The organism is Streptomyces sp. NPDC029836, from assembly GCF_055574495.1.
The window spans coordinates 336,484-392,048 of the sequence record NZ_JBVHZI010000005.1 but is presented as its reverse complement, the minus strand read 5'-3'; the positions used below and the strand labels follow the sequence as shown (position 1 = coordinate 392,048).

Genomic DNA, 55,565 nt, shown 5'->3' with positions numbered 1-55,565 from the left:
CGCGTCCGCGCCCGCCTTGGCGGCGTCCTCACCCTTCAGGACCTTGGTCATGAACTCCTTGATGGGGTTCGGCTCGGTCTCGACGTTCGCCCAGCCCGCGGTGACCGGCGTGATCTTGCCGGAGGCGGCGGCCTTGGCCATCGTCTCGGCGAAGGAGCCCGGGGCGGCGGCGAAGTTCGCGGCCGCCTGGTTCGGGAGCAGCGCGCCCTCGGTGACGGTGGCGTACTTGGTCATCTGGTCCTTGCCTGCGGCGAGGGCCAGCCACTCCTTGGCGAGCTCCTTGTTCTTGGAGCGCTCGGCGACGGCGAGGTTCGAGCCACCGAGGAAGACGGAGCCCGGCTTGTCGGCGGTCTTGCCCGGGATCGGGAAGTAACCGAAGTCGCCTTCCTTGCCCGCTTCCTTCAGGGCCTTCAGCGCGCCCTGGGCTTCCCAGCCGAGACCGATCCAGGACGAGACGCCGCCCTTGGGGATGATGTCGGTGGACTGCTGCGGGGTGGCCTCGTCCTTGTCCTTGGGGGCCGTGGAGAAGGACTGGAGCTTCTTGTAGAAGTCCATCGCGGACGCGGCCTGCGGGGTGGCCAGCTGGCCCTTCCACTTGCCGCCGTCCTTGACGGCGAGGTCGCCGCCCTCGTCCCAGACGAAGCCGGCGAGGACGTACCAGCTCTGGCCGGGCAGGTAGATCGGCTGCGAGGCCGGGTCCGCCGCCTTCAGCTTCTCCAGGCCGGCCACCCACTCGTCGCGGGTCTTCGGGACGGTGACGCCGGCCTTCTCGTAGGCCTTCTTGTCGTAGACGACGACGCGGTTGGCGGCGTACCACGGGGCGGCGTAGAGCTTGCCGTCGACCTCGGCGGAGGACGTCATGCCCTTCGACCAGGCGTCGGCGCCGAGCTTGGACTTGTCGCCCGACAGGTCGGCGAGGCCACCGGTGACGGCGTAGCCGACGGTCTGGGTGTTGCCGAGCTCAATGACGTCCGGCGGGGTGTTCTCGGAAAGGGCCGTGGTGACCTTCTCCTGGATGCCGGTCCACTTCTGCTCCTCGACCTTGACCGTGACACCGGGGTGCTTGGCCGAGAACTCCTTGTTGACCTCGTCGATCCAGGCCTTCGGTGCGGAACCGTCCATCACCCAGACGGTGATCTCCTTGGCCGCGCCACCCGATGCTTCGGTCTTCGCCTTGTCGTCGGCACCGTCGCCACACGCCGCGAGGCCGATAACCATGCCCGCGACTCCGACCGCCGCGATGAGCTTGCGCTTCACGCCACCCTCCTCAGGGATGCTGCCTGCAACTTCCCTCGCCCACCGCGGTGACGTACCAAGTACTGCCCGTGGGGCCGGGATCCGATCCAGATTGGTTTAGACCAGTAGCTGGAGCTTGGCCTAGACCTTTAGGGGTGTCAAGGGTCTAATGAGCGGGTGCTCGGTCCGTTATCGGACCGACACCTGGGGGAGGGAGGAGGCCTGTCCTCCCTCCCGTGTCACGATGTGACCGCACATATCGGAGGAGCCGGTGACGGCAGCGAAACTGGAGTCGGGAAGGCGGGCGGCGATGGCCACCGAAGGGGCGACCACGGAGCCGGAAGGCGGGGCAGTCACTCGGACGGCACGCGTGCCCAAGTACTACCGGCTCAAGCGGCACTTGCTCGACATGACCGAAACGCTCCCCCCCGGCACGCCGGTCCCGCCGGAGCGCACGCTCGCGGCCGAGTTCGACACCTCCCGGACCACCGTCCGGCAGGCCCTTCAGGAGCTCGTCGTCGAGGGCCGGCTGGAGAGGATCCAGGGCAAGGGCACCTTCGTCGCCAAGCCCAAGGTCTCCCAGCCGCTCCAACTCTCCTCGTACACGGAGGACATGCGGGCCCAGGGCCTGGAGCCGACGTCCCAGCTGCTCGACATCGGGTACGTGACGGCCGACGACACCCTCGCCGGCCTGCTCAAGATCTCCACCGGTGGACGGGTCCTGCGCATCGAGCGGCTGCGGCTCGCGAGCGGCGAGCCCATGGCCATCGAGACCACGCACCTGTCGGCCAAGCGCTTCCCCGCGCTGCGCCGTTCGCTCGTCAAGTACACCTCTCTTTACACGGCCCTCGCCGAGGTGTACGACGTCCGCCTCGCGGAGGCGGAGGAGACCATCGAGACCTCCCTGGCGACCCCTCGGGAGGCCGGACTGCTCGGCACGGACGTCGGACTGCCGATGCTGATGCTCTCGCGGCACTCGCTCGACGCCGACGGGGAACCGGTCGAATGGGTACGTTCGGTATATCGCGGCGACCGTTACAAGTTCGTTGCCCGTCTTCAGAGGCCCGCTTCGTGATCACCGGTTGACTCCCGTTCGATCCTCGGTGGACGCTCGTACCGCTATGCGGACGGGGGCTTACGTCCAGCGGTCAAGCCCCCGTAGATTCCCTGCGCTTCAGCAGATGATCGACGAGGGGACGAGGATCATGCCGGAACCGGACGCAACAGGGACAGACCGGACTCCACCACCGGGAGGTGCGGCGAGCCCGGGCGGCAGGCCCGACTCGCCCTCTCCGTCGGGCCGCCTCTCCCCTCAGCAAATCGCCGTGTGGGCGCTCGTGGCCCTGATCGGAGCCATCGGCTGGGGCGTGCTGGCCCTCTCGCGGGGCGAGGAGATCTCGGCCGCCTGGCTGCTCGCGGCCGCGCTGGGCTCGTACGCCATCGGCTACCGCTTCTACGCGCGCTTCATCTCGCGGCGCGTCCTGAGGGTCGACAAGACCCGGGCCACCCCCGCCGAACGCCTCGACAACGGTGTCGACTTCCATCCCACCGACCGTCGGGTGCTCTTCGGCCACCACTTCGCGGCCGTCGCCGGCGCGGGTCCGCTCGTCGGTCCCGTGCTCGCCGCGCAGATGGGCTACCTGCCGGGCACCATCTGGATCGTCGTCGGCGTCATCTTCGCCGGCGCCGTCCAGGACATGGTGACGCTGTTCTTCTCCACTCGCCGCGACGGCCGTTCGCTCGGCCAGATGGCCCGGGACGAGATAGGGCCGGTGGGCGGAGCCGCCGCCCTGGTCGCCGTGTTCGCCATCATGATCATCCTGCTGGCGGTGCTGGCCCTCGTCATCGTCAACGCCCTGGCGCACTCCCCCTGGGGCGTCTTCTCCATCGGCATGACCATCCCGATCGCCCTCTTCATGGGCGTGTACCTGCGCGTGCTGCGGCCGGGCCGGGTCACCGAGGTCTCCGCCATCGGCGTCGCGCTGCTGCTGCTCGCCATCGTCGCGGGCGGTTGGGTCGCCGAGTCCTCCTGGGCGGACACCTTCACCCTGGAGAAGGAGACGCTGGTCGTCTGGATGATCGCCTACGGCTTCGTCGCCTCGGTGCTGCCGGTGTGGTTGCTGCTCGCGCCCCGCGACTACCTGTCCACCTTCATGAAGGTCGGCACGATCGCGCTCATGGCGCTGGGCGTGGTCATCGCGATGCCGACGCTGCAGATGCCCTCGGTCACCGACTTCGCGGCACGGGGTGACGGACCGGTGTTCGCCGGCTCGATGTTCCCCTTCGTCTTCATCACCATCGCGTGCGGGGCCCTGTCCGGCTTCCACTCCCTGGTCGCCTCCGGCACCACCCCGAAGATGATCCAGAAGGAGACCCAGGTCCGGGTCATCGGCTACGGCGCCATGCTCACAGAGTCGTTCGTCGCCATCATGGCCGTCATCGCCGCCTGCATCATCGAGCCCGGCCTCTTCTTCGCCGTGAACTCGCCCCCCGGCGTCATCGGCACCACGGTCGAGACCGCCTCCGCGGCCGTCTCCAACTTCGGCTTCGCCATCAGCCCGGACGCCCTCGCGCAGGCCGCGAAGGACGTGGAGGAGAGCAGCCTGCTCTCCCGTACGGGTGGCGCGCCGACCTTCGCACTCGGAATGTCGGAGATCTTCTCGGCCGTCATAGGCGGCGCCGGCATGAAGGCGTTCTGGTACCACTTCGCCATCATGTTCGAGGCCCTGTTCATCCTGACCACGGTCGACGCGGGCACCCGCGTGGGCCGGTTCATGCTCCAGGACACCCTCGGCAACGTGAACAAGTCCTTCAAGGACGTCAGCTGGAAGCCGGGCGTGTGGCTCGCGAGCGCCGTCGTCGTCGGCGGCTGGGGCTACTTCCTGTGGGTCGGCGTCAAGGACCCGCTGGGCGGCATCAACCAGCTGTTCCCGCTGTTCGGCATCGCGAACCAGCTGCTCGCGGCGGTCGCGCTGGCCGTCTGCACGACCCTGCTGGTGAAGTCCGGGCGACTGAAGTGGGCCTGGGTCACCGGGGTCCCGCTGGCGTGGGACGTGGCCGTCACCCTCACCGCCAGCTACCAGAAGATCTTCTCCGAGGACGTCAAGGTCGGCTTCTTCGCCCAGCGCGACAAGTACCAGACGGGCATCGACGCCGACAAGGTGCTGCCGCCCGCCAAGACCATGGACGAGATGCACACCGTGGTCACCAACGCCACGGTCGACGGCGTCCTGTCGGTGCTGTTCGCGGTCCTCATCATCATCGTGCTGGTGGACGCGGGCCGGACCTGCTTCAGGGCGATCGCCCACCCCGAGTCGGTCCGCCTCTCCGAGGTCCCGTGGTCCGAGTCGAAGATCGTCGCCCCGGCCGGGCTCATCGCCACGGCCGAGGAGAAGGCCGAACTGGCGGCGGCCGGCCTCGACAGCGGCGGCGGCAAGGTCAAGGAGCCCGTCGCGTGAACACCGCGCGCGCGGTGGGCGGACTGCGGGAGGCGCTGGCGAAGGCCCGGTACTACGTACGGGAGTTCTCCGGCGAGGCGGCGTACGACCGCTACGTCGCCCACGCCCGGGCCCACGACCCGCAGGCCGGGGTCATGACCCGCCGCGCCTTCGAACGGGCCCGCACCGACGCCCGCGAGGCGGACCCCCGCGAGGGCTTCCGCTGCTGCTGAGCACCCCTGGGAAGGGCCCCGCCACCCCCGGCGGGGCCCTTCCGCGTGAGCGGGTCGCCCGGGCCCCGCGTCCGTCCCGCACACTCGACGCATGGACATGACGATCAGGGCGGCGCTCCCCGCCGAGTACGAAGAGTTGGGCGACATCACCGCGCTGGCCTACCTCGGGGACGGTCTGCTCGACGGCAACCCCGACGGCTCCTACGAGCGCGCGCTGCGCGACGTCGCCGGCCGCGCCGGGGAGGGCGAGGTGCTCGTCGCCGTGCTCGACGGGCGCCTGCTGGGCGGTGTGACGTTCGCCCCGCCGGGCAGCCCGCTCGCCGACATAGCCGGCCCCGGCGAGGCCGAGTTCCGGATGCTCGCGGTGGCCGCCGCCGGCCGGGGCAAGGGCGCCGGCGAGGCCCTCGTACGGGCCTGCGCCGAGCGGGCCAGGTCCCTTCCCGGAGTGACCCGGCTGGTGCTGTCCACCCAGCCGCAGATGCCGGCCGCGCACCGGCTGTACGGCCGGCTGGGCTTCGTCCGCACCCCCACCCGGGACTGGTCCCCGATGCCCACGGTGCCGCTGATCACCTACGCCCTGGAGCTGTACGCACCCGAGCAGTAGCCACCCCGACACAACATGTGGGGGCTACCGCAACGGGCCGCCCCCACATGTATGCTCATGCCTGCTGTCGCCGCAGGGGAATCCGGTGCGAATCCGGAACTGTCCCGCAACGGTATGAAGTGCACCCATTGGTGCGTCCGCAAGTCCGAGGACCTGCCGACAGCGCGCCCGGCTCGACCGAACCGGGTGCCGACACGTCCGGGCCTCGCGGTTGGGCCGGTGGACGCCACGCGGTGCACGTACCGCCTGCCCTGTCCGGGCCGGTGCGTGGCCTTCCCGCGTGCGCCCGCTCTCCCCGCCCCGTCGAAGACCGGGCCGAGTGAGGGAGAGCTCCCCCCGTGACCATCGCGCCCGCCGCACCGCGCGCCGAGTCCGCCCAGTCCGCCAACGAGGCCGCGCTCGCGCCCGAGGGCCCGGGGACCGCACTGCTGCGCACCCTCACCGAACTCACCGCCGACCTGCCCGACACGGACCCCGGCCGGGTCGCCGCCGCCGCCCTGCGCGGCCGCAGCTCCGTCGCCGACGAGGCCGAACTGCGCGGGCTGGCCACCGAGGCCGCGGCCGGTCTGATCTCCGAGGACCCGGCGTACTCCCGCCTCGCCGCCCGGCTGTTGACCCTCGCCGTCGCCGACGAGGCCGCGGGCCAGGGCTCCTCCTCGTTCGCCGGGTCCGTCGCCGTCGGCCACCGCGAGGGCCTGATCGCCGACCGCACGGCCGCGTTCGTCGCGGCCCACGCCGCCCGGCTGAACTCGCTGGTCGAGCACGCCCTCGCCGAGGGCGCCGACGACCGCTTCGGCTTCTTCGGCCTGCGCACCCTGCACAGCCGCTACCTGCTGCGCCACCCGATCACCCGCCAGGTCATCGAGACCCCGCAGTACTTCATGCTGCGCGTCGCCTGCGGTCTCGCCGCGGACGACAGCGTCCAGGCCGTCGAGGAAGTGGCCTCGCTCTACCGGCTGATGAGCCGCCTCGACTACCTGCCGTCCTCCCCCACGCTCTTCAACTCCGGCACCCGGCACCCGCAGATGTCCTCCTGCTACCTGCTGGACTCCCCGCTGGACGAGCTGGACTCGATCTACGACCGCTACCACCAGGTCGCCCGCCTGTCCAAGCACGCCGGCGGCATCGGCCTGTCGTACTCCCGCATCCGCGCCCGCGGTTCCCTGATCCGCGGCACCAACGGCCACTCCAACGGCATCGTCCCGTTCCTGAAGACCCTCGACGCCTCCGTCGCCGCGGTGAACCAGGGCGGCCGGCGCAAGGGCGCCGCCGCCGTCTACCTGGAGACCTGGCACGCGGACATCGAGGAGTTCCTGGAGCTGCGCGACAACACCGGTGAGGACCAGCGCCGCACGCACAACCTGAACCTCGCGCACTGGGTGCCGGACGAGTTCATGCGCCGGGTGAACTCCGACGGCCAGTGGTCGCTGTTCTCCCCCGCCGACGTCCCCGAACTCGTGGACCTGTGGGGCGACGCCTTCGACGCCGCCTACCGCAAGGCCGAGGCGGACGGCCTGGCCCGCAAGACCATGCCCGCCCGCGACCTGTACGGCCGGATGATGCGCACCCTCGCGCAGACCGGCCAGGGCTGGATGACCTTCAAGGACGCCTCCAACCGCACGGCGAACCAGACCGCCGAGCCGGGCTCGGTCGTCCACTCCTCGAACCTGTGCACCGAGATCATCGAGGTCACCGACGACGGCGAGACGGCCGTCTGCAACCTCGGCTCGATCAACATGGGCGCCTTCGTCGTGCGGGGGGCCGACGGCGGGGAGATCGACTGGGAGCGCCTGGACGAGACCGTCCGCACGGCCGTGACCTTCCTCGACCGCGTGGTGGACATCAACTTCTACCCGACCGAGCAGGCCGGGCGCTCCAACGCCCGCTGGCGTCCGGTGGGTCTGGGCGCGATGGGCCTCCAGGACGTCTTCTTTCAGCTGAAGCTGCCCTTCGACTCCCCCGAGGCGAAGGCGCTGTCCACGAAGCTCTCCGAGCGCATCATGCTCGCCGCGTACGAGGCCTCCTGCGACCTCGCCGAGCGCAGCGGCCCGCTCCCGGCCTGGGAGAAGACCCGTACCGCCCGCGGTGTCCTGCACCCGGACCACTACGACGTCGAGCTGAACTGGCCCGAGCGCTGGGACGCCCTGCGCGCCCGCGTCGCGAAGACCGGCATGCGCAACTCGCTGCTCCTGGCCATCGCGCCCACGGCGACGATCGCCTCGATCGCGGGCGTGTACGAATGCATCGAGCCGCAGGTCTCCAACCTTTTCAAGCGCGAGACCCTCAGCGGTGAGTTCCTCCAGGTCAACGCGTACCTGGTGAGCGAGCTGAAGCGGCTCGGCGTGTGGGACGCGCAGACCCGCGAGGCGCTGCGCGAGTCCAGCGGCTCCGTGCAGGGCTTCGGCTGGATCCCGGCCGAGGTGCGCGAGCTGTACCGGACCGCGTGGGAGATCCCGCAGCGCGGGCTGATCGACATGGCGGCCGCCCGTACGCCGTTCCTCGACCAGTCCCAGTCGCTGAACCTGTTCCTGGAGACGCCGACCATCGGCAAGCTCAGCTCGATGTACTCGTACGCCTGGAAGCAGGGCCTGAAGACCACGTACTACCTGCGCTCGCGCCCGGCAACGAAGATCGCCCGCGCCGCGCAGGCCGCCGCCCCCGCGGCGCTCCCGCAGGCCGTGACCGACGCGGAGGCGCTGGCCTGCTCCCTTGAGAACCCCGAATCGTGCGAGGCCTGCCAGTGAGCACCACCGACAAGAAGAAGAACCTGCTGGACCCGGGCTTCGAGCTGACGCTCCGCCCGATGCGCTACCCGGACTTCTACGAGCGCTACCGGGACGCGATCAAGAACACCTGGACCGTCGAGGAGGTCGACCTCCACTCGGACGTCGCGGACCTCGCGAAGCTGACGCCCGGTGAGCAGCACATGATCGGCCGGCTGGTCGCGTTCTTCGCGACGGGCGACTCGATCGTCTCGAACAACCTCGTGCTGACGCTGTACAAGCACATCAACTCCCCGGAGGCGCGGCTGTACCTGTCGCGCCAGCTGTTCGAGGAGGCCGTGCACGTCCAGTTCTACCTGACGCTGCTCGACACCTACCTGCCCGACCCGGACGACCGCGCCGCCGCGTTCGACGCGGTCGAGGAGATCCCCTCGATCCGCGAGAAGGCGCAGTTCTGCTTCAAGTGGATCAACGAGGTCGAGAAGCTGGACCAGTTGGAGACGCGGGCCGACCGCCGTCGTTTCCTGCTGAACCTGATCTGCTTCGCGGCGTGCATCGAGGGCCTGTTCTTCTACGGCGCCTTCGCGTACGTGTACTGGTTCCGTTCGCGGGGCCTGCTGCACGGTCTGGCGACGGGCACCAACTGGGTGTTCCGCGACGAGACGATGCACATGAACTTCGCCTTCGAGGTCGTGGACACCGTCCGCAAGGAGGAGCCGGAGCTCTTCGACGACGCCCTCCAGCAGCAGGTCACCGACATGCTGAAGGAGGCCGTGGAGGCGGAGCTGCAGTTCGGTCGTGACCTGTGCGGCGACGGTCTGCCGGGCATGAACACCGAGTCGATGCGCGAGTACCTGGAGTGCGTCGCGGACCAGCGTCTGGTGCGCCTCGGGTTCCCCGCGGTGTACGGCTCGCAGAACCCGTTCTCGTTCATGGAGCTCCAGGGCGTCCAGGAGCTGACGAACTTCTTCGAGCGCCGCCCGTCGGCCTACCAGGTCGCGGTCGAGGGCACGGTCGACCTGGACGAGGACTTCTAGTACGGCCGCGCACCCCCGCTGTGACGGGAGCCGGGACGCGAGGCGATCGCGTCCCGGCTCCTTCGCGTTCCGGGGCGGGGAGGGCGTCGGCGGCGCTCAGTGGGCGAGGCGCCCCCGGCGCCGGACGAGGGGCCGTCGGCCGGGCCGGACCGGGGCCGGTGTCCGTCCGCCCGCCTTCTGGCGCGGCAGCCACACGACCCGGTGCTCCACGGCCCGCAGCTGCTGGTCGACGCGCCGCTCGCGCAGAACCCCGTACAGGCTGGGGGCGAGGAGCAGGGCGGCGACGGCGAGGACGGCGAGGTAGCTCAGGAACGTGTTCATGTCTCCACTGTCACCCCGTCGATGGAACCCGGCCAGTGGCAGGACTGTCATCGAAGAGCGAATTACTGCCACACTGGGGCCATGCTGAGGAATGTGGCGGTGGCGCTCGTCGACGAGGTGGCGCCCTTCGAGTTCGGGATCTTCTGCGAGGTCTTCGGGATCGACCGGAGCGAGCAGGGAATGCCGGTGTACGACTTCGCCGTGTGCGCAGCCGAGGAGGGCCCGCTGACCATGGCGGACGTGGGTTTCGCCATCGCGCCGCGGTACGGGTTGGAGCGGCTGGAGGAGGCCGACCTGATCTGCCTGCCCGCCGACCGGAAGGCGGCCGTACGGGAGTACCCCGAGCGCTTCCTCGACGCCCTGCGACGGGCCGTGGACCGGGGGGCGCGGGTGCTCAGCGTGTGCAGCGGGGCCTTCGTCCTGGGAGCGGCCGGGCTGCTGGACGGGCGCCGCTGCACCACGCACTGGATGCACGCCCCCGCGCTGACGCGCCGCTTCCCGCGCGCCCTGGTCGACCCGGACGTGCTCTACGTCGACGAGGGGCCGGTGATCACGGCCGCCGGTACCGCTTCGGGCATCGACGCCTGTCTGCACGTGCTGCGCCAGGAGCACGGCGCCGAGGTCGCCAACACGATCGCGCGGCGGATGGTCGTACCGCCGCACCGCGACGGCGGTCAGGCGCAGTTCATCCGGAGACCGCTGCCCCGCACCTCCTGCGACACGGTCGGCGAGGTGCTCGGCTGGATGGCCCGCCACCTCGCGGAGGAGATCACCGTCGAGCAGCTCGCGGAGCGCGCGCACATGTCCCCGCGCACCTTCGCCCGCCGCTTCCAGCAGGAGACGGGCACCACCCCGTACCAGTGGGTGCTGCGCCAGCGGGTGCTGCTCGCGCAGGAGCTGCTGGAGTCCTCCGACGAGACCGTCGACGCGATCGCCGGCCGCAGCGGCTTCGGCAACGCGGCCGCCCTGCGCCACCACTTCCTGCGCACCCTCGGCACCACCCCGAACGCCTTCCGCCGCGCCTTCCGGGGGCCGCGCGCGGTGGCCTGAGCGACGGCGGCCCGACCGGCGGTGCCGGGCGCGGCCGTCCCACGACGAGGGCCCCGCGCCGGCATCCGGTGCGGGGCCCTCACGGCCGAACGGGGCGCGGATCAGTCGTTCGGGACGACCTCGTAGCGCGGGGTGTTCTCCGCCATCTGGCGCAGGGCGTCCTTGCGGTCGCGCTTGGAGAGCCGGTCGATGTACAGGTACCCGTACAGGTGGTCGGTCTCGTGCTGGAGGCAGCGGGCGAAGTAGCCGGTACCACGGACCTTGATCGGGTTGCCCCGCGCGTCCTGGCCGGTCACCTCGGCGTAGTCCGGGCGGGCCAGCGCGGCGTAGGCGGTCGGGACGGACAGGCAGCCCTCGTTCGAGTCGTCCAGCACGCGGCCCGCGGCCGGCAGCTCGACGAGCTTCGGGTTGACGACGACACCGGTGTGGCGCTTGCCGTCGTCGTCCGGGCAGTCGTAGATGAAGACCTTCGCGTCCACGCCGATCTGGTTCGCGGCCAGGCCCACGCCCTCGGCGGTCTTCTGGCTGGCGAACATGTCGTCGATGAGCTGAGCCAGTTCCTCGCCGAACTCGGTGACGTCCTTGCACTCCCGGTGCAGCACCGGGTTGCCGACCACCGTGATCGGGCGGGACGTGCCCCGCTCGCGGTGGGCGAGCTCGCGCGCCTCACAGTCCTCGGTGTCCACGACCCAGCCCTCGTCGTCGACCGGGACCACCTGGTTCTCCTGCTGCGCCATGTCCGCCGTACGCCTTCCGTAGATTCGCCCGAGCCACCGATGTGACCGGTACAGCCTACGGCCCGCACTCAGCAGACTTCTTCGAGATCCCGCCACTCCCGGCTGTCCGGACTGTCGGCCACCCAGCCGTCCAGGAGCCCGCGCACCAGGCCGGCCGGCGCGGCGATGCCGCATTCGCGCTCGGGCACCCACAGCGGACCGGAGCCCGCCGTGCGGTGGCCCAGCGGGCCGGGGTGACCGGGCTCGCTGTGGTCGTGCGGGTCCAGGTGGTCGCCGGCGGCCTCGCCGCTCGGCATCGCGCTCTCCGAACACGTCCGGCACAGCAGCCGCACCGACGAGGACCAGTCCTCGGCGGCGAAGCCCGCGTCCGAGGCCAGCTGCTCCAACGCGTTGCGGTCGGCCTCGGTGGCCGCTTCGAGCAGCACCACCCAGGTCGGCACCGGCGAGGGCGCCCACAGCTCGATCTCGTCGAAGACGGGGTACGAGGGCCCGGCCGCGGTGACCCGCTCGCCGTGCGGGACCCCGTCGTGCAGGACGACTTCGCCCCAGCGCCGCCCCGAGGAGGGCAGCGGGATCGAGAGGACCTCCATCCGGGCCGGATCGAGCCTGCGGCCCCACACGACCTCGGCCTCGCCCTCGGGCGACAGCCGCACCGCGGCGCTGCCCAGCTCCATGCCGACGGGCTCGCCGGTCCCCGCGCTGCTGTGCGGGTCCCCGGGCACCTTCAGCCCGTACGCCTGCCAGGCCCGGCGGGCCAGCGGCCAGTCCTGGAGCGCGGTCGCGGCGATGCCGACGTTCCACCAGTCCGGGGCGCCCGCCTCACGGTCCAGGAGCGCCACCGCCCGCAGCCCCGCGGCCCGTGCCTGCTCCCAGTCGTGGCGGAACTTGTGCAGCAGGGCCAGGTTGAACCAGGACTCCGACAACCAGGGCTCCAGGTCCGCCGCTCTGGTCAGGAGCGCGCCCGCGTCCTCGTACCGCCCGTCACCGATCAGCGTGAACGCGCGGTCGGTGGCTTGCCGCCACGAGGCGGAGGGCCGATGCCGTACCTTCCCGAAGATCCTCACGATTCCCGCCTGCCGGTCCAACGGTGCAGCCTTGCGGACACCCTCACGGACACTCCTACTGCATCCAACCATGCCCGCTCGGACGCCCGCTCATTACCCATGGGTTACCCCGGTGGAACGGAAACGACTCGGCTCCGCCCGCCCCTGGCCAGAACCCGGGCCAAGGACTCCACGACTCCGGGCTCGTACTCGTGCCCGGTGCCCAGCCGCAGCCGCTCCAGGGCCGCGAGGGAGCCGCCCGGGTGACGGGCCCCGCCGGCGAGGTCGTCGTACGCGTTCACCGCGCGCACGATGCGGGCGGCGACGGGCTGGTCCCGGTACGGGTCCGCCTGCCGCTCCACGATCACCGCCACCTCGGCGGGGACCCCCGTGCGACGGGCCACCTCGCCACCGAGTTCGGCGATCCGGCGGGCCTCGGCGGCGGGCAGCTCGGCGGTGGCGCCCGAGGGCACCGGGTCGACGAGGGACAGCTGACCGATGTCGTGCATCAGGGCGGCGTACTCCAGCACGGTCAGCTCCCGCTCCGAGAGGCCGAGCTCCCGGCCGACCGAGCGGCTCAGCGCGGCCACCCGGCGCGCGTGGCCGGGCGGGGTGTACCCGGCGATCTCGGTGGCCCGGGCCAGCGAGGTGATCGTCTGCCGGTAGGTGGTGCGGACGGCCGTGATCCGGTGGAAGGACATTTGGGTGAGCAGCAGCGGCACGCTGAACACGGGCAGCGCCCACAGGCCCGCCACGGCCGCGCCGAGGGCCATGACCACCCCGGACGCGCAGATCGCCGAGCCGATGCCGAGCTGGGCGCGCAGCTCGTCGCGCAGCACCGGTCCGTACGGCCAGCCGGTGCGGGCGGCCGCCAGGGCGGCGGCGAGCACGGCGTCGCACAGCGCGGTGAGGCCGAGCAGGAACAACAGGAAAGCGACGAGGTACGGGCCCTGCCCGATCCACTCCTCCAGTCGCCCGGAGTTGTAGAGCGGCTGGAAGCAGACGGCGGCGAAGGCGACGGTGAGCACCCGGCGGGCCACGTGGTCCAGGGCCGGCCCGCGACCGCGGGCCACGTGCGGAACGATCCCGACGAGGGCCGCCGCGACGACGACGGTGACGGTCTGGAGGGCCCCGTGGTGGGTGGAGTGGCCGCCGTTCTGGCCGAGCAGGGCGTAGGCGAGCGCGCCGGCGGAGCCCAACGGCGCCGGGTGCCGGTCGCGCGCCGGCGGCGGCCCGGCCGGTTCACCGCCCCCGCCGGCGCGCGGGGCGGGGCCGGGGTGCCGGCGGGCCAGTTCGCCGACCGTGATGAGGACGGCGAAGGCGAGGGCGACGCCGGGGTCGGCGACGCCGCTCCACAGGGTGTGGGCGAGTCCGGCCAGGGCCACCAGGGCGGCGGCCGCGCGGATCACCCGTACGCCGGCGGCCCTCACCGCACGCCCCGACCGCCGGCGCCGTCGCCGGGCCCGGCCGCCCCGGGCCGGGCCCCCCGCGCCCCGGAATCCCCGGCGCCGGTCCCGACGTCCGGCCGCGGCGGGCCGCCCTCGCGGCCCTGCGGCGGCAGCCCGGGGGCGGCGGCGGGGCCGATGACCTGGAGGTCGTCGTCGGAGGTGACCACCGGATGCCAGCCGTGCCGGCCGATGGCGCCCACCAGGGCCTCGACCATCGCCGGGTCGAACTGGGAGCCCGCGCACCGCTCCAGCTCGGCCAGGGCGACCGGCACCGGGCGGGCCCGGCTGTAGGAACGGGTCGAGGTCATCGCGTCGAAGGAGTCGGCCACCGCCACCACCCGGGCCAGCACCGGGATCTGTTCCCCGTTCAGCCCGTACGGGTAGCCCGTGCCGTCGACCCGTTCGTGGTGGTGCAGGATCGCCGACCGGGCCTCCCCGAGGAAGGCGATGCCGCGCACCATCTCGTGCCCGTACTCCGGGTGCAGCTCGATGACGCGGCGCTCCTCGGGGGTCAGTGGTCCGTCCTTGCGCAGCAGTCGGGTGGGGACGCCGAGCTTGCCGACGTCGTGCAGGATCCCGGCGATGCGGACGGTCTCCAGCCGGTCCCCGGCCATGCCCAGCTCCCGGGCGATCATCGCGGAGGCCTGCCCGACCCGCTCGCTGTGACCGCGGGTGTAGCGGTCCTTGATGTCGACGGCCTGGACGAGGGCCCGGATCGTGGCCTGGTGGGCGGCGTGCTCGCGGTGGTACTGGGCGAAGACCCAGCAGGAGATGTACATCGGCAGCAGGACGAGCAGCGCGGCCGGGAGCCCGTACGGGCTGTGCCACATGACGGCCATCATCAGTCCGGCGAGGCCGTGGACGCAGTGCGGCAGGAGGGAGCGGGTGAGCAGGCCGCGCCAGGCGGCGCCGGCGGGGCGGCGCTCGGCGGCGGCGAGGACGATCCCGTCGAGGGCGGTCAGGACGAGGCAGAAGGCGACGGCGGCGGCCGTCGCGGGGAGCATCGCGTACGGGAAGTCGGCCGGCCACCCGGCCGGGTCGCCGGCGCCTCCGGCGCCGCTCGGGGATCCGGAGCCCCCGCCGCCCGAGCCGGCCGCGGCCCCCAGCGCCCGGCGGCCGCCGAGGAGTCCGAAGAGCCGGCCGGCGACCCAGGCGGCCAGCGCCTGCTGGGCGGCGTGCCACACCCGCCGCACCCCGACGGGCCGCTCGACCACCAGCTGCGCGAGTCCCCCGGGCACGGCCACGAGCGCGGCGGCGGCGGGCGGCAGCAGGAACACCGCGGCCAGCACGACGGGGAAGAAGGAGCCGATGCCCTCGGGGACCCGGTGTCCCGGCAGGGGGCAGATCCGGACGAGTTCGCAGCCGAGGTAGAGCGCGGCCGCCGGCGCGACCACGTCCCACGGCGTGGCGGCGTCCGTCACGGCCGGGGCGACACAGGCGAGGGCGGCGAGGACCGCGGACAGGACGCAGACGCGGGCGGCCGGCGGTAGTACCCGCATGGCGCTCTCCTCCCCCGTGACGCACAGGCCGGGTACCGGAATCACATCGGTACCGGGAGGGGAGAATAGGGCGGCCTCCGAACGGAGCGTGGCCCCTTTGCGCTTTGCGCCGTGCGAACGCCCCCGGATTAGCACCTTCGGGTGAACGAAGTGCCCTTCCGGGGGCGGTTGTTGAAGCAGCGACCAATTCAGCCGCCGGCGCTCGGGCCGGCGGTTCTTCAGCCGGGGGCGGGCCCCGCGGTGACGTCGTGATCGGGGACGGCCTGGCCCGAGCGGATCAGCTCGATCCGACCCATCACCTTGGACCGCAGATCGGACGGCACGTCGTCCGAACCGCAGCAGCGCTTCACCAGCTTCTTGACGGCCTGTTCCAGGCCGTACTTCTCCAAGCAGGGATTGCACTCGCCGAAGTGCGTCTCGAACTTCGTGCAGTCACTGTCCGGCATCTCGTGGTCCAGGAACTCATAGAGATGGTCCAGGACCTCCGCGCACTCCGTCTCGTGCGGCTCTCCGCAGCTCATGAGCCCGAGCCTTTCAGGTCGTTCGACTCTCCCGCGCCGGCGGGAACCAGCCCGCGCTCACGGGCATAGTCCTCCAGCATTCCGCGGAGTTGACGGCGGCCACGGTGCAGTCGCGACATGACCGTACCGATGGGTGTACCCATGATGTCCGCGATCTCCTTGTACGCAAAGCCTTCTACGTCGGCAAGATAGACCGCGATGCGGAACTCCTCCGGAATGGCCTGGAGCGCTTCCTTCACATCGGAATCGGGCAGGTGATCGAGCGCCTGCGATTCCGCCGAACGCAATCCGGTCGACATGTGCGACTCGGCGCGCGCCAGCTGCCAGTCCTCGATCTCCTCCGCCGCACTGCGCTGCGGTTCGCGCTGCTTCTTGCGGTAGGAGTTGATGAACGTGTTGGTCAGAATGCGGTACAGCCATGCCTTGAGGTTGGTGCCCTCGCGGAACTGGTGGAAGGACGCGTACGCCTTCGCGTACGTCTCCTGGACCAGGTCCTCGGCGTCGGCCGGATTGCGCGTCATGCGCAGCGCGGCGGAGTACATCTGGTCGAGGTAGCCGAGGGCGTCCCGCTCGAAGCGCGCATTGCGCTCCGGAGTAGTCTCCTGCGCCTGGCCTTCGTCGGTCCCAGCGACAGGACCCACCTCCTCCGACAGCGTGGCGGCTCCGAAAGCGGATCCGCTCGAATCGGAGAATAGTCGACCATCCCGGCCTTCCGCCGCCCGAAGCGAACTGCGCTTGGGGCCGGGCAGAACGGTCCAGTCCAGGTCAGCGGCCTGCGGACGGTTCTGGCTGATGACCTGGGCCATGCGGTCCCTCTCCTCCGACGTGTTTCCCGTGTGTACCGACACTCCCCACAACAGGCCCCCGGGGCCCCGCATTCCCGGGCCCCGTACGCCTTTTCCGGCCCTTTCGGTGCGCGGGCGGAAGCGGGTGAGCGGGATCACCCCCACATGTGTCAGGTCATGGCCGCGCACTGAGCCGGCCGAGCCACGCGGCCACCGCCGCGGTGATCACGGCGAGGGTCTCCTCCGGCGTCGGTCCGGCCTTCTTCGGCACCGCGAAACCGTGGTCGCCGTACGGCACCCCGACCAGTTCGTACGGGTCCTGCCCGGCCGGCTCCGGGAACTCCTCGGGCCTCCCGAACGGGTCCCGGCCGCCCTGCACCACCAGGACGGGCCGGTCGGCGCCCAGCAGCTCCGCGGCCCGGGACTTCTCGGGCCGGCCCGGCGGGTGCAGCGGGAAGGCCAGGGCGAGCACCCCGGCCGCGTCCAGCTCGGCGGCGGTCCGGCAGGCCACCCGGGCTCCGGCGCTGCGCCCGCCCGCCACCACCGGCAGCCCGGGCCGGGCCAGGGCGGGCCACAGGCCCCGCCAGCCCTCGTCCAGCACCTTGGGGGCGGCGGCGACCTTCTTCCCGGCGACCCGCCAGGGCTGCTCCACCAGGGCGACGCTCACCCCCAGCGGCGGCAGGGCCGCGGCCAGGGCCTGGAGGTCGCGGGCCTCGATCCCGCCCCCGGCCCCGTGGCTCACGGCGAGGACGAGCCGCGCCCCGCGGGCGGGGTGCCAGGTGATGCGGGCCTCGCCCGCCGGGGTGTCGACGCTCTCGGTGGTCACGGCGCGCTGTGGTGTCATGGGGCCGATCATGCCGGGTCGCGGCCGTCGAGCCGGGCCGGGCGGGGCCGGGCCGCGTCGGGGCGGAGTCGGCGTCGGAGCCCGAGCCGGCGTCGGAGCCCGAGCCGGCGTCGGAGCCGGAGCCGGAGTCGGAATCGGTCGGTCCCGCCCGCTCCCGCCGGGTCAGAAGAGCGTGCCCTCCTCCGGCGCCGCGAGCTCGCCCAGCAGTTCCGGCCCGTTGTTGCGGACGTTGCTGACGGCGGTGGACACCGGGTAGGCCCGCATCAGCCCGCCCGGTGGCGGCGTCAGCAGGTCCCGCAGCTCGGCCTCGTCGCCGCGGGCCGGGTCCAGCCAGGCGTCCCAGCGGTCCGGGGTGAGCATCAGCGGCATCCGCGGGTGGATGTCGGACAGCGACTTCGGCCCCTCGGCCGGCGCCACGCCCAGCGGGCCGGTCTCGGCCTCGGCGGTGATCACCGAGCAGGTCACCCACCAGGCCAGGGGGTGCTCGTCGGGCAGGGTCCGGTCGCGCCAGAAGTCGTAGAGGCCGGCCATCGCGAAGACCGAGCCGTCGGTGGGGAGCACGAAGTACGGCTGCTTGCGCGCCCGCTTCTTCCTACCCTCCACCTCCAGCTGCCGTTCGTCGTGGGCGGTGACCCACTCGTAGTAGCCGTCGGCGGGGACGATGCAGCGGCGCTGCGCGAAGGGGCGGCGGAAGGACGGCTTCTCGTGCAGGGTCTCCGACCGCGCGTTGATCATCCGGGCGGCGCCCTGGGGGCTCTTGGCCCAGGACGGCACGAGCCCCCACTTCAGGCTCCGCAGCTGGCGAACCGGACGCGGATCCGCCGCGTCCTTGAGGGGACGGTCGAGGACGACGTGGACCTCCTTGGTCGGAGCCACGTTCCAGTCGGGTGCCAACGTCTCGCTCGGCTCCCACCGCTCGACGCCGAATGTCCCCGCCAACTCCTCGGGCGTACGACTCGCCGCAAACCTTCCGCACATGGCTGACACACTGCCATGGCACCCGCCCACCACCGCAAGGAGTTCGCCACTTCATGGACAGCACCACGACGGCCGGCATCTGGGACCGCCTCACCGGGATACAGACGGAGCCGGATTGGCGGCTGGTGGTCGCCGCGGGCCTGGTCGCGCTGGCCGTGGTCGCCGTCCGGCCGGTGTGGCGGGTCGCCCGCAACGCGGTCACCATCGCCCACGAGGGCGGCCACGGCCTGATCGCCCTGCTGTCCGGACGTCGGCTCGACGGGATCACCCTGCACTCCGACACCAGCGGGGTCACCGTCAGCCGCGGCAAGCCCTACGGACTCGGCATGATCCTGACGGCCGCCGCCGGGTACACGGCGCCGTCCCTGCTGGGCCTCGGCGGGGCCGTGCTGCTCTCGGCGCACCGGATCACGCTGCTGCTGTGGCTGGCCACCGCCCTGCTGGTCGGGATGCTGATCATGATCCGCAACGCGTACGGGGTGCTGACGGTGGTGCTGACCGGCGCCGTCTTCGTCCTGGTGTCCTGGTTCGCGCCGTCCGAGGTGCAGGCGGTGTTCGCGTACGCGGTGGTGTGGTTCCTGCTGCTGGGTGGCGTCCGACCGGTCTTCGAGCTCCAGGCCAAGCGCCGGCACGGCGGGGCCCCCGACTCCGACGCCGACCAGCTGGGGCGGCTCACCCACGTGCACCCCGTCGTGTGGCTGCTGTTCTTCCACGTCGTCGCGCTGTCCTCGCTCGTCGGGGGCGGAACCCGACTTCTCGGCCTCTGAGACGGCGCAGCGATCAAGATCCGGGGTCCGGGGAAGCCACTAAAGTGGAGGCCATGACCGAGACCCCCTCGCTCCACGCCCTCTGGCCCGCCCCCCTAGCGGACGGGGCCGTCCACGCCACCGTCACCGTGCCGGGTTCCAAATCGGTCACCAACCGCGCGCTCGTGCTCGCCTCCCTCGCCGCCGAACCCGGCTGGGTCCGCCGTCCGCTGCGCTCGCGCGACTCCCGGCTGATGTCGGACGCGCTGCGCGCGCTCGGCGTCGGCATCGAGGAGACCGTCGCCTCCAGCTCCGCCGACGGGGACAGCGGCGAGGCCTGGCGGATCATCCCCGCCGGCCTGCACGGCCCGGCCACCGTCGACGTCGGCAACGCGGGCACGGTCATGCGCTTCCTGCCGCCCGTCGCCACCCTGGCAACCGGCGACATCCGCTTCGACGGCGACCCGCGGTCCTACGAGCGTCCCCTCGGCGAGGTCATCAACGCCCTGCGCGCCCTCGGCGCCCGGATCGACGACGACGGCCGGGGCGCGCTGCCCATGACCGTCCAGGGCGCCGGGGCCCTGGAGGGCGGCACGGTCGAGATCGACGCCTCCAACTCCTCCCAGTTCGTCTCCGCGCTGCTGCTCTCCGCCCCGCGCTTCAACCAGGGCGTCGAGGTCCGGCACACCGGCTCGACGCTGCCGTCGATGCCGCACATCCGGATGACGGTGGAGATGCTGCGCGCGGCCGGCGCCCAGGTCGACACCCCCGAGGCCGGGGGCGAGAAGAACGTGTGGCGGGTCACGCCCGGCGCGCTGCTCGGCCGCGACATGGTCGTCGAGCCGGACCTGTCCAACGCCCAGCCGTTCATGGCGGCGGCGCTGATCACGGGCGGTACGGTCACCATCCCGGACTGGCCGCGCCGCACCACCCAGCCCGGTGACGCGCTGCGCCGGATCTTCACCGAGATGGGCGGCTCCTGCGAGCTGACCGACGCGGGCCTGGTCTTCACCGGCTCCGGCGGGATCCACGGCATCGACGTCGACCTCGGCGAGGTCGGCGAGCTGACCCCCGGCATCGCGGCGGTCGCCGCGCTGGCCGACTCGGAGTCGATCCTGCGCGGCGTCCAGCACCTGCGGCTGCACGAGACGGACCGCCTGGCCGCCCTGACGGCGGAGATCAACGGGCTCGGCGGCGACGTCACCGAGACCGCCGACGGCCTGCACATCCGGCCCCGCCCGCTGCACGGCGGCGTCTTCCACACCTATGACGACCACCGCATGGCCACCGCGGGCGCGGTGATCGGCCTCGCGGTGAAGGGCGTGGAGATCGAGAACGTGGCGACGACCGCGAAGACCCTCCCGGACTTCCCGGCGATGTGGGCGGACATGCTCGGCGAAGCGCCGGGAGCGGGAGCGTAGGGCCCGTCATGCGCAGGTACGGCAAGCACACCGACGAGGACGACATCCGCCAGCGCCCGAACCCCAAGGGCAACCGGCCGCGGACGAACATCCGGCCCAAGCACGAGGACGCCTCGGAGGGCTTCGTCCTGACCGTCGACCGCGGCAGGCTGACCTGTCTGGTCGAGGACCGGACCGTCCACGCCATGAAGTCGCGCGAGCTCGGCCGCAAGGCCGCGGTGGTGGGTGACCGGGTCTGGATCGTCGGCGACCTGACCGGCAACAAGGACACCCTGGCCCGGATCGTGCGGATCGAGGAGCGCAAGTCGGTCCTGCGGCGCACCGCGGACGACGACGACCCGTACGAACGGGTGGTCGTCGCCAACGCCGACCAGCTGGCCATCGTCACGGCCCTGGCCGATCCGGAGCCCCGACCCCGGATGATCGACCGCTGCCTGGTGGCCGCGTACGACGCGGGGCTGGAGCCGCTGCTCGTCCTCACCAAGTCCGACCTGACCTCCGCCGACAAGATCCTGGAGATCTACTCGACCTTCGGCCTGAACTACGTCGTCACCAACCGCGAGGAGCTGGCGACGGGCGACGCGGCCGAGCGGGTGCGCGAGCGGCTGAACGGCCGGATCACCGCCTTCGTCGGACATTCGGGCGTCGGCAAGACCACGCTGGTCAACTCGCTGGTGGCCGAGGGCCGCCAGCGCGCCACCGGCCACGTCAACGCGGTCACCGGCCGCGGCCGGCACACCACGACCTCCGCGCTGGCCCTGCCGCTGCCCTCCGGCGACGGCTGGGTCATCGACACCCCCGGCGTGCGCTCCTTCGGCCTGCACCACGTGGACCCCTCCCGGGTGATCCTGGCCTTCCCGGACCTGGTGCCGGGGACGGAGGAGTGCCCGCGGGCGTGCAGCCACGACGAGCAGGACTGCGCGCTCGACGCCTGGGTGGAGAAGGGCCACGCCGACCCGGCGCGGCTGTACTCGCTGCGCCGCCTGCTGCAGACGCGGGAGCGGCGCGAGGGCGACTGACCGCCGCCGCGGGGCCGTGCGGCGGGGCGGGCCCGGGTTTACCCGAGGTCACATCGGGATAAATGCTCATCGCACCAAGTGACACGACGTCACCTGACGCGGGGAGGCACAAGCCATGGCGTGGCTGTTGGTCGTGGTCGCCGGACTCCTGGAGACCGGTTTCGCGGTCTGCCTCAAGCTGTCCCACGGGTTCACCCGCCTGTGGCCCACCGTCGCGTTCGCGTGCTTCGCGCTCGGCAGCTTCGGACTGTTGACGCTCGCGCTCAAGAAGCTGGACGTGGGGCCGGCGTACGCGGTGTGGACGGGGATCGGCGCGGCCGGTACCGCGATCTACGGCATGGTCTTCCTGGGCGACCTGGTCTCCACCCTGAAGCTCGTCTCGATCTCGCTGGTCATCCTGGGCGTCATCGGACTCCAGCTGTCCGGTTCGGCCCACTGAGGGCGGCCCCTCCGACCGCCGCTCCTCCGACCGCCGCCCCGGCGGGCCCCGCCCCCGTGAGCCGCAGCAGCCGGCCGGGGCCGGCGTCGTCCGCGCCGGGCGCGAGGACGTAGGAGAGCGCGAGCCGTACGACGAGCTCGCAGCGTTGCGCCGGTTCCGGCGCGAGCGCGGTCGCGGCCCGCTCGCTGACGGCGCGGACCAGCTCCGCGGGGCCGGGCGCCGCCTGCCCCGGCCGTAACCCCATCGTGGGCGGCGAGGGCAACGCCCCGTCCCAGCACCCGGTCAGCAGGGCCCGTACGAGGGGTTGCGCCCGGGCCTCCCGTACGGTCCACTCGGCGACGGCGGCGAGCCGTTCGGCGGCGCAGGCCGACCCCCGGGCTGTCCCGGGGATCAGGGCCTCGGGGCGCAGGGCCCGGTCCACGCCGTCGAGGTACCGGTCGGCGGCGCGGCGCACCAGCGCCCGGCCGAGGCCGGCTTTCCCGCCGAACTCGTTGTAGAGGGTCTGCCGGGACACCCCGGCGACGGCCGCCACCTCGGTCATCCGCACGGCGGGCCAGGGCTGGGCGGACAGGGCGGCTTCCGCCGCTCGCAGCAAGGACTCGCGCGCCGCAGGCATCGCCCGCTCCCCCCGATAGGCTTCCCCGCCAGAGTTGACGGAGCGACAGGTTCTGTCAAGGGCGCCTCCCGGCCGCACCGTGGGACCCGTTCGCCGGTCCGCGGGAGTGTCGATACTGTTCGGACATGCCCGAGTATGACGATGACCTGCGCCTTGCCCTTGAGCTCGCCGACGCCGCCGACGTCGCCACGATGCGGCGCTTCCGCGCCCTCGATCTGGCGGTCGAGACGAAGCCCGACATGACCCCGGTGAGCGAGGCGGACACCGCCACCGAGGAGATCGTCCGGGCCGGCATCCTGGCCGCGCGGCCCTCCGACGCGATCCTGGGCGAGGAGTACGGCCTCAAGGGCGAGGGCCCGCGCCGCTGGGTCGTCGACCCGATCGACGGTACGAAGAACTACGTGCGCGGGGTCCCCGTGTGGGCGACGCTGATCTCCCTCATGACCGAGGACGCCGACGGGGTGTTCCGGCCGGTCGTCGGCGTGGTCTCCGCCCCCGCGCTGGGCCGCCGCTGGTGGGCCGCCCAGGGCTCGGGGGCCTTCACGGGCGGCGCGCTCGGCGACACCACGCCCCTGGGGGTGTCGAAGGTGGCGACCCTGGGCGACGCCTCGTTCGCGTACTCCTCGCTGGGCGGCTGGGAGGAGCAGGGCCGGCTCCCCGGCTTCCTGGACCTGACCCGCGCGTGCTGGCGCACCCGCGGCTACGGCGACTTCTGGCCGTACATGATGGTCGCCGAGGGTTCGCTGGACCTGTGCGCCGAACCCGAGCTGAGCCTGTGGGACATGGCCGCGCTGGCGGTCGTGGTCCAGGAGGCGGGCGGCCGCTTCACCGACCTGGACGGGACGGACGGGGTGCACGGCGGGAACGCCGCCGCCTCCAACGGCCTGCTGCACGAGGAGATGCTGGACCTGCTCCGGCCGCGCGCCTGACCCGCGGCGCCCGGCACCCCACCCCGAACGCGCGGCGCCGAACGCGCGGCGCCGGACCGACCGCGCCGCGCGCCGGTGAGTACGCCGGGCACGCCCCCTTGTTGAGCCTCCGGCCTCGTGGGAATCTGAGGATCCCCCCGCTTGTGCGCTTGTGAAGCATTTCTCGAAGGAGTGCCGCGCCGACGCACCCACCCAAGCGGGGGCTCACCCCAGGAGGTGGCTCTCTCCATGCTCGTCCGTGACGCCATGAGCACCGTGATCCTCACCCTCGGACCCGCGCACACCCTGCGTCAGGCGGCCTGCCTGATGTCCGGCCGGCGCGTCGGCGCGGCCGTCGTCCTCGATCCCGACCACAGCGGCATAGGCATCCTGACCGAGCGCGACATCCTCAACTCCCTCGGCGCGGGGCACGATCCCGACCGCGAGTCCGTGGGCGCCCACACCACCAACAACGTGGTCTTCTGCACCCCGGACGCCACCCTGCGGGAAGCCGCCGAGGCCATGGTCCACGGCGGCTTCCGTCACCTGATCGTGCTGGAGGACGGCGGCCCGGTGGGCATCGTGTCCGTCCGCGACGTCGTCCGCTGTTGGGCGCCGGCGCGTCCTACGGTCCCCGCCTAGCCCCCGCCCGCCCGAGCACCGGTACGCGCGGCCCCGTGCCCGCACCCGAAAACGGCCGCCGGGCCGGAGCCCCCGACTGGGGGTTCCGGCCCGGCGGCCTGCTACGGCGAGCGGACCGATCAGCCGCGAAGGGCCTGGACCGCGGCTTCCAGCCGCTTGCCGAAGTCACCGTCCGCCTGGCGGAAGTTGTTGATGGCCCGCTCGGCGATGTCGTCGCGCGAGACCTTGGCGATGAAGCCGGAGAGGTTCTCGATCAGACGGGTCTTCTCGTCCTCCGAGTACAGGCGGTAGAGGTTGCCCGCCTGGACGAAGTCGTCGTCCTCGGAGTGCGAGGGGGTGGCGTGGTTGCCCGTGCCGCCCGTGACCGGGGTGGACTGCCACAGCGGCCGGTCCGTCTGGAAGGGCCCGCCGAAGCTGTTGGGCTCGTAGTTCTTGCCACCCTTGTGGCGGCCGTCGTACAGGGCGCCGTCCCGGGAGTTGGTGCGCGCCTCGGTGGCGTGCGGACGGTTCACCGGCAGGTGGTCGGCGTTGATGCCGACGCGGTAGCGGTGGGCGTCGCCGTACGCGAAGAGACGGCCCTGGAGCATCTTGTCCGGGGAGGGACCGATGCCGGGGACGAAGTGCGCCGGGCTGAAGATCGACTGCTCGACCTCGGCGAAGACGTTCTCCGGGTTGCGGTTGAGCTCCAGCTTGCCGATCTCGATCGGCGGGTAGTCCTCGTGCGGCCACACCTTGGTGAGGTCGAACGGGTTGAAGCGGTACTCGGCCGCCTCGGCCGCCGGCATGATCTGGACCTGGACGGTCCAGGACGGGAAGTCGCCGCGCTCGATCGACTGGCGCAGGTCGCGCTGGTGGGAGTCCGGGTCGTCACCGGCGAGGGCGTTGGCCTCGGCCTGGGTGAGGTTCTTGATCCCCTGGTCGGTCTTGAAGTGGTACTTGACCCAGAAGACCTCGCCGGCCTCGTTGTTCCACTGGAACGTGTGCGAGCCGTAGCCGTTCATGTGGCGGTAGGACGCCGGGATGCCGCGGTCACCGAACAGCCAGGTCACCTGGTGCGTCGACTCGGGCGACAGGCCCCAGAAGTCCCAGACGTTGTCCGGCTCCTGCGAGCCCGTGTACGGGTCGCGCTTCTGGGTGTGGATGAAGTCGGGGAACTTGATGGCGTCCCGGATGAAGAAGACCGGGGTGTTGTTGCCGACGAGGTCGTAGTTGCCCTCTTCGGTGTAGAACTTCAGCGCCCAGCCGCGGGGGTCACGACGGGCGTCGGCGCCGCCGAGGCTGTCCGCGACGGTGGAGAACCGCAGGAAGGTCTCCGTCTCCTTGCCGACCTCGGAGAGGAACTTCGCCCGGGTCCACCGGGAGACGTCACGGGTGAGGGTGAACGTGCCGTAGGCGCCGGCGCCGCGCGCGTGCACCACGCGCTCCGGGATGCGCTCGCGGTTGAAGTGGGCGAGCTTCTCCAGGAGGAGCTGGTCCTGGACGAGAACCGGTCCGCCGATGCCGGCGGTCTCACTGTTCTGGTTGTCGGCGACCGGAGCCCCGGCCTCCGTGGTGAGCGGTCCCTGCGTCACGTGCGCCTCCTGCGTCATCACTGCTGTCCTGTCCTTGGTGCTTCGTAACCGATCCTACAATGGACATTGTCTAAGTCAAGCAAGAATCCAATTCCGCACCGGTTCGGGATCTACACCGAATCGCCCTCGCTGTTAGGCTGGCGCCCATGAGTGACCGCTTGCTGGAACGACTTCGCGGACGCGGCTGGCGCATGACGGCACAGCGGCGCGTCGTCGCCGAAGTGCTCGATGGCGACCACGTCCACCTGACGGCGGACGAGGTGCACGCGCGCGCCGTGACGAAACTGCCCGAGATCTCTCGAGCCACGGTCTACAACACCTTGGGCGAGCTCGTGAGCCTCGGCGAGGTCCTGGAAGTCTCGACGGACCGGCGCGCCAAGCGGTACGACCCGAACGCCCATCGGCCCCACCAGCACCTGGTCTGCGGCCAGTGCGGCGCCATCCGCGACGTGCACCCGGCGGGCGACCCGCTGGCCGACCTGCCGGACGGCGAGCGCTTCGGCTTCGTGGTCTCGGCGGTCGAGGTGACGTACCGCGGGGTGTGCCCGAACTGCGCGGGCGCGTAGCCGCACGCACACGAAGGCATCAGCACGAACGGCGGCGCCGGTCGGGACGTACGCGTCCCGACCGGCGCCGCTTCTTTTGCTCCGCACGTCCGGACTTGCATCCGGAAACGACTCAAGGCCCGGATCCATGGGATCCGGGCCTTGAGCCTTCAGTAGCGGGGACAGGATTTGAACCTGCGACCTCTGGGTTATGAGCCCAGCGAGCTACCGAGCTGCTCCACCCCGCGTCGGTAAACCTCACTGTACGGGGAGGCCGACGGCAGATGCAAATCGGTTAACGGGTGCACCCGAACGGGGCGCGCGGGGCCCGGACGGGCGCCCCTCGGGCACCGGATCACCCAGCCCGATCGCCCGACCCGCTCGCCCAGCTCGATCGCCCGGCCCGATCGCCCGGCCGGTCCGGGCCTCCGGTCAGGCGGAGAGTTCCTCGGCCAGCGCGTCCCGCAGCCGGGCCGCACGCTCCGACACCTCCGCCGGGCCGAGCTCCATGGCCCGCACGCACCACTTCTGCCCCTCCGAGAGGTCCCCGTGCCGGGCCGCGAGCAGCCCCAGCCGCAGGGCGGCCCGGCCGTGGCCGGCGACCGCCGCGCGGGTCCACCACAGGGCGGCCTCCGGCTCGCTGCCCTCGCGGGCCAGCAGCAGCCCGAGGTTGAAAGCGCCGTTGCGCGAGCCGGCCTCCGCCGCCTCCCGGTACCACCGGGCCGCCACCGCCAGGTCGCCCCGGGCGGCGGCCAGCATCCCGACGCGCACCTGGGCCCGGCGGTGCCCCTGCTCGGCGGCCCGCTCGTACCATTCCTCGCTCTCGGTCCGCGCGGCCCCGCCCGCCGGCTCCCCCAGCGCCACCGGCTCCGGCGGCGGGGCCAGCGACTCCAGGAGCGAGGCCAGCCGGAAGGCCGCCTCCGCGCTGCCGCCGCCGGCCGCGCAGCGCAGGTGCCGTTCGGCGGCCCGCTCCTCGCCGTCGCGCACGAGGGCGATGCCGACCTGGAGCGCCGCGTCGGTGTGCCCGGCCGCGGCGGCCCGCTCGTACCACTTCAGCGCCGTGCGGTCCTCGTCCCGACTGGCGAAGAGGATCCCGAGGTTGAAGGCGGCGTCCACGCTGCCGGCCTCGGCGGCCTTGGAGAACCAGGGTTCGGCGCCGGCCGCGTCCCCGCCCTGGAGGAGCAGGATCGCGAGGGCGTTGGCGGCCTCCCGGTGTCCGGCGTACGCGGCCCGGCGGTACCACTGTTCGGCCTGCGCGGTCCGGTCCTGCGCGGCGCACAGCAGAGCGAGGTTGTACGCCCCGTTCTGGTCACCCGCGTCCATGGCGGCCCGGTACCACCGCTCCGCGGTCTGGGTCTCCCCGCGCGCGGCGTGCAGCGCGCCGAGCGCGTTCGCGGCGTTCCCGTCGCCGTCCTGCGCGGCCCGGTGCCACCAGGTCGCCGCGCTCTCCTCGTCCCCGGCGTCGCGCAGCAGGAAGCCGAGGGCGCAGGCCGCTCGGGCCTCGCCCTGCTTCGCGGAGCTGAGGTACCAGCGACCGGCCTCCTTCAGCTCGCCGCGTGCCTCCAGCAGGGCGCCCAGGTGCAGGCCGGCCCGCCGGTGGCCGCGCGCGGCGGCCTGCCGGTACCACTGCTCCGCCTCCTTGGGGTCACCCTTGCGCAGGTGCCGTGCCAGCCGGTACGCCGCTTCGCGGTGTCCCTGCTCGGCGGCGGCCCGGAACCAGCGCTCGACGCCCTTGTCCCCGCGGTGTTCCAGCAGGTCGGCCAGCCCGTAGGCGCCCAGGGCGTGGCCGGACTCCGCCGCTTGGCGCATCCAGTACTCGGCGGCGGGCTCGTCCCCGCGCTCGCGGTAGTGGCGGCCGAGGGCGTGCGCGGCGGGGGCGGACCCGGCGACGGCGGCGACCCGCCACCAGCCGGCCGCCTCGTCGGGGTGGCCGCGCTGGTGCAGGAGGACTCCGAGGTTGTTCGCGGCGGCGCGGTCCCCTTCCCCGGTGGCGCCGCGCAGGTAGGGTTCGGCACCGGCGAGGTCACCGCGGCGCAGGAGGAGGGCCCCGAGCACGCTCATGGCTCCGGGGTCGCCCTTGTCGGCGGCCACCCGGTGGCGTGCCTCCAACTCGGCGTCGGTGGCTGCCTCGGCCTCTCCGAACGCTTCTTCCGCGAACGCCGCGTCGGTCAGCGCGTTGTGAGCGTCAACGACCTGAGCCGCCCCACCGGTTTCCGTGACCGACTCGGTCTCCGCCCTCACAAACCGCCCTGTCTCCAGCAGAGTTGACCTGTCCCCCATAAATCCCATCGTCGCATCACCTGCTACCCGCGTACACCTGGTATGTCGCAGCCAGTGAGGTCACTACAGCGTTTTGTCGACATGCCCACAGAGAGACAAGTCAAACACGCTGCGGCCCCAACTCACCCGCCCCAGTGACCCCGTGTTCTGCGAATCACCCCGCACGGCTCCCCGCGAGCCGGTCCGGGCATGACGAAGGCCCGGATCCCATTGGATCCGGGCCTTCGTCTTCAGTAGCAGGGACAGGATTTGAACCTGCGACCTCTGGGTTATGAGCCCAGCGAGCTACCGAGCTGCTCCACCCCGCGTCGGTGAAACCACAGTATCACGACGCGGGACGGAGCCCTGACCGCGTGGCGCTAGCCGGTCGGCTTGGGGGCCGGCGCCTTGGCCTCGGCGTCGATCGCCCGCTTCAGCGCGGCCTCCAGGTCGTCCTGGGCCTTGCCGTAGGCGGACCAGTCGCCGGCCTTCATGGCCTTGTCGGCCTCCTCGACGGCCTTCTGCGCGTCGGAGAGGGCCGCCTTGACCGTCGGGTCCTGGGGTACGGGCTGTTGCGGCGTACCGTCGCCCGGCGGCTGGTCCGGGTTGGTCGGCGTCGTGGGCACGGTGGGTGCCTCGGCGCCGAAGACCACGTTCAGCGCCTTGTCGAGGGTGTCCTCGAAGGCCGTCTGGCCGCCGTAGGTCACCAGCACCTTGCGCAGCAGCGGGTACTTGAGCCCGGAGCTGCGGACGTAGACCGGCTCCACGTAGAGCATGCCGCCGTCCAGGGGTACCGCGAGCAGGTTGCCGTACTCGATCTCCGAGTCACCACCGCGCAGGAGGCGGATCGACTCGGCGATCTTCGGTTCGGACTGGAACTTGCTCTGCACCTGTCCGGGACCGTCCGGCGGCTTGCTCGTCGGCATCTTCAGGATTCTGATCTTGCCGTAGTCCGGGGTGCCCGGATCGGCGTTGACCGCCATGAAGGCACTGAGGTTGGGCCGCTCGTTCGGCGTGAACGTCGTGGTGAGGGAGAAGACCTGGTCCTTCTCCTTCTGGTCCGGCATCTTCATCGACAGGTAGTACGGCGGGACCGCCGTGCCGGCCTTGGTCGTCGGGTCGTCCGGGACGGCCCAGGCCTCACTGCCGCTGAGGAAGGTCTGCGGGTCGGTGACGTGGTACCGGGTGAGCAGCTCGCGCTGGACCTTGAAGAGGTCCTGCGGGTAGCGCAGGTGGTCCATGAGCGGCTTGGAGATCTCGCTCTTGGTCTTGACCGTGCCCGGGAACGCCTTCATCCAGGTCTTCAGGACCGGGTCCTCGGTGTCCCACTGGTACAGGTTGACCGTGCCGTCGTACGCGTCGACGGTGGCCTTCACCGAGTTGCGGATGTAGTTGACCTGGTTCTCCTGGGCCACCACCGCGCGCTGGCTGTTGGTCAGCGAGTCCGCGGTGCTCCGGCCCAGCGTGGTCCGCGAGGCGTACGGGTAGCCGTTGGTGGTCGTGTACGCGTCGACGATCCAGACGACCCGCTTGCCGATGACGGCCGGGTAGGGAGCGCCGTCGATGGTCAGCCACGGGGCGACCGCCTCGACGCGGTCCTTCGGCGTGCGGTTGTACAGGATCCGCGAGCCTTCGCCGATGGCCCCGGAGTACAGGATCTGCGGCTCGCTGAAGGACAGGGCGTACGCGGCGCGGTTGAGCGGGTTGTCGAGGTTGACGCCCGAGTTGCCCTTGTAGCTCGTCTCCTTCTCGCCCTTGTCGTCCGAGTAGTCGAGCTCCTTCTGCGGTCCGCCGACGATCGAGTACTGCTTCGTCTGCTCGCCGTAGTAGATGCGCTGCTCGAAGTCCGTGCCGAACATGCCCTTGGAGGGCAGGTCGGACTGGGTGAAGTCGGGGGCGCCCTGGTCACCGACGGTGGTGCCCTTGGCGGCGACCACGCCGTAGCCGTGGGTGTACTTGAAGTGGTCGTTGATCCAGTTGTTCTTCGGGATGCCGCCGATGTTCAGCTCGCGAAGCCCGATCACCGTGTCCTGGCCGCTGTAGCGGTCCACGGCGAGCGTGGACGGGAAGCCGTAGTAGCCCTTGACCTGCTGGAGCTGCTGGAAGGCCGGCGAGACGATGTTCGGGTCGAGCAGGCGGACGCTGGCCGTGGTGTCGGCCGCGCTGCGCAGCTTGGTCCGGTCCTGCGTCTGCGGGGTGCCCGGGTAGTCCTTGACCTCGGACCCGGCGATCCCGTAGGCGTCGCGCGTCGCCTTGATGTTCTTCTCGACGTACGGCGATTCCTTGGCCTGCTCGTTCGGCTGGACCTGGAACTTCTGCACGATCGCCGGGTAGAGCCCGCCGATCAGGATCGCCGAGAGGACCATCAGGCCGAAGCCGATGACCGGCAGCTGCCAGGTGCGGCGCCACAGGGTGGCGAAGAAGAGGACCGCGCAGATCGCGGCGATCGCCACCAGGATGGTCTTCGCCGGGAGGTAGGCGTTCGCGTCGACGTACCGCAGGCCGGTCCAGTTGTCGGCGGCCTTGAAGTCGCTGGACTTCACCGCGAGGCCGTACCGGTCGAGCCAGTACGCGATGGCCTTCAGGGTGACGAAGAGACCGAGGAGCACCGACAGGTGTCCGGTCGCCGCGGCGGTGGCGCGGGCGCCCGGGCTGGTCACGCGCAGGCCGCCGTACAGGTAGTGCACGACGACTGCGGCGATCACCGACAGCACGACCGCGGCGAAGCCGAAGCCGAGCAGGAAGCGGTACCAGGGCAGGTCGAAGGTGTAGAAGGACACGTCCAGATTGAACTGGGGGTCCTTGCGCCCGAAGGGCACCCCGTTGACGTACATCAGCCAGGTCTTCCACTGGCCGGCCGCCGAAGCGCCCGCGATCAGTCCGATGATCACGGCGATGGCCAGGAGCAGCCACTTCTTGTACGCCGCGATGCTCATCCGGTAGCGGTCGAGGCTCTGCTGTTCCAGCGACATCGCGCTCAGCGGCGGGCGCAGTCGGTGCGCCAGCCAAATGTTCAGCCCGACGGCACCGGCCATCAGCAGGCCGAAGACGGCGAAGAGCCCGATCTTGGTCCACAGGGTGGTGGTGAAGACGGTGGAGTACTTGACGGAGCGGAACCAGAGCCAGTCCGTCCAGAATCCGGCGAACATGATGAACGCCATGGCCAGGACGGCCAGGACGCCCAAGGTCGTCAGAAGAGTCCGGGCACGCCGGGAGGGGCGGCCGACTCTCATCCGTGGCCCGGAGGGGCCTCCGCCGCGGTCCGGCATCTGGAAAGCCAAGGTGCGCACCTCGAAAGTCGCTGAGTCTGGGTACTGAATATGGGTACTGCGTCCGGGTACTGCGTCCGGTACGGGAAGAGCTGAGCCGGGTCCCCGATGGTAGAGCCCACTCTTGCAACTTACGGAGGCTTTAGTCAGTTCCCGGTAACCGGGGGAAAGGAGGCAGGATGTTGTCCATGTCCAACCTTTCGCCTTCCCCCGGCACGCCGATGGCCGCCACCCCGCTCACCCGTGCCGTCCTCGAAATCGACGAGTACGCCTCCACCCTCGGCTGGGACAAGCCGGCCCGGCTGTTCGCCCTGGTCGACACCGCCCGGCTGCGCAAGCAGGAGCCCGGTCTGGCCCGTCAGCTCGGCCTCGACCAGGACGACACCGGCAAGAGCCAGCTCACCCCGATCGAGCAGGACTCCGTACCGGCCGGGACGCCGCTGGACAAGTTCCTGGGAACCATCGCGTGGCCCGCCGCGATCGTCGGCTGCGCCCTGACGGTGGAGCGGCTGATGCTGCCGCCGTCCGCGGAGGCCTCCGTACCGGAGGGTTTGAGCGACAAGCAGCTGGCGAAGTGGGTCGCCGCACACCCGGACCGGCAGGAGGTCCGGCTGACCGTGGGCGTGCTGCGCGACGGTTCGCGGGAGTCCGCCGTGCGGCTGCGGGAGAAGGACTCCTCCAACGAGGTGCTGACGGGCGCGACCCTGGTGCCGGGGCTGGCCGAGGCCCTCGCCGCGACCTTCCTCGACTAGGACGGGCGGGTCGGGCGCGGGCCCCGGGGCGCCGCGCCCGGACGGCCGAGCCGCGATTCAGGAAGCGGTGCAGCGCGGGAGGCCGGCGGTGTCGCCCTTGGAGAGCTTCTGCAGGGACTTCGTCGCGTCGTCGATGGTGGAGACCTTGATCAGGGTCAGCCCGTCGGGGACGTGGGAGGCGGCGGACGCGCAGTTCTCGGCCGGGGTCAGGAAGTATGCGGCCCCGGCCTGGCGGGCTCCGATGGTCTTCATCTGGATGCCGCCGATCGGCCCCACCTTGCCGCTGTCGTCGATGGTTCCGGTGCCCGCGACGAACTTGCCGCCGGTCAGGTTCTCCGGGTTGAGCTTGTCGACGATGCCCAGGGCGAACATCAGGCCGGCGCTGGGGCCGCCGACGTCGGCGAGCTTGATGTCGATCGGGAACGGGAAGGTGTGGTCGGTCCCGGCCCGGATGCCGACGATCGCGTGGCCGTCGTCCTCCGCCTTGCCCGCGGTGATCGTGATCTTGGCCGAGGTGGTGGGCTCGCGGTTCGCGCGTTCCGCCTCAGCGGCGTCCGCCGCGGGCACGACGGTGAACTCGACGGGCTCGCCGGGCTTGTGCTTGGTGACCAGCTTGGCCACGTCGGCGGGGTCGGTGACCTGGGCGCCGTCGACGGACTTGATCACGTCTCCGGCATGCAGCTTGCCCTCGGAGGGACCGCCCTTGACCACGGAGGAGACGATGACGCGGGCGTTGACCGGGATGCCGAGCTGCTTGAGCGCGGCCACCTTGGCGCTCTCCTGCGACTGGCTGAACTCCTCGGCGTTCTCCTGCGTCGATTCCTTGTCCGTCTTGCCGTTCGGGTAGAGGTTCTCGTGGGGTACGACGATGTTGTCGCCGGCCGCCCAGCCGTACACCGCTTCCAGCAGGTTCATGTCGTAATCGGCGCCGGTGACGCGGACCGTGGTCATGTTGAGGTGACCGGTGGTCGGGTACGTCTTGTGCCCCGAGATGCTCAGGACCGGCTCGCCGTGCGAGTCGCCGAGCGTGTTCACCGTGGGGCCCGGGCTCATCTCGGAGTACGGGACCTTGATGAACACCCCGACGCAGAGCAACACGAACAGCATGAGGGTGGAGGCGAGCATCGTCGCGGTGCGGCGTGGCATGAATCGACAGTACGGGACGGCCTCGGAGGGCGGCCCCTGGGGCCGGTCCGTACGGGGGCCGGGCGCCCGAACTCTCAGCGGATTCTCAGCGGGAGCACCGGGACGCTCAGACGGCGTCGGAACCGGAGTGCGCCTTTTCCTTCGTAGGGGCCTGATCGGCCTTGCCCATGGCCTCGCGGAATCTCGCGTAACCGGCGAGTTCGGATATGTCGCCCTGCGTGCGGTCGCGAGCCGCCCAGCTGCCCCATATCGCGGCGCCGATCGCGGCGAACAGCGGAATGAGCAACCACGCCAGTGATGCCATGAACGTGCCTCCCTGCCCCGAAAGTACGTGTCGTTGGTGGCTTCAACGCTCGTGCCCGGAAAGGGGTTACGCAAATCGAGGGCGTGTTGCGCGGCCGAACGGGTGTGAGGCTACCCCCATGCGGGGGAAGCCCCGCGTCCGGGGGCTTGGGAGGCCGTACGGCCGTTTTCAGCAGGCGCCGACCCATTCCTCGGTGCCGTCGCTGAAGGTCTGGTGCTTCCAGATGGGGACCTCGTGCTTGAGGTCGTCGATCAGCATCCGGCAGGCCTCGAAGGCCTCGCCGCGGTGCGGGCAGGAGACGGCGACGACGACGGCCAGGTCACCGACGGACAGGTCCCCCACGCGGTGGACGGCGGCGAGGGCGCGGACCGGGTACTTGGCGACGACGCGCTCGGCGACGCGGCGCATCTCGGCCTCCGCCGTCGGGTGGGAGGAGTAGCCGAGGGAGTCGACGTCGGCGCCGGCGTCGTGGTTGCGCACCGTCCCGACGAACAGGGTCGTGCCTCCCGTCGAATCGTCGCCGACGGCCTTGAAGACCTCGTCGATCGAGAGCGGGGTCTCACGGATGTCGAGCAGCCGGATCGGGTCCGGAGCGGCCTGCTCACCTGGGTGGTCGAAGTGCGGTGCCATGTCATCCATCGTGCCTCAGCCGTTGACACGGCGGTATAGCCGATTCGCCCGGCGCGGGCCCGCCCGGTTGGGAGCCTCCTACAGGAACGGCCCGGGCGCGGGCCCGCCGGGCGGGCGCGGGCTCCGCCGGGGGCGTCAGATCCCGCGTCGCTTGCGGGCGCGGCGGACCGCTGCGGCCGCGCCGAGCAGGGCGACCGTCGCTCCGGCGGCTCCGGCTGCCGTGGCGGCGTCCTTGCGGCCCAGCCGGCGGCCCGCGACGGTGTGCCGGCCCGACACCTCCTGGAGCAGTTCGGCGAGCACCTCCTCGTTGGTCCAGCGCGGCCGCCAGCCCGCCGCGTGCAGCCCGCTGACGCTGACCACCCACGGGTGCATCGTGTACGCGAGGTCCCCGGCCGGGGACGGGGTCAGGCCGATCCGGTGCAGCCGGGCGGCGGCGCCCAGGGCGACCGCCGAGGGGAGCTCCATGCGGCGGATTCCGCTCAGCTCCTCCACCTCCTCCTGCTCCAGCCAGCCCTCGCAGCCGACGGCCAGCTCGCCCTCGGCCTTCTCCAGGGCCGCGTACTCCAGGGCGCTGACCAGGTCATCGACGTGGCAGAACTGCCAGGTGGGCCGGGATCCCGCGACGACGAGCAGGCGCGGGGACTCGAAGTAGCGGGTCAGCGCGGTGTCGGTACCGCCGACGAGGACCGCCGGGCGGACCACCGTCACGTTCAGCCCGGGGTGCGCGCGCGGGGCCCTGCGGCCCAGGCGCTCGATCTCCAGGAGGTCGCCGACGCCGGTGGCCTCGGCGGTGGCGCGCAGCTCGGAGTCCTCGGCGAGCGGGATGTCGTTGTCCGGGAGGGCGCCGTAGACCATGGCGGAGGTGCACAGCACGACCCGGTGCACGCCGGCGGCGGCGGCGGCCGTCAGCACGGTCTGGGTGCCGCGTACGTTGTACGCCGTACGGGTCGCGGGGTCGGTTTCCAGGTCGAGGTCCAGCGCGAGGTGGACGACGACGTCGGCGCCGCGCAGTTTCTCGGCGATGGCGGGGTCGCGCACGTCGAGGAGGTGCCAGTGGGCCTCGGCGCAGTCCCCGCGCCGCTCGTCGATGGCGACGACCTGCTTGACCTCGTCGGATGCGGCGAGACGGGCCACCAGGGCCGCGCCGACGCCGGATGCGGCGCCGGTCACCGCGATCACCGGACTGTGTCGTCGGGGTTCGGCCTGGTTTCGCGGCTGGCGAACGCCGGGGGCGTTGTCGCCGTGCTCGGGGTGGTTTTCGGCGTCGTGCGGCGCGCGAGCCTGCGGATCTGGGGAACTCACCGGGCGTCTCCAGCGGTTGTCTTCAGTAGGGACACGTCGTGACGCGTACCCACCAGGTGATGTCCATCCTGCCGCAGCCCAGGAGTCGGCGGAGCACCGAGCCCGTAAGCGGGTCAGGTGTCTACGCTGGGTGGTGTTGCCGGACCATCGCCGTCGGCTCCCGCCGGCGGCCCTACGAGCCGAGGAAACCCGTGAGCGACAACCCATTCGGATTCGGCCTTCCGCCGGAGGAGCCGGAGAACGGCGACGAGGGCAAGAAGGGCGGCCAGGGCGGCCCCGCGAATCCGTTCGGGTTCGACCCCTCCGCTCTTCCGGGCGGCGCGGACAATCCGTTCGCCGCGATGTTCGGTTCCATGAACCCGGGCGACCTCGGTGCGGCCTTCCAGCAGATCGGCCAGATGCTGAGCTACGAGGGCGGTCCCGTGAACTGGGACATGGCCAAGAACATCGCCCGCCAGACCGTCGCGCAGGGCACGGCGGACGGCGTGAAGGACGCGAGCGTCGGCGTCGCGGAGAAGTCCGCGGTCGAGGAGGCGGTGCGCCTCGCCGACCTGTGGCTGGACGGCGTGACCTCCCTGCCGTCGGGCGCCAACGCGGCCGTCGCGTGGAGCCGCGCCGAGTGGGTCGAGGCGACCCTCCCGGTGTGGAAGGAACTCGTCGACCCGGTCGCCGAGCGCGTCGGCGCCGCGATGGGCGGGGTGCTGCCCGAGGAGATGCAGGCCATGGCGGGCCCGCTGCTCGGCATGATGCGTTCCATGGGCGGGGCCATGTTCGGCCAGCAGATCGGCCAGGCCGTGGGCGTGCTCGCGGGCGAGGTCGTCGGCTCGACCGACATCGGGCTGCCGCTGGGTCCGGCCGGGCGGGCGGCGCTGCTGCCGCTGAACATCGAGAGCTTCGGCAAGGACCTCGGCGTCCCCTCGGACGAGGTGCGGCTGTACCTGGCGCTGCGCGAGGCGGCGCACGCCCGACTGTTCGCGCACGTGCCGTGGCTGCGCTCGCACCTGTTCGGTGCGGTGGAGGGCTACGCGCGGGGCATCACGGTCGACACCTCGAAGCTGGAGGACGCGGTCGGTCAGCTCGACCCGTCGAACCCGGAGCAACTCCAGGAGGCGCTGGCGGGCGGCATGTTCCAGCCGGAGGACACCCCGGAGCAGAAGGCCGCCCTGGCCCGCCTGGAGACGGCGCTCGCGCTCGTCGAGGGCTGGGTCGACGCGGTGGTGCACGAAGCGGCCAAGCCCCGGCTGACCTCGGCGGACGCCATGCGCGAGACCATGCGCCGGCGGCGCGCCTCGGGCGGTCCGGCGGAGCAGACCTTCGCGACGCTGATCGGCCTGGAACTGCGTCCGCGCCGGCTGCGCGACGCCTCCCGGCTGTGGGCCTCGCTCACCGACGCGCGGGGCGTGGACGGCCGGGACGGGCTGTGGGAGCACCCGGACATGCTGCCGACGGCCTCCGACCTGGACGACCCGGACGGGTTCGTGCACCGCGAGCAGCTCGACTTCTCCGAGATCGACAAGATGCTCGGCGAGGCGGCCGAGAAGCGCGAGCGGCCCGAGGGCGAAGGCGAAGGCGAGAAGTGAGCCTGCACGAAGACGCGGTCCTCGTCCTGAAGCGGTACGAGGACCAGCCCGAGCTCCGCGCCCTGTACCTGGAGCACCTGGAAGCCCATCCGGACGGGGTCTACAAGCCCTGCACCGCCGGGCACGTCACGGGCAGCGCCCTGGTCGTGGACCCGACGCGGGGGCGGGTCCTGCTGACCCTGCACAAGAAGCTCGGCATGTGGCTGCAGATGGGCGGGCACTGCGAGCCCGGTGACGCCACGCTCGCGGAGGCGGCGCTGCGCGAGGCCGTCGAGGAGTCGGGGATCGCCTCCGGGCTGACCCTGCTGCCGGGCGGTCCGGTGCGGCTGGACCGGCATCCGATCCCGGCGCCGTGCAACTGGCACCTGGACGTGCAGTACGCGGCGCTGGCTCCGGCCGGCGCGGTGGCGGAGATCAGCGAGGAGTCGCTGGACCTGCGCTGGTTCCCGTACGAGGAGGTCGCGGCGGTGGCCGACACCTCGGTGGTGCGGCTGGTCGAGGCGACGCGGGCCCGACTGGGCGGCTGAGGCGGACGTACGGAAGGGGCGGACCCGATCGGGTCCGCCCCTTCCGCGTTGCCCGCTCGGGCCGCCTCGTCGGTCGGCGGCCCGCTGGTTCCAGGCTAGTTCCAGGCGTTGTTCTGGTTCTGGGCGTGGGCGCCGTGCTGGCCCATCCCGAACTGCGCCGCCGCGCCCTGTCCGACCTGCGCGTTCTGCGGCGGCAGCACCTCGCTGGGCTGCACGAGCGCGAAGCCCGTGCCGAGGAAGCTGAGCTCCCAACCCTCGCCGGTGTTGCCGCGGCGCCGCCACACCCCGGTGGAGTGCGTCTGCGCCTGCATCTGGACGCGCAGCGAGGTGGACCAGGCGACGATCGCGTCGGCGTCGGCGTTGACGTACTTGTCCGGGGTGACCTGCATCATCAGGGGCTGCCCGGAGGTCATCAGGGCGACCTTGCCGCGGCCGCTGATGTTGAGCTGGTACTTGCCGGAGCCGGAGATGCCGTACTGGCTGTCGACGGCGATGGCCTCGGTGTGCAGGGTCGAGTCCAACGCCAGCACGTAGCTGCTGTCGACGGTGAGGCCGTCCTGGTCGACGTCCACGACGTGGACGTACTGGGCCAGGTTGGCCAGGTAGACCGTGCCCTGCCCGGAGCAGCGCATCAGGTCGAGGCCCTCGCCGGTGCGGGCGCGGGCGTTGCGCTGGTTGGTGCTCTGGTACTCGCCGTCGAAGTCGATGATCCCCTGGTAGGCGACCATCGCCCCCTTGCGGGCGAGGACGTCGTCGGAGCCGGTCAGGGAGACCCGCAGGAGCTGGGGGTTCTGGACGGTGTACCGGTCCTGGGACTGCGCTTCCGCGTAGCCAAAAAGTGCGCTCTGCATGATGTGTCCGCTCCCCCTCAGCCCCGGGTCCGGAGCCGGTCGGTGCTGTCCTCGCTGGGCTGTACGACGACGATGCCCTGGCCGGAGAAGGCCATCTGGTAGGCCTCTCCGCTGCCCCGGCCGATCATCGACGAGGCCTTGAAGCTCCGCTTCCCCTTGACCTTGAGGTTCGGGGACCAGGCGACGAGCGCGTCCGGGTCGACGTACGTCTCGTCGTCGCCGCGGCCGCAGTCGACCACGATCGGGGTGCCGCGGGAGGTGATCGCGACCCATCCGGTGCCGGAGATCTGCACGTTGAACAGGCCCTGACCGGCGAACTTCGCCATGCCCTTGACCCGCTCGACGCCCCACTGGAGGTGGGCGTCGAAGGCGAGGAGGTTGGTGCCGTTGACGGACAGGGCGTCGTTGTTGAGGTTGATCACGACGACGTCCGCGCCGTAGTCGGCGAGGTAGAGCAGGCCGTCCCCGGACGCCTTCATGATCGGGGCGCCCTCGCCGGTCAGCCACTGCGAGGCCACCTGGCGGACGGCGGGCGGGTTGGGCTCGTACTGGACGAAGCCCTCGTACGCGACCATCGAGCCGGTGCGGGCGAAGAGGTCCTGGCCGCTCTGCATGGCGACCTTGAGCATGGCCCGGCCGTGGTTCTCCATGCGGGCCGTGACGGGGGTGGGGGCGTAGCCCGCGAGTTGCTGGTTCATTGCGTTCATGGCGTTCATGTGGGGCTCCCTCAGACCTCGTACGGCTGGACGACGATGAAGTTGCCGGGAGCGCCGCGGAACTGGAGGTTCACGGTCTCCCCGCTGTGGCCGGGATAGGCGTTGCGGCGCAGCCGGACCTGGCTGGAGATGATCACCTGGGAGGCGGCGGACCACGCGACGATCGCGTTGCTGTCCGCGAACGTGGTCGGGGTGACCGGCAGGACGACGGGGACGCCGTGCGTCTTGATGATGACCGTGCCGGTGCCCTGGAAGAGCATCGTGAACAGGGCGCCGCCGGGGATGCCGTGGCCCTCGATGCGGCGGACCTCGTGCTGGAGGGACTCGTCGAACGCGAGGACGCTCTCGGCGGACACGCAGATCCCGTCGCCCTGGAGCTCGATGGCGTGCAGGTGGGCGCCGTTCTCGGCGAGGAACACCTGGCCGCGGCCGGTGCAGCGCATCAGCTGCATCTCCTGGCCGGTGGCGTTGCCGACGACGCGGCCCGCGAAGCCCGCGCCCTTGTAGCTGAAGTCGACCTTGCCCTGGTAGAGGACCATGCTGCCCTGGCGGGCCAGGACGCCCTGGCCGCCCATCGACAGGTCGACCCGCATGAGCTGCTGGTTCTGCGGGGTCCAGCGGGCGCCCGTGGGCGCCTCCTTGTACGGCTGGAGCGCGGCGGCGAGCCCGGCCCCGGCGGCCTGCGGGGCCCGGCCGTGGGCGGGCGTCCCGCCGTAGCCGGGCTGCCCGCCGTACGGGGGCGGCTGCTGGCCGGGGACCTGGCCGTACGAGGGCTGCGGCGGCTGCTGCCCGTAGGGCGCGGGGGCCGGGGGCGGGACCTGACCGCCGTACGAGGGCTGCGGCTGCTGCCCGTACGAGGGCGGCCCGGGCTGCTGCGGCGGCTGCGGCGGGTGGCCGTGGGGCGCGGGGGCGGGCGGGGCCAGCGGGGCGACCATGGTCGGGGCGCTGTGCACCGGGGCCGGCGCCGGGGGCTGCGGGGCGGGTGCCTGCGGCTGCTGCGCCGGACCGCCGAAGGACGGCGCGGGGGCGGGCGGCTGATGGGCCGGGGGCTGCTGGGCGGGCGGCTGCTGGGCCGGGGCTCCGAAGGACGGGGCGGGGGCGGCGGCCTGCGGCGGCGGGGCGAACCCGGGCGTCGCGGACGGCTGCGGCTGCGCCTGCTGCGGCTCCTCATCGGCGACCTCGCCGCCGAAGTTCTGCAGCAGCGCGGCGAGCCCGCCGTCGAAGCCCTGTCCGACGGCGGCGAAGCGCCACACGTCCTTGAGGTAGAAGTCGCCGATCATGAGGGCGCGCTCGGTGCTGAACTCGGAGCCGTTGAACGAGTAGCGGACGACTTCCTCGCCGCCGGCGACGATCCGGATGTAGCCGGGGCCGATCTGCGACATCTGTCCGGCGCCGTCGAGCGTGGCGCTGAAGGAGAGCCGGTGGATGGAGGCCGGGATCCGGTCGAGGGTCACCCGGAAGGATTCGGTGTCACCCGCCTGCGGGCCGAGCTGCTGGATGGACTCCTCCGGCGACTTCGGCTGGTTGAAGAAGACGAAGTAGCGGTCGTCCGAGAGCTGCTCGTTCGCGTCGAGGCCGAAGCAACTGATGTCGAAGGTGAGCCCGGGCCCGGAGATCTGGACGCCCACGTACAGATCGGTACCCGCCGTCAGATCACTGATCTTGGCCTTGTGGCCGCGTTGGAATTCCCTGGCCATACGTCCGACCGTCCCCCATCCCGACTGTGAATGTGTGCCGCGGCATGCGTGCCGGTGCCTGCGTGCCGCTCAGGCTAACGGCTCCCGCCGACATCCGGCCAAGTCGGTACCGACCCGGTACAAACCGTGTTCCGGGGCCCGGTCTCATTCCTCGCGGGAGGCCGGAACCTTCGGGAGGCGCTCGGCCGCGACCACTCCTTCGAGGTACCCCCGGGCCCTCTCGGTCTTCGGATACGCCTCCAGCAGCTCCCAGAAACGGGGGCCGTGGCCGGGCACGAGGAGGTGGGCCAGCTCGTGCAGCAGCACGTAGTCGACCACGTACTCGGGCATGCCCTGGAGCCGGTGCGAGAGCCGGATGCTGCCCTCGGCGGGGGTGCAGGAGCCCCAACGGGTGTTCTGGTTGGTGACCCAGCGCACCGAGCGGGGGCGGGCACGGGCGCCGAAGTACTGCTCGGACAAACGCTCGGCGCGTTCGGTCAGTTCCGCGTCGCCGAGGGTCCGCTTGCTCTCCTGCGCGGCGAGCTTGTCCAGCATCACGCCCACCCAGCGGCGCTCCTCCGCCTCGGACATCCGGGCAGGGATCAGGACGACCGTCCGGTCGCCCTCACGGTAGGCGGAAACGGTCCTGCGGCGGCGCGCGCTCCGGCGGACTTCGACGGCGCGCTGGGGTGGGTCGGCTGACACGCGTCGAAGGTACCCGGTCGTCGTGGTGGAAGTCCCGCGCGTCCGGGGTTCGAACGTGATCGATTCGCTGCGGATTCGGGATCGGATACCGGAAACACCCCTTTTCTCCATCTCATATGCCTAATACCCCTTGCCTGTGGACAAATTCCCGCACGTGAGGCGACGGGCGGGCATGGTGGCGGAAGGCGGTGCAACGGGACCGACGGATCCGTGGGGGATCCGGCGGGGGTCCGGGCACCGGGGGTCGGGTCCCGGATCAGGCCGGGATCCGGGGACGCGCAGGTGAAGGGGATGTCATGTATCCGAAGGTGAAGCCCGCTCTGGCGCGGGCCTGGCGCGATCTGCAGACGGTGCAGTTCGGGGTGACCCCGGCCCACGCGGTGGTGTTGGGGCCGGTGGACACGGCCACCGGTGCGCTCATCGACCGCATCGACGGGACGCGGAGCATGGAGCTGCTGCGGTCGGAGGGCGTCGGGATGGGGCTGCCGGAGGGCCGGGTGGACGAACTCGTGCGGCGGCTGGCGGGGGCCGGGCTGCTGGACGACGTCACCGCGGGCGGGCCTCGGGCCCAGGCCGTGCGGCGCCGGCCGGAGACGCTGGAGCGATTGGGGCCCGATCTGGGCTCGCTGTCGTTGGTGCGGCGGGAGCCGGGCGGTGACTTGCGCGGTGTCGCGGCGCGCCGGGCGATACGGGTCCAGGTGCGCGGGAGCGGTCGGGTCGGGGCGGTGATCGCCGCCGTACTGGCGGGGGCGGGGGTGGGCCGGGTCGAGGTGCTCGACGGGGGTCGGGTGGTACCGGCCGATGTGGCTCCGGGCGGGCTGGGTGCCGCGAGCGTCGGCCGGCTCAGGGCCGAGGCCGCGGGGGCGCTGGTGCGGGACTCCGCCCCGGGGCGGGGTCCGCGGGCCGGCGAGGCGGGCGGGCCGGAGCCGGGGCTGGCGCTGGTGGTGGTCGCTCCCCGGGACGGGCTGCGGTCCTGGGCCCCGGATCCGCAGGAGGCGGCCGACTGGGTGGCCACCGGCACCCCGCACCTGTACGCGGGGGTGCTGGAGGGGACCGGGCTGGTGGGGCCGCTGGTGCTGCCGGGGTCCACGGGGTGCGCCGGATGCATGGAACGCGACCGGGTCGATCGGGATCCCGCCTGGCCGAGGATGCTCGTCCAGTGGCGCTCGGCCCACCGCCGCCGGGCCACTGCCGCCTGCGACGTGGCCCTGTCGACGGCGGTGGCCGGCATGGCCGCGGCGCACGCCCTGTCCTTCCTCGACGGGGAGGTGCCCGCGTCGGCGGGGGCCCGTTGGGAGGCCGCGCTGCCGGGCCTGGCCTGGGACCGCTCGGCGGTGTGGCCCCACCCGGACTGTCCCTGCGGGGCGGCCGCGACCGGGGAGCCTGCGCCGCCCCCGGCCGTGCGGGCCGTGCCCGTCCCGGGGTCGGGCCGCGGCGCCGGGAGGGCGGGCGCTTCCGGTGGGGGCGGTGGCGTCCGCGGTGGCGGTCGAGCGGGGCTGCAGAGCGTCGGGGCAGGATCGGGCGCGGACCTCCGGAGTCGGCCATGACAGGATGCGTCGGTGCCGAGGATCGCAAGGAACCGCCGCTTGCGGCACAGCTGTCTGGGAACTGGAGGGGCGCATGTCTGATCTTCCCCGGAAGGCCGTCACCCGCACCGTCAAGCTGGCCGCGCTGCCACTCGGGATCGCCGGCCGCGCCACCTGGGGCCTGGGCAGGAGGATCGGCGGCAAGTCGGCCGAGATCGTCGCCCGCGAGCTCCAGCAGCGCACCGCCGAGCAGTTGTTCCGCACCCTCGGCGAACTGAAGGGGGGCGCCATGAAGTTCGGGCAGGCCCTTTCGGTGTTCGAGTCGGCGCTGCCCGAGGAGGTCGCCGGGCCCTACCGTGCGGCGCTGACCAAGCTTCAGGAGGCGGCCCCGCCGCTGCCGGTGGCGCGGGTGCACGAGGTGCTGGCGGAGCGTCTGGGCGAGGATTGGCGCGAGCTGTTCGAGGAGTTCGAGGACAAGCCGGCCGCGGCCGCCTCGATCGGACAGGTCCACCGGGCGGTGTGGCACGACGGCCGGCAGGTCGCGGTCAAGGTGCAGTACCCGGGCGCCGGTGAAGCGCTGCTGTCTGACCTCAAGCAACTGGGCCGCTTCGCGGGACTGCTCGGACCGCTGATTCCCGGCATGGACATCAAGCCGCTGATCACCGAGATGCGCGACCGGGTCTCGGAGGAACTGGACTACGAGTTGGAGGCCGAGGCGCAGCGCACGCACGCGGACGCCTTCGTCGACGACCCGGACGTGTTCGTGCCGGACGTCGTGCATCAGGGCGACGAGGTGCTGGTGACCGAGTGGATGGACGGCACCCCGCTGTCGGAGGTGATCGCCGACGGCACCCAGGAGGAACGCGACAGCGCCGGGCAGTTGCTGGCCCGGTTCCTCTTCTCGGGACCCGCCCGGACGGGGCTTCTGCACGCGGATCCGCATCCGGGCAACTTCCGCCTGATAACGGGGGCGGACGGTCGGACACGGCTGGGCGTGCTGGACTTCGGCACCGTCGACCGACTGCCCGGCGGCTGGCCCAAGCCCATCGGCCGGTCCCTGCGGATGACGTTGGACGGGGACGCCGAAGGGGTCTACGGACACCTACGGGCCGAGGGCTTCGTCCGGGATTCCATCGACCTCGACCCGCAGGCCGTACTCGACTACCTCAAGCCGATCATCGAGCCCGCCGAGGCCGAGGAGTTCACCTTCACGCGGACGTGGCTGCGCGGACAGGCCGCGCGGATCGCCGACCCCCGTTCCCCCGCACACCAGTTGGGGCGCCAGATCAACCTGCCGCCGTCGTACCTGCTGATCCACCGGGTGACGCTGAGCACCATCGGGGTGCTGTGCCAGCTGGGCGCGACGGTGCGACTGCGGGACGAACTGACCACCTGGCTGCCGGGATTCGGAGCGGAGGACCGGCCCGCGTAGGGCGGGCACGCGTACGGCGGGCATGCCGGGGGTGGGTCGGCGTCGAGCGGGTCCGGTGCGCGCCGGGTGGAGGGTCGTCACCGGGCCGGACCGTCGCCGGGCCCGGGCGTCACCACCAGGCGGAGTCGAGGCGGCCTTCGATGGCGCGGAGGTTGGCCCGCGCGCAGTCGACGCAGAAGTACTGCCTGGTCCCGTTCTCCACGGAGCAGGTCCAGGTGGGCGGGGCGCCGTCCGGGGCGGAGGTGCCGCAGCGCGCGCAGACGACGGGCTGGGCCTCGGGTCCCGGCGGGGCGGGGTGGGGAGTCGGCTGGTCCACCCGCAGACGATATCCCCGCGGGCCGGGAGCGGCGCGCGGGGCGCACCGGGGGGCCGGTCCGTTCGGACCGGCCCCCCGGGATACTGCGTTTCTTCGGCTGTGTCGGCCGTCAGTTCATGACGGCCATGGCCAGCGCGCGCCGGGCGCGCAGCGACACGCGTTCGGCCCGACGCTGCATGCGCCGCGCGGCGACCAGGCGAAGGGCGTGACGCTCGGCGTCCGCCTCACGCATGCGGTCGTCCATATGGGCACGAGCCAGGGCTTCTGGGATGAGTTGCATTTCGCGGGTCCTGTTCTGACGCGAGGTGATCGCGCCTGCGGTGATGAAGTCTGCGGTGGCGGCGCCGTGCGGCTGCTCGCTCGTGGTGGTGTGGGGGGACATGAGGGCCTGCTTCAGGGGGTCGCGCGTCAGGGGGCGGTCGATGGTTCCGATGGCGGTCATGCCGCTGCAACCGGGTGCTTGCGCGGACGACCACGCGGCCGCTTGCGGGCCACGACGACGCCCTGGACGAAGAGCTCCCCACCCCAGACGCCCCAGGGCTCGCGGCGCTCCTTCGCGCCGGCGAGGCAGGCCTCGACGAGCGGGCAGGTGCCGCAGAGCGACTTGGCGTACTCGACGTCCGCCGGGGACTCGGCGAAGAAGACCTCGGGGTCGAAGGTGCGACAGGGAACAGGTACGCCGAGGTTCTCGATGGCGTCGTCGAGCGCGGTGAGCGCGGTGAGGGGGATCAAGGTGGAGTCCTCCGGGACTGCGGGCGGGGAGATCGTTTGGGTCTGCGGTACGGACGGGGCGTGCGCTTCGAGTTGCACGGTGTTTTTCTTCCTCGTCTTGTTCGGCTAGTCGTTCCGGCCTGTTGGCCGGGGGCGGCTCGGCTGCCAACTCACACCGACTGGTTCTGCCAGTCCCGAGGCCCCTTCGCTCCGTCGTCCCCGTTCGGGGACAAACAGAAGGGCCGCGGATCCCGGGTGGGGTTCCGCGGCCCTGAAGGCGCCGGCCTGATCATGAGATCAGGCTGGATCACTCCAGGGTTCGAGCCCGCGGAAGGCCCACATCAGGTGGTGCTGCTGCTTCGTCGTCTGCTTCGTCCGAGCTCCGGCACCGGCTGCGGCCGCGAGGCCATAGGCGCCATGCGCCTGGGCTTCGGCTACTGCCACCAGTGCCTTGGTCGGTCGCTCAATGCGCTCACTGACGGGAAGGACCGCCAGCAGGGCAGGGCTGTCAGCGCACACCGCGGACAGACCGGTACCCGGGAGAGAGACGGAGCCGAGCAGGCAGGAAGCGTCGACCGAGCGATCGGTCATTTTGGTGAAGTTCATGTAGCCGGCCACTGGTCTCGCCTCCTCTCGGCGTCTCGGGGACCCTGCCCGAAGGCCGGTCCCATGCGTATTCGGATAAGTACAGCACGGATCCAGGGCTTCGGAGAAGCCACCGTTTCCGTTGCTAAGAACCTATGGGGATTCGCTGGGCATGTGCAAACTATTTTTCCGACGAGTTTCTACGCGTCGTCAGGATCCGCGCCCGCGGGGTCCTGACCGGCGCAGATGGCCAGGACATCGGCTCCGTACCGGTCGAGCTTGCGACCACCCACGCCGGAGATCATCGAGAGCTCGCCCGCCTCGGAGGGCGCGGCCTCCGCGATCGCCATCAGCGTCTTGTCCGTGAAGACGCAGTACCCGGGCAAGCCCTGGGCCTTCGACTGGACGGCCCGCCACGTGCGCAGCCGCTCGTAGAGCCCTTCGTCCATGTCGGACGGGCAGTCCTCGCAGCGCATCAGTTTGATGTCCCCGGCCTCGGTCAGGGTCCTGCCGCAGACGCGACACAGCGCGGACCCGCGGCGGGTGCGCCGGCGGCCGGTCCGGTCGGTCGCGGTGCCGGGGCCCGTTCCCGGGGCCGCCGAGCCCGGTCGCAGGCCGTTCAGGAAACGACTGGGCCGTCGGGAGGCCCGGCCGCCCGGAGCGCGGGAGAGCGCCCAGGAGAGCGTCAGGTGATGGCGGGCCCGGGTGACTCCGACGTAGAGCAGGCGTCGTTCCTCCTCGACCTGCTCGTCGGTCTTCGCGTACGTGATCGGCATCATGCCGTCGGTGAGGCCGGCGAGGAACACGGCGTCCCACTCCAGACCCTTCGCGGCGTGCAGCGAGGCGAGGGTGACGCCCTGGACGGTCGGGGCGTGCTGCGCGGCCTTGCGTTCGTCCAGCTCGATCGTGAGGTCGGCCAGGGTCGCGCCGGGTCGGCTGCGGGCGAAGTCCTCGGCGAGGCGGACCAGCGCCGCCACCGATTCCCACTGGTCGCGGACGGCGCCGGACCCGGTGGGCGGTTCGGCGGTCCAGCCGGTGGAGCTCAGTACGGCCCTGACCTGGGAGCCCAGCTCGACGACGTCCTCCAGGAGGGGGTCGCTGCTGCCGCCGGAGCGGGCGGCTCCGCGCAGGGCGAGCACCGCCTTCTGGACCTCGCCGCGCTCGAAGAAGCGCTCGGCGCCGCGCAGCTGGTAGGGAACTCCGGCGTCGGCGAGGGCCTGCTCGTACACCTCGGACTGGGCGTTGATCCGGTAGAGCACGGCGATCTCGCCGGCGGGGACGCCCGCGGCGATCAGGTCGCGGATCCGCCCGGCGACGCCCTCGGCCTCGGCGGGTTCGTCGGGGTACTCGGCGTAGACCGGGTCGGGGCCGGGCTCGCGTTGGGAGATCAGCTCCAGGCGGTGTTCGGCGGCGCGGCCCTTGGCCTGGTTCAGCAGTCCGTTGGCGAGGTGGACGACCTGCGGGGTGGAGCGGTAGTCGCGGACCAGCTTGACCACGGTGGCCTGCGGGTAGCGGGTGCGGAAGTTCAGCAGGTGATCGGGGGTCGCGCCGGTGAAGGAGTAGATCGTCTGGCTGGCGTCGCCGACGACGCACAGGCTGTCGCGGTCGCCGAGCCACAGTTCGAGGAGACGCTGCTGGAGGGGGCTGACGTCCTGGTACTCGTCCACCACGAAGTGCTGGTACTGGCTGCGGATCTGTTCGGCGATGTCGTGGCGGTCCTGGAGGATGCCGACGGTCAGCAGCAGCACGTCCTCGAAGTCGATCATGCCGCGGTCCCGCTTGAGCTGCTCGTACGTCCCGTAGATCTGGGCGATCTCCGCCAGGTCGCGAGGGGCCTCGCGGCCCGCCTTCACGGCGGTGGCCGGGTAGTCGGCGGGCACGGTCTGGGTGACCTTGGCCCATTCGATCTCCCCCGTCACGTCCCGCAGCTCGTTGCGGTCGAGGCGGAGGCGGCAGCGCGCCCCGGCCTCGGCGACGAACTGGATCTTCCGCTCCAGCAGGCGGGGCACTTCGCCGCCGACCGCCCGGGGCCAGAAGTACTGGAGCTGGCGCAGGGCCGCGGAGTGGAAGGTCCGCGCCTGGACGCCGCCCGCGCCGAGGGTGCGCAGCCGGCCGCGCATCTCACCGGCGGCCCGGTTGGTGAAGGTGACCGCCAGGACGCTGGCCGGCATGAGCTGCCCGGACCGGACGCCGTAGGCGATGCGGTGGGTGATGGCCCGGGTCTTGCCGGTGCCCGCGCCCGCCAGCACGCACACCGGCCCGCGCAGGGTCGTGGCGACCTCGCGCTGCTCCGGGTCGAGGCCCAGGAGCACGGCGTCGGCGGCGTCTGCGTCGGCCGGGAAGGGGGAGGAGTGCGTTGCTGATGTCACCCCGCCATGCTGCCAGGTCCGGTGGGGCGGGCGGGAAATCCGTCCACAGGGCCGGTCCGTTCTTCGTACCGGTGGGGAGGGCGGGGCGGGGGCGGGTGCCGGGGCCGGGAATGGTGCGGCGGTCCCGTGCGTTCGAGTACTCGGACCACCGAGGCCCCCACGAAGGAGAGCGCAGCATGCAGGACACGGGCACCGTCACGATGTACAGCACGACCTGGTGCGGCTACTGCAACCGGCTGAAGAAGCAGCTGGACCGGGAAGGCATCGCGTACAACGAGATCAACATCGAGCTCGACCCGGCGTCCGCCGCGTTCGTGGAGAAGGCCAACGGCGGCAACCAGACGGTTCCGACCGTCCTCGTGAAGTCGGCGGGCGGCAACGAGTCCGTCATGACGAACCCGAGCCTGGCCCAGGTCAAGCAGGCCCTCGCCGTCTGATCCGAGTCCGTCGCAGCTCTCGGAAGGCCCCCGCCGCCCGGCGGGGGCCTTCTGCTGTGCCGATCTCCGGGCCGATCTGCCGGGCCGGTGCCGATCTCGGGCCGATGCCGTACGAGTGAGGCCAAGCCAGGCCTCGCCAGGCCAGGCCAGGCGACTGTGACGAAACTTACGCGGCCGGCGGGCGCGGCAGCGGCTTGCCGTACCAGAGCTCGACGAGCCGGGCGGCGATGGAGATGCCGCCGGCGGGCGGCGTGACCTCGCCCCTCTCGATCGCCTCGGCGAGGTCCTCGCGGGAGAACCAGCGGGCCTCCTCGATCTCCTCGCCGTCGACGGTGATCTCGGAGGTCACGGCCCGGGCGGTGAAGCCCAGCATCAGGCTGTACGGGAACGGCCAGGGCTGGCTGGCGATGTACTCGACCTCGCCGACCTTGACGCCCGCCTCCTCCCACACCTCGCGGATCACCGACTGCTCGATCGACTCGCCCGGCTCCACGAACCCGGCCAGCGTCGAGAAGCGGCCCTCCGGCCAGTGGACCTGGCGGCCCAGCAGCGCGCGGTCCCGGTCGTCGGTGACCAGCATGATCACGGCCGGGTCGGTGCGCGGGTAGTGCTCGGCGCCGCAGCCCGGGCAGCGGCGGATGTGCCCGGCGGCCGCGACGACCGTGCGCTCGCCGCAGCGGGAGCAGAAACGGTGCATCCGCTGCCAGTTCTCCAGCGCCACGGCGTGCACCATCAGCCCGGCGTCGCGCGGGTTCAGCAGGAGACCCGCCTCGCGCAGCCCGGCCGGGCGGGCCGACTGGTCCATGCGGCCCGGCAGGGAGTCCTTCTGCAGCGCGAAGTACCGTACGCCGTCCTCGTCGGTGCCCAGGAAGTAGCGGTGGGTCTCGGTGACCGGGGCCTCGAAGGCCGGGGTCATCACTATGCCGGTGCCGCCGTCGGGGGTGTCGTCGATGAGGACCTGGCCGCCGGAGACGACGAAGACGCGGGTCGTCGGGTGGCTCCAGGCGGCGGCCAGCCACGCCTCGTCCAAGCGGTGGTGGGCGGCGCGGTCGATTCCGCTGGGCGCGGCCAGCGTGATCGGACGCTCGGTATGGGTGCTCACTGGTACTTCCAACTCCCCCGGTGGTGGGACAAGGCAGGCGTGGCGGTGGGTGGGTGTGCGGGCGGACTCAGCCGGTCTTCCAGTGCTCGGCGAGGTCGCCCCACAGGTGGGCGGCGGTTTCCACGCCCTTGAGGAGGAGGTCGATCTCGACCTTCTCGTTCGGCGAGTGCCAGCCGTCGGAGGGTACGGAGATCCCGAGGAAGAGGACGGGCGCGTCCAGGACGTCCTGGAGGTCGGCCGCCGGGCCCGAGCCGCCCTCGCGGGTGAAGCGGACCTGCTGGCCGAAGGCGCGTTCCATGGACCGCACGACGGACCGGAGCGCCGGGTGGTCCAGCGGGGTCAGGCACGGCCGGGTGGGGGCGCCGAAGGTGATGGAGTGCCGGATCCCGTCGGGGACGCGGGCGGCGACCCAGTCCTTCACGGCCGCCTCCACCTCGTACGGGTCCTGCCCGGACACCAGGCGGAACGACAGCTTCAGGTGGGCGGAGGCGGGCACGATGGTCTTGCCGCCGGGGCCCTGGTAGCCACCGCCGATGCCGTTGACCTCGGCGGTCGGGCGGGCCCAGACGCGCTCCAGGGTGGAGTAGCCGGCCTCGCCGGAGGCGGCGTGCGACTTGGCGGTACGGAGCCACTCGGCCTCGTCGAAGGGCAGCTCGGAGATCAGCCGGCGTTCGGCGTCGCTCAGCTCGGCGACGTTGTCGTAGAACCCGGGGATCGTGACCCGTTCGTCCTCGTCGTGCAGGGCCGCGACGAGGCGGGCGGCGACGGTGGCCGGGTTGGGTACGGCTCCGCCGAAGGCACCGGAGTGGATGTCCTGGTCGGGGCCGTGGAAGTCGATCTCGCAGTCGGCGACGCCGCGCATGCCGGTGCAGACGGTGGGGGTGGTCTCGGACCACATGCCGGTGTCGGAGACGATCACGACGTCGGTGGCGAGCTGCCGGGCGCGGGCCTCGACGAGGTCGCGGAAGTGCGGGGAGCCGGACTCCTCCTCGCCCTCGATGAGCAGCTTGAGGTGCACGGCGGGGGCGGCGGAGCCGGTCGCGGCGAGGTGCGCGCGTACGCCGAGGGTGTGGAAGAACACCTGGCCCTTGTCGTCGGCGGCGCCGCGCCCGTACATCCGGCCGTCCTTGACGACGGGCTCGAAGGGCTCGGTGTGCCAGCCATCGGCGAGGGCGGCGGGCTGGACGTCGTGGTGTCCGTAGACGAGGACGGTCGGCGCGTCGGGGTTCTCGGCGGGCCAGTGCGCGAAGACGGCGGGGGCGCCGTCGGTGGGCCAGACCTCGACGACCGGGAAGCCGGTCGCGGTGAGTTTCGCGGCGAGCCAGTCGGCGCTGCGGCGTACGTCGTCCGCGTGCGCGGGCTGGGCCGACACGGAGGGGATCCGCAGCCACTCGGCGAGGTCGTCGAGGAAGGCGGTGCGGTGGGTGTCGATGTACGCGCGGACGACGCTGTCCGCCTGGATCTCGCTCATGCCCCGAGCCTAACCGTCCGCCCGGGGGGCACCGTCCGTGCCCGTTTTGCCTTGGAGGATCCGCTCAAGACGGGCCCGGTCGGGGAGGTCGCGGGGGCGTATCACCCGGCCGCTGCGGACGTGCAGGAACGCGGCGCCGACCCGGTCGAGGGGGGTGCCGGTGGCTTCCGCCCAGGCCAGTCGGTACACGGCGAGCTGGAGCGGGTCGGCCTGGGTGGTGCGGCCGGTCTTCCAGTCGACGACCTCGTACGAGCCGTCGGGGTCGCGGTACACGGCGTCGATGCGGCCGCGGATGACCCGGCCGGCGAGGGTCAGCTGGACGGGGGCCTCCATCCGGTACGGGGTCCGCTCGGCGTACTCGCTGCGCTCGAAGGCCGCCTTGAGGGAGTCGAGGTCGGCCTCGTCGGCGATCTCCTGGTCGGAGCCGGGCAGCTCGGCGACGGGGTCGAGGAGGTCGAGGTGCGGCAGCGGCAGTTCATCGAAGCGGGACTCGACCCAGGCGTGGAAACGGGTGCCTTGGCGCGCGGCGGGCTGCGGGGGCTTGGGCATGGGGCGCGCGAGATCGCGTACGAAGCCCTGCTCGTCGGCGGCGAGGCGCAGGAGCTGGCTCGCGGAGAGGGCGGCGGGCAGCTCGACGTCCCGGACGGCTGCGCGGGCGCGGCGGAGCTCGCCCTCCAGGGCGTCGAGGTCACGGTCCCAGGAGGCGATGGCGCGGGCCTCCTCGGCCGTGACCGTGGCCTGGCCGGCCGGGCGGTGGGGGCCGGCGGAGGCCCCGGACCCGGCGGCTGCCGCCGCCGCCCAGGGTTCCCCGGCCCACGGGTCGTCGTCCTGCCCCGCCGGGGCGGGGGCGCCGTGGCCCTGCTCCGCCGGATGGGGGTGGTCGCGGTCGAGGCCCGCCGGACGCGGGGCGCCGTGGTCCGGGGCCGCCGGATGGGGGTGGCCGTGGTCGAGACCCGCCGGACGCGGGGCGCCGTGGTCCGGGGCCGCCGGATGGGGGTGGCCGTGGTCGAGACCCGCCGGGCGCGGGGCGTCGTGGTCCGGGGCCGGCGGGTGGGGGTGGTCGCGGCCCGCCGGGTGGGGGCGGGTGGGCCGGGCGCGGGCGGGCTGCGCCGGTTCCGCGCCGTCCCAGGGGTCGTACTCGCCGACCCCGGCCATCGTGTCCTCGCCCGCCCACGGGTCGTCCGACGGCAGCTCGGTCCCACCGGCCGGGGAGAGCGTCGCACCCGCCGAGGGGTCGTCCGGACGCGGCTCCGCCCCCCGCGCACGGGGAGCGGGTACGGCGGCCTCGCCCGCCCAGGGGTCGTCCGACAACCCGTCCGACACACCCGCGCGGGAGGCGGGTACGGCGGGCTCCCCCGCCCACGGGTCGTCCGACAGCGCGTCCGACACACCCGCGCGGGAGGCGGGTACGGCGGGCTCCCCCGCCCACGGGTCGTCCGACAGCGCGTTCGGCACGCCCGACCGCGCGGTGTGCGGGCCGGCGGTGCGGGACGCGTGTGGCGTGGGGGCCGGGGGGAGGTCCGGCCACGGGGCCTCGTCCGTGGGGTCCTCGCAGTGCGGGGGCCAGAGGTAGGGGTCGTCCGGGGCCGGGGGACGTGCCAGGTGGGCCTCGACGAGGGCGGCGGCCCGCCGGCGCAGGGCCAGCGAGTCGGGGTCCAGGGGCAGGGGCCAGGATTGCTCGGGGTTCGCGTCCGCGGCGAGGGCCGGGTTCTCGGCGTCGGCGGCGGGCTCCTCGGCCCAGGCCTCGATCTCGCCGAAGCCGGCCGCGCAGTGGTCGTGCAGGGCGGTCAGGAAGTCGGAGGGGCCGCGGCGGCGCTTCTGGGTCGGGCCCCACCAGTGGCCGGAGGCGAGCAGCAGGGACCGCGGCCGGGTGAAGGTGACGTAGCCCAGGCGGAGTTCCTCGACGGCCTTGTGCTGCTTGAGGGCGGCCTTGAAGGACTTCAGGCCCGCCGAGGTCCAGGCGGGGTCCGCGGGCAGGGTCGCGGTGTCGCCGCGCAGACCGTACGGCAGGACCTTCGCCCAGGAGGTCCAGGCCTCCGGCGGCTTCTCCTTCGGGAAGGAGCCGGCGCACAGGTCGGGGACGACGACCACGTCCCACTCCAGCCCCTTGGACTTGTGTGCGGTGAGCACCTTGACAGTGTTCTCCCCGCCGGGCAGCGCGTGGTCGAGGCCCTTCTCGTACTGGGCGGCGGTGCGCAGGAAGCCGAGGAAGGCGAGCAGGGTGGCTTCGCCGTCGAGGGCGGCGAAGCCCGCGGCGACGTCCATGAAGTGGGACAGGGTCTCGCGGCGGCGGGCCGCCAGCGCGTGCGGGGACGCGGCCAGCTCGACATCGAGCCCGGTCGCGGCCAGGACCCGGTGCAGTACGTCCATCAGCGGGTCGGAGAGGGAACGCCGCAGGTCGCGCAGTTCCTGGGCGAGGTGCGCGAAGCGGACGCGGGCGGCGGCGGAGAAGGGCAGTTCGTCGGGGGTGCGGCCGGCCCCGTCGAGGAAGGTCTCCAGGGCGTCGGCGAGGGAGACGATCTCCGCCGGGTCGACGCCTTCGACGGCGGCGGCGAGCCGCCCGTCGGGCCCCGCGTCGGGACCGGACGGGCGGGCGACCAGCTGTCGGGCCCGGCGCCCGAGGAGGGCCAGGTCGCGGGGGCCGATCCGCCAGCGCGGGCCGACGAGGAGCCGGACGAGGGCCGCGTTGGCCCCGGGGTCCTGGAGCACCTCGCACACGGAGACCAGGTCGGCGACCTCCGGCAGGTGCAGCAGCCCGGACAGGCCGACGACCTCCACCGGCACGTCCCGGTCCACCAGGACGGCCTGGATGCGGGCGAAGTCGGCGGCGGAGCGGCACAGTACGGCGATCTCCCCGGGTTCCCGGCCGGTGCGCACCAGGTGGGCGACGGAGTCGCCGAGCCACTGCAGTTCCTCGGCGTGGGTCTCCAGCAGGGCGCAGCGGACCGACCCGTCGCATTCGGCGCCGGGGGCGGGGCGCAGCGCCTCGACGCCTTCGTGCATGGCGCGAAGCGGGGCGGCGAGGCCGTTGGCCAGTTCGAGGAGCCGGCCGCCGCTGCGCCGGTTCTCGCTGAGCGAGAGGCGGGTCGCGGGGGCGCCGTCGGCGTGCGGGAAGTGTTCGGGGAAGTCGTCGAGGTTGGCGACGGAGGCTCCGCGCCAGCCGTAGATGGCCTGGCAGGGGTCGCCGACGGCGGTCACGGCGTGGCCGGTGCCGCCGCCGAAGAGCCCGGACAGCAGCAGCCGCTGGGCGACGGAGGTGTCCTGGTACTCGTCGAGGAGGACGACGCGGAACTCCTCGCGCAGCAGTGCGCCGACCTCGGGTCGGGTGGTGGCGAGCTGCGCGGAGAGGGCTATCTGGTCGCCGAAGTCGAAGAGGTCGCGGGAGCGTTTCGCGGCCCGGTAGCGGGAGACGAGCTCCAGCAGTTCGAGGCGGCCTCGGACGGCCTCGGGGACCTTGCGCAGGTCCTCGTTGCTGAGCCGGACGTCGACGAGCTCG

The 55,565-nt window shown here is 72.2% G+C and carries 50 protein-coding genes, 2 tRNA genes and 1 riboswitch (2 of these 53 only partly in view); of the genes, 20 read left to right on the top strand and 32 right to left on the bottom strand.

What is annotated here, in order from left to right; genetic code table 11:
• A protein-coding gene (locus ACZ4XJ_RS18280) for an extracellular solute-binding protein (RefSeq protein ID WP_362880703.1) crosses the window boundary here: on the bottom strand, positions 1-1,257 show its 5' portion. The gene continues 33 nt to the left of window position 1, outside the view; the window shows 1,257 of its 1,290 coding nt (coding positions 1-1,257); it begins with the start codon at positions 1,255-1,257; the stop codon falls past the left edge of the window.
• A gap of 289 nt (positions 1,258-1,546) precedes the next feature.
• Between ACZ4XJ_RS18280 and ACZ4XJ_RS18275 the strand changes: the two genes are divergently transcribed.
• The 6 genes from ACZ4XJ_RS18275 to ACZ4XJ_RS18250 all read left to right on the top strand — a co-directional run bounded on the left by ACZ4XJ_RS18275 (position 1,547) and on the right by ACZ4XJ_RS18250 (position 9,270).
• Positions 1,547-2,311 carry a GntR family transcriptional regulator gene (locus ACZ4XJ_RS18275; protein WP_362880744.1) on the top strand — a complete coding sequence of 255 codons (765 nt, stop codon included), beginning with the start codon at positions 1,547-1,549 and terminating at the stop codon, positions 2,309-2,311.
• Between the two features lie 130 nt (positions 2,312-2,441).
• A complete protein-coding gene (locus tag ACZ4XJ_RS18270) occupies positions 2,442-4,694 on the top strand; it encodes a carbon starvation CstA family protein (RefSeq protein WP_468496731.1) in 2,253 nt (750 codons plus the stop codon).
• Between the two features lie 14 nt (positions 4,695-4,708).
• The gene (locus ACZ4XJ_RS18265) at positions 4,709-4,906 is read left to right on the top strand and encodes a YbdD/YjiX family protein (RefSeq protein ID WP_362880747.1); all 198 of its coding nucleotides are present in this window, start codon (positions 4,709-4,711) and stop codon (positions 4,904-4,906) included.
• Between the two features lie 91 nt (positions 4,907-4,997).
• Positions 4,998-5,510, top strand: coding sequence for a GNAT family N-acetyltransferase (locus ACZ4XJ_RS18260; RefSeq protein WP_362880705.1), 513 nt, complete (start codon positions 4,998-5,000; stop codon positions 5,508-5,510).
• A 51-nt stretch (positions 5,511-5,561) separates the two neighbouring features.
• Positions 5,562-5,685, top strand: a riboswitch (cobalamin riboswitch).
• Positions 5,686-5,848: 163 nt separating this feature from the next.
• Positions 5,849-8,254 (top strand): ribonucleoside-diphosphate reductase subunit alpha, encoded by a 2,406-nt coding sequence (locus ACZ4XJ_RS18255; protein WP_468496730.1) that lies wholly within the window; start codon positions 5,849-5,851, stop codon positions 8,252-8,254.
• Positions 8,251-9,270 carry a ribonucleotide-diphosphate reductase subunit beta gene (locus ACZ4XJ_RS18250; RefSeq protein WP_362880708.1) on the top strand — a complete coding sequence of 340 codons (1,020 nt, stop codon included), beginning with the start codon at positions 8,251-8,253 and terminating at the stop codon, positions 9,268-9,270. Before ACZ4XJ_RS18255 ends, ACZ4XJ_RS18250 begins: the two co-directional genes overlap by 4 nt.
• A gap of 96 nt (positions 9,271-9,366) precedes the next feature.
• Here the strand turns inward: ACZ4XJ_RS18250 and ACZ4XJ_RS18245 are convergent, their stop codons facing one another.
• Entirely contained in the window at positions 9,367-9,591 is a 225-nt protein-coding gene (locus ACZ4XJ_RS18245) for a hypothetical protein (protein WP_468496729.1), read from the bottom strand.
• An 81-nt stretch (positions 9,592-9,672) separates the two neighbouring features.
• Between ACZ4XJ_RS18245 and ACZ4XJ_RS18240 the strand changes: the two genes are divergently transcribed.
• Positions 9,673-10,641 (top strand): helix-turn-helix domain-containing protein, encoded by a 969-nt coding sequence (locus ACZ4XJ_RS18240; protein ID WP_468496728.1) that lies wholly within the window; start codon positions 9,673-9,675, stop codon positions 10,639-10,641.
• Positions 10,642-10,742: 101 nt separating this feature from the next.
• On the opposite strand, the gene def is transcribed toward ACZ4XJ_RS18240, so the two are convergent.
• From def to ACZ4XJ_RS18200, 8 genes are all read right to left on the bottom strand, one after another.
• A complete protein-coding gene (gene def / locus ACZ4XJ_RS18235) occupies positions 10,743-11,378 on the bottom strand; it encodes a peptide deformylase (protein ID WP_362880711.1) in 636 nt (211 codons plus the stop codon).
• A 68-nt stretch (positions 11,379-11,446) separates the two neighbouring features.
• Positions 11,447-12,442 (bottom strand): tetratricopeptide repeat protein, encoded by a 996-nt coding sequence (locus ACZ4XJ_RS18230; RefSeq protein ID WP_362880713.1) that lies wholly within the window; start codon positions 12,440-12,442, stop codon positions 11,447-11,449.
• 104 nt (positions 12,443-12,546) lie between these two features.
• Entirely contained in the window at positions 12,547-13,851 is a 1,305-nt protein-coding gene (locus ACZ4XJ_RS18225) for an HD-GYP domain-containing protein (RefSeq protein ID WP_362880714.1), read from the bottom strand.
• On the bottom strand, positions 13,848-15,368 hold the full coding sequence (locus ACZ4XJ_RS18220) for an HD-GYP domain-containing protein (protein WP_468496727.1): 1,521 nt from the start codon (positions 15,366-15,368) through the stop codon (positions 13,848-13,850). The genes ACZ4XJ_RS18225 and ACZ4XJ_RS18220 overlap by 4 nt, the downstream gene beginning before the upstream one ends.
• Before the next feature lie 218 nt (positions 15,369-15,586).
• Positions 15,587-15,889 carry a mycothiol system anti-sigma-R factor gene (gene rsrA / locus ACZ4XJ_RS18215; protein WP_136213975.1) on the bottom strand — a complete coding sequence of 101 codons (303 nt, stop codon included), beginning with the start codon at positions 15,887-15,889 and terminating at the stop codon, positions 15,587-15,589.
• On the bottom strand, positions 15,886-16,530 hold the full coding sequence (locus ACZ4XJ_RS18210) for a sigma-70 family RNA polymerase sigma factor (RefSeq protein WP_266576354.1): 645 nt from the start codon (positions 16,528-16,530) through the stop codon (positions 15,886-15,888). Before ACZ4XJ_RS18210 ends, rsrA begins: the two co-directional genes overlap by 4 nt.
• A 319-nt stretch (positions 16,531-16,849) precedes the next feature.
• On the bottom strand, positions 16,850-17,518 hold the full coding sequence (locus ACZ4XJ_RS18205; protein ID WP_468496726.1) for an alpha/beta hydrolase family protein: 669 nt from the start codon (positions 17,516-17,518) through the stop codon (positions 16,850-16,852).
• Between the two features lie 162 nt (positions 17,519-17,680).
• On the bottom strand, positions 17,681-18,496 hold the full coding sequence (locus tag ACZ4XJ_RS18200; RefSeq protein WP_468496725.1) for an SOS response-associated peptidase: 816 nt from the start codon (positions 18,494-18,496) through the stop codon (positions 17,681-17,683).
• A 53-nt stretch (positions 18,497-18,549) separates the two neighbouring features.
• On the opposite strand from ACZ4XJ_RS18200, the gene ACZ4XJ_RS18195 reads away from it, so the two are divergent.
• The 4 genes from ACZ4XJ_RS18195 (at position 18,550) to ACZ4XJ_RS18180 (ending at position 22,121) form a co-directional block, all read left to right on the top strand.
• Positions 18,550-19,263, top strand: coding sequence for a M50 family metallopeptidase (locus tag ACZ4XJ_RS18195; RefSeq protein ID WP_468496724.1), 714 nt, complete (start codon positions 18,550-18,552; stop codon positions 19,261-19,263).
• A 53-nt stretch (positions 19,264-19,316) separates the two neighbouring features.
• Positions 19,317-20,663, top strand: a complete 1,347-nt coding sequence (gene aroA / locus ACZ4XJ_RS18190) for a 3-phosphoshikimate 1-carboxyvinyltransferase (protein WP_468496723.1) — start codon at positions 19,317-19,319, stop codon at positions 20,661-20,663.
• Positions 20,664-20,671: 8 nt separating this feature from the next.
• The gene (gene rsgA / locus ACZ4XJ_RS18185) at positions 20,672-21,682 is read left to right on the top strand and encodes a ribosome small subunit-dependent GTPase A (RefSeq protein WP_362880724.1); all 1,011 of its coding nucleotides are present in this window, start codon (positions 20,672-20,674) and stop codon (positions 21,680-21,682) included.
• Positions 21,683-21,797: 115 nt separating this feature from the next.
• Positions 21,798-22,121 carry a DMT family transporter gene (locus ACZ4XJ_RS18180; protein WP_030011402.1) on the top strand — a complete coding sequence of 108 codons (324 nt, stop codon included), beginning with the start codon at positions 21,798-21,800 and terminating at the stop codon, positions 22,119-22,121.
• Here the strand turns inward: ACZ4XJ_RS18180 and ACZ4XJ_RS18175 are convergent.
• Positions 22,087-22,737 (bottom strand): TetR/AcrR family transcriptional regulator, encoded by a 651-nt coding sequence (locus ACZ4XJ_RS18175; RefSeq protein ID WP_362880725.1) that lies wholly within the window; start codon positions 22,735-22,737, stop codon positions 22,087-22,089. The two genes, ACZ4XJ_RS18180 and ACZ4XJ_RS18175, sit on opposite strands and share 35 nt — an antisense overlap.
• Before the next feature lie 125 nt (positions 22,738-22,862).
• On the opposite strand from ACZ4XJ_RS18175, the gene hisN reads away from it, so the two are divergent.
• Together hisN and ACZ4XJ_RS18165 are read left to right on the top strand one after the other, a co-directional pair.
• On the top strand, positions 22,863-23,666 hold the full coding sequence (gene hisN, locus ACZ4XJ_RS18170) for a histidinol-phosphatase (RefSeq protein WP_362880727.1): 804 nt from the start codon (positions 22,863-22,865) through the stop codon (positions 23,664-23,666).
• Between the two features lie 228 nt (positions 23,667-23,894).
• Entirely contained in the window at positions 23,895-24,287 is a 393-nt protein-coding gene (locus tag ACZ4XJ_RS18165; protein WP_362880728.1) for a CBS domain-containing protein, read from the top strand.
• Between the two features lie 119 nt (positions 24,288-24,406).
• On the opposite strand, the gene ACZ4XJ_RS18160 is transcribed toward ACZ4XJ_RS18165, so the two are convergent.
• Positions 24,407-25,876: a catalase gene (locus tag ACZ4XJ_RS18160; protein WP_362880730.1), complete on the bottom strand. Its 1,470-nt coding sequence runs from the start codon at positions 25,874-25,876 to the stop codon at positions 24,407-24,409.
• 128 nt (positions 25,877-26,004) lie between these two features.
• On the opposite strand from ACZ4XJ_RS18160, the gene ACZ4XJ_RS18155 reads away from it, so the two are divergent.
• Complete coding sequence (locus ACZ4XJ_RS18155; protein WP_362880732.1) at positions 26,005-26,424, top strand: Fur family transcriptional regulator; 420 nt, start codon at positions 26,005-26,007, stop codon at positions 26,422-26,424.
• Between the two features lie 153 nt (positions 26,425-26,577).
• Here ACZ4XJ_RS18155 and ACZ4XJ_RS18150 read toward each other — a convergent pair.
• From ACZ4XJ_RS18150 to ACZ4XJ_RS18135, 4 genes are all read right to left on the bottom strand, one after another.
• Positions 26,578-26,651 (bottom strand) — tRNA-Met (locus ACZ4XJ_RS18150).
• Between the two features lie 184 nt (positions 26,652-26,835).
• Entirely contained in the window at positions 26,836-28,692 is a 1,857-nt protein-coding gene (locus ACZ4XJ_RS18145) for a tetratricopeptide repeat protein (protein ID WP_362884160.1), read from the bottom strand.
• A 225-nt stretch (positions 28,693-28,917) separates the two neighbouring features.
• Positions 28,918-28,991, bottom strand: a tRNA-Met gene (locus ACZ4XJ_RS18140).
• A 51-nt stretch (positions 28,992-29,042) separates the two neighbouring features.
• Positions 29,043-31,931, bottom strand: coding sequence for a UPF0182 family membrane protein (locus ACZ4XJ_RS18135; protein WP_362884184.1), 2,889 nt, complete (start codon positions 31,929-31,931; stop codon positions 29,043-29,045).
• A gap of 179 nt (positions 31,932-32,110) precedes the next feature.
• Between ACZ4XJ_RS18135 and ACZ4XJ_RS18130 the strand changes: the two genes are divergently transcribed.
• Complete coding sequence (locus ACZ4XJ_RS18130) at positions 32,111-32,683, top strand: PPA1309 family protein (RefSeq protein WP_383995551.1); 573 nt, start codon at positions 32,111-32,113, stop codon at positions 32,681-32,683.
• A gap of 57 nt (positions 32,684-32,740) precedes the next feature.
• Here the strand turns inward: ACZ4XJ_RS18130 and ACZ4XJ_RS18125 are convergent, their stop codons facing one another.
• From ACZ4XJ_RS18125 to ACZ4XJ_RS18110, 4 genes are all read right to left on the bottom strand, one after another.
• A complete protein-coding gene (locus tag ACZ4XJ_RS18125) occupies positions 32,741-33,829 on the bottom strand; it encodes a YlbL family protein (protein ID WP_362884163.1) in 1,089 nt (362 codons plus the stop codon).
• A gap of 106 nt (positions 33,830-33,935) precedes the next feature.
• Positions 33,936-34,133 carry a hypothetical protein gene (locus ACZ4XJ_RS18120; protein WP_362884165.1) on the bottom strand — a complete coding sequence of 66 codons (198 nt, stop codon included), beginning with the start codon at positions 34,131-34,133 and terminating at the stop codon, positions 33,936-33,938.
• 168 nt (positions 34,134-34,301) lie between these two features.
• Positions 34,302-34,763 (bottom strand): molybdenum cofactor biosynthesis protein MoaE, encoded by a 462-nt coding sequence (locus ACZ4XJ_RS18115; protein WP_362884167.1) that lies wholly within the window; start codon positions 34,761-34,763, stop codon positions 34,302-34,304.
• 135 nt (positions 34,764-34,898) lie between these two features.
• A complete protein-coding gene (locus ACZ4XJ_RS18110; RefSeq protein WP_362884169.1) occupies positions 34,899-36,065 on the bottom strand; it encodes an SDR family oxidoreductase in 1,167 nt (388 codons plus the stop codon).
• A 191-nt stretch (positions 36,066-36,256) separates the two neighbouring features.
• Here ACZ4XJ_RS18110 and ACZ4XJ_RS18105 point away from each other — a divergent pair, with 191 nt between their 5' ends.
• A complete protein-coding gene (locus ACZ4XJ_RS18105; RefSeq protein WP_362884171.1) occupies positions 36,257-37,645 on the top strand; it encodes a zinc-dependent metalloprotease in 1,389 nt (462 codons plus the stop codon).
• Positions 37,642-38,172 (top strand): NUDIX hydrolase, encoded by a 531-nt coding sequence (locus tag ACZ4XJ_RS18100; protein WP_362884173.1) that lies wholly within the window; start codon positions 37,642-37,644, stop codon positions 38,170-38,172. Before ACZ4XJ_RS18105 ends, ACZ4XJ_RS18100 begins: the two co-directional genes overlap by 4 nt.
• Positions 38,173-38,267: 95 nt before the next feature.
• Here the strand turns inward: ACZ4XJ_RS18100 and ACZ4XJ_RS18095 are convergent, their stop codons facing one another.
• The 4 genes from ACZ4XJ_RS18095 to ACZ4XJ_RS18080 form a co-directional block, all read right to left on the bottom strand.
• Positions 38,268-39,023: an AIM24 family protein gene (locus ACZ4XJ_RS18095; RefSeq protein ID WP_362884175.1), complete on the bottom strand. Its 756-nt coding sequence runs from the start codon at positions 39,021-39,023 to the stop codon at positions 38,268-38,270.
• Between the two features lie 17 nt (positions 39,024-39,040).
• Positions 39,041-39,721 carry an AIM24 family protein gene (locus ACZ4XJ_RS18090; RefSeq protein WP_362884186.1) on the bottom strand — a complete coding sequence of 227 codons (681 nt, stop codon included), beginning with the start codon at positions 39,719-39,721 and terminating at the stop codon, positions 39,041-39,043.
• Between the two features lie 29 nt (positions 39,722-39,750).
• On the bottom strand, positions 39,751-41,436 hold the full coding sequence (locus ACZ4XJ_RS18085) for a TerD family protein (RefSeq protein ID WP_468496722.1): 1,686 nt from the start codon (positions 41,434-41,436) through the stop codon (positions 39,751-39,753).
• 144 nt (positions 41,437-41,580) lie between these two features.
• Positions 41,581-42,120: a M48 metallopeptidase family protein gene (locus ACZ4XJ_RS18080; RefSeq protein ID WP_319189193.1), complete on the bottom strand. Its 540-nt coding sequence runs from the start codon at positions 42,118-42,120 to the stop codon at positions 41,581-41,583.
• Between the two features lie 296 nt (positions 42,121-42,416).
• On the opposite strand from ACZ4XJ_RS18080, the gene ACZ4XJ_RS18075 reads away from it, so the two are divergent.
• Both ACZ4XJ_RS18075 and ACZ4XJ_RS18070 read left to right on the top strand, forming a co-directional pair.
• Positions 42,417-43,667: a TOMM precursor leader peptide-binding protein gene (locus ACZ4XJ_RS18075; protein WP_468496721.1), complete on the top strand. Its 1,251-nt coding sequence runs from the start codon at positions 42,417-42,419 to the stop codon at positions 43,665-43,667.
• Between the two features lie 73 nt (positions 43,668-43,740).
• Positions 43,741-45,078: an ABC1 kinase family protein gene (locus tag ACZ4XJ_RS18070; protein ID WP_362884181.1), complete on the top strand. Its 1,338-nt coding sequence runs from the start codon at positions 43,741-43,743 to the stop codon at positions 45,076-45,078.
• A gap of 109 nt (positions 45,079-45,187) precedes the next feature.
• On the opposite strand, the gene ACZ4XJ_RS18065 is transcribed toward ACZ4XJ_RS18070, so the two are convergent.
• The 5 genes from ACZ4XJ_RS18065 to ACZ4XJ_RS18045 all read right to left on the bottom strand — a co-directional run bounded on the left by ACZ4XJ_RS18065 (position 45,188) and on the right by ACZ4XJ_RS18045 (position 49,059).
• Positions 45,188-45,394, bottom strand: coding sequence for a hypothetical protein (locus ACZ4XJ_RS18065; protein ID WP_362884182.1), 207 nt, complete (start codon positions 45,392-45,394; stop codon positions 45,188-45,190).
• Between the two features lie 109 nt (positions 45,395-45,503).
• Positions 45,504-45,836 carry a hypothetical protein gene (locus ACZ4XJ_RS18060; protein WP_362877508.1) on the bottom strand — a complete coding sequence of 111 codons (333 nt, stop codon included), beginning with the start codon at positions 45,834-45,836 and terminating at the stop codon, positions 45,504-45,506.
• The gene (locus tag ACZ4XJ_RS18055) at positions 45,833-46,204 is read right to left on the bottom strand and encodes a WhiB family transcriptional regulator (RefSeq protein ID WP_468496720.1); all 372 of its coding nucleotides are present in this window, start codon (positions 46,202-46,204) and stop codon (positions 45,833-45,835) included. Before ACZ4XJ_RS18055 ends, ACZ4XJ_RS18060 begins: the two co-directional genes overlap by 4 nt.
• 198 nt (positions 46,205-46,402) lie before the next feature.
• Positions 46,403-46,711 carry a hypothetical protein gene (locus ACZ4XJ_RS18050; RefSeq protein ID WP_468496766.1) on the bottom strand — a complete coding sequence of 103 codons (309 nt, stop codon included), beginning with the start codon at positions 46,709-46,711 and terminating at the stop codon, positions 46,403-46,405.
• A gap of 179 nt (positions 46,712-46,890) precedes the next feature.
• Entirely contained in the window at positions 46,891-49,059 is a 2,169-nt protein-coding gene (locus tag ACZ4XJ_RS18045) for an ATP-dependent DNA helicase UvrD2 (protein ID WP_468496719.1), read from the bottom strand.
• Between the two features lie 176 nt (positions 49,060-49,235).
• On the opposite strand from ACZ4XJ_RS18045, the gene ACZ4XJ_RS18040 reads away from it, so the two are divergent.
• Complete coding sequence (locus ACZ4XJ_RS18040; RefSeq protein WP_356874538.1) at positions 49,236-49,496, top strand: mycoredoxin; 261 nt, start codon at positions 49,236-49,238, stop codon at positions 49,494-49,496.
• 166 nt (positions 49,497-49,662) lie between these two features.
• Here the strand turns inward: ACZ4XJ_RS18040 and nudC are convergent, their stop codons facing one another.
• The 3 genes in view from nudC to ACZ4XJ_RS18025 are tightly spaced (at most 55 nt apart) and all read right to left on the bottom strand, a layout consistent with a single transcriptional unit that may run on beyond the window.
• The gene (gene nudC, locus ACZ4XJ_RS18035) at positions 49,663-50,610 is read right to left on the bottom strand and encodes an NAD(+) diphosphatase (RefSeq protein WP_468496718.1); all 948 of its coding nucleotides are present in this window, start codon (positions 50,608-50,610) and stop codon (positions 49,663-49,665) included.
• A 55-nt stretch (positions 50,611-50,665) separates the two neighbouring features.
• Positions 50,666-52,069, bottom strand: a complete 1,404-nt coding sequence (locus tag ACZ4XJ_RS18030; RefSeq protein WP_468496717.1) for a dipeptidase — start codon at positions 52,067-52,069, stop codon at positions 50,666-50,668.
• 9 nt (positions 52,070-52,078) lie between these two features.
• Positions 52,079-55,565 carry the 3' portion of a UvrD-helicase domain-containing protein gene (locus ACZ4XJ_RS18025; protein ID WP_468496765.1) on the bottom strand. Its footprint extends 530 nt past the window's final position, so only the last 3,487 of its 4,017 coding nucleotides appear in the window; its start codon lies off the right edge, out of view — the gene reads right to left on this strand; it ends in the stop codon at positions 52,079-52,081.

Bases quoted from the DNA above. Each gene is read 5' to 3' on its own strand.
- ACZ4XJ_RS18060 (WP_362877508.1), bottom strand. From the start codon at position 45,836: ATGACCGCCATCGGAACCATCGACCGCCCCCTGACGCGCGACCCCCTG.
- ACZ4XJ_RS18115 (WP_362884167.1), bottom strand. From the start codon at position 34,763: ATGGCACCGCACTTCGACCACCCAGGTGAGCAGGCCGCTCCGGACCCG.
- ACZ4XJ_RS18095 (WP_362884175.1), bottom strand. From the start codon at position 39,023: ATGCAGAGCGCACTTTTTGGCTACGCGGAAGCGCAGTCCCAGGACCGG.
- ACZ4XJ_RS18085 (WP_468496722.1), bottom strand. From the start codon at position 41,436: ATGGCCAGGGAATTCCAACGCGGCCACAAGGCCAAGATCAGTGATCTG.
- ACZ4XJ_RS18260 (WP_362880705.1), top strand. From the start codon at position 4,998: ATGGACATGACGATCAGGGCGGCGCTCCCCGCCGAGTACGAAGAGTTG.
- ACZ4XJ_RS18155 (WP_362880732.1), top strand. From the start codon at position 26,005: ATGAGTGACCGCTTGCTGGAACGACTTCGCGGACGCGGCTGGCGCATG.
- ACZ4XJ_RS18070 (WP_362884181.1), top strand. From the start codon at position 43,741: ATGTCTGATCTTCCCCGGAAGGCCGTCACCCGCACCGTCAAGCTGGCC.
- ACZ4XJ_RS18175 (WP_362880725.1), bottom strand. From the start codon at position 22,737: ATGCCTGCGGCGCGCGAGTCCTTGCTGCGAGCGGCGGAAGCCGCCCTG.
- ACZ4XJ_RS18200 (WP_468496725.1), bottom strand. From the start codon at position 18,496: ATGTGCGGAAGGTTTGCGGCGAGTCGTACGCCCGAGGAGTTGGCGGGG.
- ACZ4XJ_RS18050 (WP_468496766.1), bottom strand. From the start codon at position 46,711: ATGAACTTCACCAAAATGACCGATCGCTCGGTCGACGCTTCCTGCCTG.
- rsrA (WP_136213975.1), bottom strand. From the start codon at position 15,889: ATGAGCTGCGGAGAGCCGCACGAGACGGAGTGCGCGGAGGTCCTGGAC.
- rsgA (WP_362880724.1), top strand. From the start codon at position 20,672: ATGCGCAGGTACGGCAAGCACACCGACGAGGACGACATCCGCCAGCGC.
- ACZ4XJ_RS18195 (WP_468496724.1), top strand. From the start codon at position 18,550: ATGGACAGCACCACGACGGCCGGCATCTGGGACCGCCTCACCGGGATA.
- ACZ4XJ_RS18130 (WP_383995551.1), top strand. From the start codon at position 32,111: ATGTTGTCCATGTCCAACCTTTCGCCTTCCCCCGGCACGCCGATGGCC.
- ACZ4XJ_RS18165 (WP_362880728.1), top strand. From the start codon at position 23,895: ATGCTCGTCCGTGACGCCATGAGCACCGTGATCCTCACCCTCGGACCC.
- ACZ4XJ_RS18180 (WP_030011402.1), top strand. From the start codon at position 21,798: ATGGCGTGGCTGTTGGTCGTGGTCGCCGGACTCCTGGAGACCGGTTTC.
- ACZ4XJ_RS18040 (WP_356874538.1), top strand. From the start codon at position 49,236: ATGCAGGACACGGGCACCGTCACGATGTACAGCACGACCTGGTGCGGC.
- hisN (WP_362880727.1), top strand. From the start codon at position 22,863: ATGCCCGAGTATGACGATGACCTGCGCCTTGCCCTTGAGCTCGCCGAC.
- ACZ4XJ_RS18220 (WP_468496727.1), bottom strand. From the start codon at position 15,368: ATGCGGGTACTACCGCCGGCCGCCCGCGTCTGCGTCCTGTCCGCGGTC.
- aroA (WP_468496723.1), top strand. From the start codon at position 19,317: ATGACCGAGACCCCCTCGCTCCACGCCCTCTGGCCCGCCCCCCTAGCG.
- ACZ4XJ_RS18145 (WP_362884160.1), bottom strand. From the start codon at position 28,692: ATGGGATTTATGGGGGACAGGTCAACTCTGCTGGAGACAGGGCGGTTT.
- ACZ4XJ_RS18125 (WP_362884163.1), bottom strand. From the start codon at position 33,829: ATGCCACGCCGCACCGCGACGATGCTCGCCTCCACCCTCATGCTGTTC.
- ACZ4XJ_RS18160 (WP_362880730.1), bottom strand. From the start codon at position 25,876: ATGACGCAGGAGGCGCACGTGACGCAGGGACCGCTCACCACGGAGGCC.
- ACZ4XJ_RS18245 (WP_468496729.1), bottom strand. From the start codon at position 9,591: ATGAACACGTTCCTGAGCTACCTCGCCGTCCTCGCCGTCGCCGCCCTG.
- ACZ4XJ_RS18240 (WP_468496728.1), top strand. From the start codon at position 9,673: ATGCTGAGGAATGTGGCGGTGGCGCTCGTCGACGAGGTGGCGCCCTTC.
- ACZ4XJ_RS18205 (WP_468496726.1), bottom strand. From the start codon at position 17,518: ATGACACCACAGCGCGCCGTGACCACCGAGAGCGTCGACACCCCGGCG.
- ACZ4XJ_RS18135 (WP_362884184.1), bottom strand. From the start codon at position 31,931: ATGCCGGACCGCGGCGGAGGCCCCTCCGGGCCACGGATGAGAGTCGGC.
- ACZ4XJ_RS18090 (WP_362884186.1), bottom strand. From the start codon at position 39,721: ATGAACCAGCAACTCGCGGGCTACGCCCCCACCCCCGTCACGGCCCGC.
- ACZ4XJ_RS18270 (WP_468496731.1), top strand. From the start codon at position 2,442: ATGCCGGAACCGGACGCAACAGGGACAGACCGGACTCCACCACCGGGA.
- ACZ4XJ_RS18120 (WP_362884165.1), bottom strand. From the start codon at position 34,133: ATGGCATCACTGGCGTGGTTGCTCATTCCGCTGTTCGCCGCGATCGGC.
- ACZ4XJ_RS18075 (WP_468496721.1), top strand. From the start codon at position 42,417: ATGTATCCGAAGGTGAAGCCCGCTCTGGCGCGGGCCTGGCGCGATCTG.
- ACZ4XJ_RS18275 (WP_362880744.1), top strand. From the start codon at position 1,547: ATGGCCACCGAAGGGGCGACCACGGAGCCGGAAGGCGGGGCAGTCACT.
- def (WP_362880711.1), bottom strand. From the start codon at position 11,378: ATGGCGCAGCAGGAGAACCAGGTGGTCCCGGTCGACGACGAGGGCTGG.
- ACZ4XJ_RS18030 (WP_468496717.1), bottom strand. From the start codon at position 52,069: ATGAGCGAGATCCAGGCGGACAGCGTCGTCCGCGCGTACATCGACACC.